47 protein-coding genes (1 of these 47 cut by a window edge) are annotated in these 57,274 nt (G+C 67.4%); 26 read left to right on the top strand and 21 right to left on the bottom strand.

The window, feature by feature from the left end:
- Positions 1-593, bottom strand: the 5' portion of a protein-coding gene (kduI, locus tag AC07XS_RS08755; RefSeq protein ID WP_182714131.1) for a 5-dehydro-4-deoxy-D-glucuronate isomerase. The gene continues 253 nt to the left of window position 1, outside the view; 593 of the gene's 846 nt are visible here — the first part of the coding sequence; the start codon lies at positions 591-593; its stop codon lies off the left edge, out of view.
- A 63-nt stretch (positions 594-656) separates the two neighbouring features.
- Positions 657-2,987 (bottom strand): glycoside hydrolase family 88 protein, encoded by a 2,331-nt coding sequence (locus AC07XS_RS08750; RefSeq protein WP_321208029.1) that lies wholly within the window; start codon positions 2,985-2,987, stop codon positions 657-659.
- 235 nt (positions 2,988-3,222) lie between these two features.
- Between AC07XS_RS08750 and AC07XS_RS08745 the strand changes: the two genes are divergently transcribed.
- Positions 3,223-4,623, top strand: coding sequence for a glycosyl hydrolase family 28 protein (locus AC07XS_RS08745; RefSeq protein ID WP_182714118.1), 1,401 nt, complete (start codon positions 3,223-3,225; stop codon positions 4,621-4,623).
- Between the two features lie 99 nt (positions 4,624-4,722).
- Here AC07XS_RS08745 and AC07XS_RS08740 read toward each other — a convergent pair whose 3' ends face one another.
- The 8 genes from AC07XS_RS08740 to rhmD form a co-directional block, all read right to left on the bottom strand.
- Complete coding sequence (locus AC07XS_RS08740) at positions 4,723-7,455, bottom strand: TonB-dependent receptor (RefSeq protein WP_182714117.1); 2,733 nt, start codon at positions 7,453-7,455, stop codon at positions 4,723-4,725.
- Positions 7,456-7,610: 155 nt separating this feature from the next.
- Positions 7,611-9,059 carry an oligogalacturonate lyase family protein gene (locus tag AC07XS_RS08735; RefSeq protein ID WP_321208028.1) on the bottom strand — a complete coding sequence of 483 codons (1,449 nt, stop codon included), beginning with the start codon at positions 9,057-9,059 and terminating at the stop codon, positions 7,611-7,613.
- Between the two features lie 23 nt (positions 9,060-9,082).
- Complete coding sequence (locus AC07XS_RS08730) at positions 9,083-11,362, bottom strand: hypothetical protein (RefSeq protein ID WP_321208027.1); 2,280 nt, start codon at positions 11,360-11,362, stop codon at positions 9,083-9,085.
- On the bottom strand, positions 11,362-12,639 hold the full coding sequence (locus AC07XS_RS08725) for a sugar MFS transporter (protein ID WP_182714116.1): 1,278 nt from the start codon (positions 12,637-12,639) through the stop codon (positions 11,362-11,364). Before AC07XS_RS08725 ends, AC07XS_RS08730 begins: the two co-directional genes overlap by 1 nt.
- A gap of 62 nt (positions 12,640-12,701) precedes the next feature.
- Positions 12,702-13,604, bottom strand: coding sequence for an amidohydrolase family protein (locus AC07XS_RS08720; protein ID WP_182714115.1), 903 nt, complete (start codon positions 13,602-13,604; stop codon positions 12,702-12,704).
- Positions 13,605-13,613: 9 nt separating this feature from the next.
- Complete coding sequence (locus tag AC07XS_RS08715; protein WP_152949722.1) at positions 13,614-14,366, bottom strand: SDR family NAD(P)-dependent oxidoreductase; 753 nt, start codon at positions 14,364-14,366, stop codon at positions 13,614-13,616.
- Complete coding sequence (locus tag AC07XS_RS08710) at positions 14,363-15,226, bottom strand: 2,4-didehydro-3-deoxy-L-rhamnonate hydrolase (RefSeq protein ID WP_182714114.1); 864 nt, start codon at positions 15,224-15,226, stop codon at positions 14,363-14,365. The genes AC07XS_RS08715 and AC07XS_RS08710 overlap by 4 nt, the downstream gene beginning before the upstream one ends.
- A 20-nt stretch (positions 15,227-15,246) precedes the next feature.
- On the bottom strand, positions 15,247-16,440 hold the full coding sequence (gene rhmD, locus AC07XS_RS08705; protein WP_182714113.1) for an L-rhamnonate dehydratase: 1,194 nt from the start codon (positions 16,438-16,440) through the stop codon (positions 15,247-15,249).
- A 140-nt stretch (positions 16,441-16,580) separates the two neighbouring features.
- On the opposite strand from rhmD, the gene AC07XS_RS08700 reads away from it, so the two are divergent.
- The 8 genes from AC07XS_RS08700 (at position 16,581) to AC07XS_RS08665 (ending at position 26,615) form a co-directional block, all read left to right on the top strand.
- Entirely contained in the window at positions 16,581-17,387 is an 807-nt protein-coding gene (locus AC07XS_RS08700; RefSeq protein ID WP_182714112.1) for an IclR family transcriptional regulator, read from the top strand.
- 29 nt (positions 17,388-17,416) lie between these two features.
- The gene (lra1, locus tag AC07XS_RS08695) at positions 17,417-18,178 is read left to right on the top strand and encodes an L-rhamnose 1-dehydrogenase Lra1 (RefSeq protein WP_054765023.1); all 762 of its coding nucleotides are present in this window, start codon (positions 17,417-17,419) and stop codon (positions 18,176-18,178) included.
- A gap of 9 nt (positions 18,179-18,187) precedes the next feature.
- The gene (lldD, locus tag AC07XS_RS08690; protein ID WP_182714111.1) at positions 18,188-19,321 is read left to right on the top strand and encodes an FMN-dependent L-lactate dehydrogenase LldD; all 1,134 of its coding nucleotides are present in this window, start codon (positions 18,188-18,190) and stop codon (positions 19,319-19,321) included.
- Between the two features lie 85 nt (positions 19,322-19,406).
- A complete protein-coding gene (gene pelA, locus AC07XS_RS08685; RefSeq protein WP_321208026.1) occupies positions 19,407-20,714 on the top strand; it encodes a pectate lyase in 1,308 nt (435 codons plus the stop codon).
- A gap of 94 nt (positions 20,715-20,808) precedes the next feature.
- Positions 20,809-21,369 carry a sigma-70 family RNA polymerase sigma factor gene (locus AC07XS_RS08680; RefSeq protein ID WP_227976068.1) on the top strand — a complete coding sequence of 187 codons (561 nt, stop codon included), beginning with the start codon at positions 20,809-20,811 and terminating at the stop codon, positions 21,367-21,369.
- On the top strand, positions 21,366-22,304 hold the full coding sequence (locus tag AC07XS_RS08675; RefSeq protein ID WP_182714110.1) for a FecR domain-containing protein: 939 nt from the start codon (positions 21,366-21,368) through the stop codon (positions 22,302-22,304). Before AC07XS_RS08680 ends, AC07XS_RS08675 begins: the two co-directional genes overlap by 4 nt.
- Positions 22,305-22,453: 149 nt before the next feature.
- Positions 22,454-25,432: a TonB-dependent receptor gene (locus AC07XS_RS08670; RefSeq protein WP_227976069.1), complete on the top strand. Its 2,979-nt coding sequence runs from the start codon at positions 22,454-22,456 to the stop codon at positions 25,430-25,432.
- A 73-nt stretch (positions 25,433-25,505) separates the two neighbouring features.
- Positions 25,506-26,615, top strand: coding sequence for a pectinesterase family protein (locus AC07XS_RS08665; RefSeq protein ID WP_182714108.1), 1,110 nt, complete (start codon positions 25,506-25,508; stop codon positions 26,613-26,615).
- Here the strand turns inward: AC07XS_RS08665 and AC07XS_RS08660 are convergent.
- From AC07XS_RS08660 to AC07XS_RS08645, 4 genes are read right to left on the bottom strand one after another with little or no spacing between them, the layout of a single operon-like run.
- A complete protein-coding gene (locus tag AC07XS_RS08660) occupies positions 26,590-27,522 on the bottom strand; it encodes a glycoside hydrolase 5 family protein (protein WP_182714107.1) in 933 nt (310 codons plus the stop codon). The genes AC07XS_RS08665 and AC07XS_RS08660 overlap by 26 nt on opposite strands.
- Positions 27,519-28,310 carry a TIGR04290 family methyltransferase gene (locus AC07XS_RS08655; RefSeq protein WP_182714106.1) on the bottom strand — a complete coding sequence of 264 codons (792 nt, stop codon included), beginning with the start codon at positions 28,308-28,310 and terminating at the stop codon, positions 27,519-27,521. The genes AC07XS_RS08660 and AC07XS_RS08655 overlap by 4 nt, the downstream gene beginning before the upstream one ends.
- Positions 28,303-28,890: a histidine phosphatase family protein gene (locus tag AC07XS_RS08650; protein ID WP_321208025.1), complete on the bottom strand. Its 588-nt coding sequence runs from the start codon at positions 28,888-28,890 to the stop codon at positions 28,303-28,305. Before AC07XS_RS08650 ends, AC07XS_RS08655 begins: the two co-directional genes overlap by 8 nt.
- Entirely contained in the window at positions 28,887-30,002 is a 1,116-nt protein-coding gene (locus tag AC07XS_RS08645) for an inositol-3-phosphate synthase (RefSeq protein ID WP_182714105.1), read from the bottom strand. The genes AC07XS_RS08650 and AC07XS_RS08645 overlap by 4 nt, the downstream gene beginning before the upstream one ends.
- Positions 30,003-30,267: 265 nt before the next feature.
- Here AC07XS_RS08645 and AC07XS_RS08640 point away from each other — a divergent pair, with 265 nt between their 5' ends.
- The 10 genes from AC07XS_RS08640 to AC07XS_RS08595 are packed head-to-tail and all read left to right on the top strand — an operon-like array spanning position 30,268 to position 40,617.
- Complete coding sequence (locus tag AC07XS_RS08640) at positions 30,268-30,537, top strand: hypothetical protein (protein ID WP_182714104.1); 270 nt, start codon at positions 30,268-30,270, stop codon at positions 30,535-30,537.
- 13 nt (positions 30,538-30,550) lie between these two features.
- Positions 30,551-31,663 carry an NAD-dependent epimerase/dehydratase family protein gene (locus AC07XS_RS08635; RefSeq protein ID WP_182714103.1) on the top strand — a complete coding sequence of 371 codons (1,113 nt, stop codon included), beginning with the start codon at positions 30,551-30,553 and terminating at the stop codon, positions 31,661-31,663.
- On the top strand, positions 31,660-32,703 hold the full coding sequence (locus AC07XS_RS08630) for an SDR family NAD(P)-dependent oxidoreductase (RefSeq protein ID WP_321208024.1): 1,044 nt from the start codon (positions 31,660-31,662) through the stop codon (positions 32,701-32,703). The genes AC07XS_RS08635 and AC07XS_RS08630 overlap by 4 nt, the downstream gene beginning before the upstream one ends.
- Positions 32,700-33,806 (top strand): glycosyltransferase family 4 protein, encoded by a 1,107-nt coding sequence (locus tag AC07XS_RS08625; RefSeq protein ID WP_321208023.1) that lies wholly within the window; start codon positions 32,700-32,702, stop codon positions 33,804-33,806. Before AC07XS_RS08630 ends, AC07XS_RS08625 begins: the two co-directional genes overlap by 4 nt.
- Positions 33,803-34,939, top strand: a complete 1,137-nt coding sequence (locus AC07XS_RS08620) for a glycosyltransferase family protein (protein WP_182714101.1) — start codon at positions 33,803-33,805, stop codon at positions 34,937-34,939. The genes AC07XS_RS08625 and AC07XS_RS08620 overlap by 4 nt, the downstream gene beginning before the upstream one ends.
- Entirely contained in the window at positions 34,936-36,027 is a 1,092-nt protein-coding gene (locus AC07XS_RS08615; protein WP_182714100.1) for a glycosyltransferase family protein, read from the top strand. Before AC07XS_RS08620 ends, AC07XS_RS08615 begins: the two co-directional genes overlap by 4 nt.
- Positions 36,024-38,099 carry an NAD-dependent epimerase/dehydratase family protein gene (locus AC07XS_RS08610; protein ID WP_321208022.1) on the top strand — a complete coding sequence of 692 codons (2,076 nt, stop codon included), beginning with the start codon at positions 36,024-36,026 and terminating at the stop codon, positions 38,097-38,099. The genes AC07XS_RS08615 and AC07XS_RS08610 overlap by 4 nt, the downstream gene beginning before the upstream one ends.
- A 19-nt stretch (positions 38,100-38,118) precedes the next feature.
- Complete coding sequence (locus AC07XS_RS08605; protein WP_321208021.1) at positions 38,119-38,625, top strand: DUF1003 domain-containing protein; 507 nt, start codon at positions 38,119-38,121, stop codon at positions 38,623-38,625.
- Positions 38,609-39,595: an MDR/zinc-dependent alcohol dehydrogenase-like family protein gene (locus AC07XS_RS08600; protein WP_224761312.1), complete on the top strand. Its 987-nt coding sequence runs from the start codon at positions 38,609-38,611 to the stop codon at positions 39,593-39,595. Before AC07XS_RS08605 ends, AC07XS_RS08600 begins: the two co-directional genes overlap by 17 nt.
- Positions 39,592-40,617, top strand: a complete 1,026-nt coding sequence (locus AC07XS_RS08595) for a Gfo/Idh/MocA family protein (RefSeq protein ID WP_182714098.1) — start codon at positions 39,592-39,594, stop codon at positions 40,615-40,617. Before AC07XS_RS08600 ends, AC07XS_RS08595 begins: the two co-directional genes overlap by 4 nt.
- A gap of 7 nt (positions 40,618-40,624) precedes the next feature.
- Here the strand turns inward: AC07XS_RS08595 and AC07XS_RS08590 are convergent, their stop codons facing one another.
- Entirely contained in the window at positions 40,625-42,034 is a 1,410-nt protein-coding gene (locus tag AC07XS_RS08590) for an SLC13/DASS family transporter (RefSeq protein WP_182714097.1), read from the bottom strand.
- Between the two features lie 89 nt (positions 42,035-42,123).
- On the opposite strand from AC07XS_RS08590, the gene AC07XS_RS08585 reads away from it, so the two are divergent.
- A complete protein-coding gene (locus tag AC07XS_RS08585) occupies positions 42,124-42,984 on the top strand; it encodes a hypothetical protein (protein ID WP_182714096.1) in 861 nt (286 codons plus the stop codon).
- A gap of 12 nt (positions 42,985-42,996) precedes the next feature.
- Here the strand turns inward: AC07XS_RS08585 and AC07XS_RS08580 are convergent, their stop codons facing one another.
- Positions 42,997-43,494, bottom strand: a complete 498-nt coding sequence (locus AC07XS_RS08580; protein WP_182714095.1) for a MarR family transcriptional regulator — start codon at positions 43,492-43,494, stop codon at positions 42,997-42,999.
- Between the two features lie 64 nt (positions 43,495-43,558).
- Here AC07XS_RS08580 and AC07XS_RS08575 point away from each other — a divergent pair, with 64 nt between their 5' ends.
- The 3 genes from AC07XS_RS08575 to AC07XS_RS08565 are packed head-to-tail and all read left to right on the top strand — an operon-like array spanning position 43,559 to position 48,219.
- Positions 43,559-45,334 (top strand): N-acetylglutaminylglutamine amidotransferase, encoded by a 1,776-nt coding sequence (locus AC07XS_RS08575; protein WP_182714094.1) that lies wholly within the window; start codon positions 43,559-43,561, stop codon positions 45,332-45,334.
- Positions 45,324-47,093 (top strand): N-acetylglutaminylglutamine synthetase, encoded by a 1,770-nt coding sequence (gene ngg / locus AC07XS_RS08570; protein ID WP_182714093.1) that lies wholly within the window; start codon positions 45,324-45,326, stop codon positions 47,091-47,093. Before AC07XS_RS08575 ends, ngg begins: the two co-directional genes overlap by 11 nt.
- Before the next feature lie 10 nt (positions 47,094-47,103).
- The gene (locus tag AC07XS_RS08565; RefSeq protein WP_182714092.1) at positions 47,104-48,219 is read left to right on the top strand and encodes an osmoprotectant NAGGN system M42 family peptidase; all 1,116 of its coding nucleotides are present in this window, start codon (positions 47,104-47,106) and stop codon (positions 48,217-48,219) included.
- A 24-nt stretch (positions 48,220-48,243) separates the two neighbouring features.
- Here the strand turns inward: AC07XS_RS08565 and AC07XS_RS08560 are convergent, their stop codons facing one another.
- From AC07XS_RS08560 to AC07XS_RS08540, 5 genes are read right to left on the bottom strand one after another with little or no spacing between them, the layout of a single operon-like run.
- Complete coding sequence (locus tag AC07XS_RS08560) at positions 48,244-48,648, bottom strand: DUF1622 domain-containing protein (protein ID WP_182714091.1); 405 nt, start codon at positions 48,646-48,648, stop codon at positions 48,244-48,246.
- A gap of 47 nt (positions 48,649-48,695) precedes the next feature.
- Complete coding sequence (locus AC07XS_RS08555; RefSeq protein ID WP_321208019.1) at positions 48,696-50,627, bottom strand: BCCT family transporter; 1,932 nt, start codon at positions 50,625-50,627, stop codon at positions 48,696-48,698.
- Between the two features lie 51 nt (positions 50,628-50,678).
- Entirely contained in the window at positions 50,679-51,716 is a 1,038-nt protein-coding gene (locus AC07XS_RS08550) for an oxidoreductase (protein ID WP_182714090.1), read from the bottom strand.
- A gap of 7 nt (positions 51,717-51,723) precedes the next feature.
- A complete protein-coding gene (locus AC07XS_RS08545; protein ID WP_182714089.1) occupies positions 51,724-53,160 on the bottom strand; it encodes an XRE family transcriptional regulator in 1,437 nt (478 codons plus the stop codon).
- Complete coding sequence (locus tag AC07XS_RS08540) at positions 53,153-53,293, bottom strand: hypothetical protein (protein WP_152949744.1); 141 nt, start codon at positions 53,291-53,293, stop codon at positions 53,153-53,155. Before AC07XS_RS08540 ends, AC07XS_RS08545 begins: the two co-directional genes overlap by 8 nt.
- On the opposite strand from AC07XS_RS08540, the gene AC07XS_RS08535 reads away from it, so the two are divergent.
- The 3 genes from AC07XS_RS08535 to AC07XS_RS08525 are packed head-to-tail and all read left to right on the top strand — an operon-like array spanning position 53,292 to position 57,205.
- Positions 53,292-54,827: an acyl-CoA carboxylase subunit beta gene (locus tag AC07XS_RS08535; RefSeq protein WP_182714088.1), complete on the top strand. Its 1,536-nt coding sequence runs from the start codon at positions 53,292-53,294 to the stop codon at positions 54,825-54,827. The two genes, AC07XS_RS08540 and AC07XS_RS08535, sit on opposite strands and share 2 nt — an antisense overlap.
- Positions 54,824-55,225 carry a hypothetical protein gene (locus tag AC07XS_RS08530; RefSeq protein WP_182714087.1) on the top strand — a complete coding sequence of 134 codons (402 nt, stop codon included), beginning with the start codon at positions 54,824-54,826 and terminating at the stop codon, positions 55,223-55,225. The genes AC07XS_RS08535 and AC07XS_RS08530 overlap by 4 nt, the downstream gene beginning before the upstream one ends.
- Positions 55,226-57,205, top strand: a complete 1,980-nt coding sequence (locus AC07XS_RS08525; protein WP_182714086.1) for an acetyl-CoA carboxylase biotin carboxylase subunit — start codon at positions 55,226-55,228, stop codon at positions 57,203-57,205.
- The last annotated feature ends 69 nt before the right edge of the window (positions 57,206-57,274 follow it).

The following is a 57,274-nucleotide window of genomic DNA, read 5'->3' as shown; positions in this document are numbered from 1 at the left end:
GGCGGCATGGTGTTCCACACCGAACCGGTCTTCAGCACCGTAACGCCGAGCAGCAGTTGGCACGACTTGACCTTGCCCGGCACGATATACTGGTAGATCGTGCGTTCGTTGGAGGTCTCCAGCGCGCCCCTCTCCAGCGGCGTCGCCGCCTCGATGGGGATCCTGACCAGGTCGTAGCGGGCGTGGGCGGGGGTTGAGACCAGATAGAACCGCGCCGGATCAGCCGCGTCATCGGAGGCGAGGATCACCTCGGCGGCGCCCATCGGCACATAGAGGCCGTCGCGGAAGCCCAGTCGCACGGTCTCGTCGTCGATGATCGCCGAGCCTGCGCCCCCGATGTTGACGACGCCCAGTTCACGGGCGTGCAGGAACGGCTTGCCGGCCAGGGAGGCCGGCTCTGAGTGGCGGGGCAGAGCCAGCGGCGCGTCGGTCGGCACGGCGCCGCCGATGATCAGCCGCTCATGATGCGAATAGTTGAGGCTGATCCGGCCGGGCTGGAACAGGCCGGACACCAGATAGCGGTCGCGCAGCTGCTCATTGGTGGCGCCGTCCACCATGTCCGGATGAGTGGCCTGATAAACCTTGTCGTACATCTTGTCGTACATGTCGCTCTGCCTCGGTTCGGGTGCGGGGGGCGGGAGTGGGACCGGCCGCGTTCAGGGCGCCGGACGGAAGTCGAAGGCCTGATCGGCGGCGAAGGCCTCCCATGACCGGCGGTCGGAAAAGTCGAGGCCGCGGGACCAAGCCGAGCCCATATAGTAGACGAAGGGCCGGCCCGGCGTGACCCGCACCAGCATCAGATAGTTGTCCGCATCCTCGGCGAAGCCTTCGACCATCGACGGGTCGGCGACGACGGCTATGCCCAGGCTGCCGTGCTCGGGATCTTCCGGCTCCCAGAACATCATCCGCCCGCTTGCGGCGTCGCGGGTGACGAAGCCGGCGCCGTTGGCGTTCCGTCTCTTTGAGATGCCGATGCCGACGATCAGCGGGGCGTCGGAGTTCGAATTGAGCGTCGAGGTCATCCGGGTGAAGTTCGACCCCAGCGGCAGGCTGAACGCCCGCGTCTCCCAAACGTTGCGGACCACATCGACCGGCCAGGGGCGGTAGGTCACGCTGAACCGGGCCTCATCGCCGCCGGTGCGGGTGATGGCGTGGGTGGAGAAGTTGCGGCTGGTCCACAGCTTGTTGTCGTACCAGACGCCCAGGCCCCCTGCGCCGCGCCCGCGGCCGACGTCGTAATAGTCCAGCCCTTCACCCCGATCGACGTGGTAGTTCGGGAACTTCAGCTGGCGGTCCATGAAGGGATAGCGGACCCGCTTGGCCCAGACGTCGATCCCCGACCCGGACGGCGGTTCACGCCCCTCCAGGGCCGGACCATAGATGCGATGCGCGACCCGGTCGTTCTCCCACAACAGATCGTCCAGCCGATCGGGCGCGAAGCGTGCGACGGCGCGCGGCGTCTGCAGATCCGCCGGCGGCGGGGCCAGCGGCGCGATCGTCGAGGGGCGGCCCAGGACGGCGGGATCATAGGACAGGGCGGCGGTGGCCCGCATCTCGGCCTCGCGGCGGCGGATCTCTTCCGGTCCCCTCACGGTGACCGGAGCGGGCGGCGTCGGCGTGGTGGCGGCGATCACCTCAGCGGTGTCCCGCGCAGGCTCCGGCTCGGGCAGGGACTGGGCCGGTCCGTTCAGATCGGCGATCTCCAGCCCCGCCAGGATGTAGGTTCCGGTGGCGTAGAGGCCGGTGTCGTCCGCCGCCGTCGAGACCGGCTGGTCCCCCGTCTTCTGGGCGGCGCCCAACAGGCCGCTGGGCAGGACATGACGGTTCAGTGCGGCCCAGCCCTTCAGCACGTGGGGCAGATAGGCCTCTCGGTCCAGCAGGCCGTGATTGACGCCCCAGGCCAGGGCGTAGACGTAGAAGACCGAGCCGGAGGTTTCAGCCTCCGGATAGGCCCCCGGGTCCAGAAGGCTGGCGCGCCAAAGCCCGTCGTCTTGCTGCAGCTCGGCGATCCGTCCCGCCATCGTCTGAAACAGATCGACGTAGAAGGGGCGGCTCGGCAGGTCGGCCGGGACCGATTCCAGCCAGCGCGCCAACCCGCCCATGACCCAGCCGTTGGCCCGCGACCAATAGATGCGGTCGCCGTCGGCGTCGCGGTGGTCCTGGTCCTTGAACCGTTCGTCGCGCAGGAACAGGCGCTCCTCTGGGACCCAAAGCCGATCGGCCGTGCGCCGCCACTCCTTGTCGGCGGCGTTCAGATATTTGGGGTCGCCTGTGATGGCCGACATGCGCGCCAGAACCGGCGGCGCCATATAGAGGGCGTCGGCCCACCACCAGACCAGGGCGGGCGTCTCCTCCGTCCGCGCCAGATGGGGAACCTGCCAGTCCAGCCTCTGACGCAGAGGCATCAGAACGCCTTCCTGGCCGCGTCGCGCGTAAAGCTCTTCGTACAGATCGCCGATGGCGATGTCGTCGGCGTTCAGCAGGGTCTTGCCGGACCGGGCCCCGCGCAGGCTGTAATTATAGTGGTCGGCGACGGCGCTGAGGAACCGCAGCGTCTTCGGATCTTCCGTCACCCGCGCCAGGCGCGCCGCCCCCACATAGAAGGTCGCAGCCACCCAGTTGGACGACATCTGCGTCAGATTGCTGCCGGTCGACAGAGCGATCGGCTCGGCGGCCATGGCGGCGATCTGGGACGAGGCGACATAGTCCACCGCCGCCATCGTATCGCGGCGGGAGGGCAGGCCGGCGGCTTCCGTATAGAGGGTCGGCCGGGGCCGCGGGCTCAGCCAGTCCGCCTCGACGCCCGGCGGCAGTGCGGCCGCGCTCGAGCCGATCGCCTCAGACGCGGCCGGGACCGGGGTCAGGGTTTGGGACGCCGTCTGGGCCAGGGCCGGGCCGGTGAGGACGAGGGCGGTGATCAGGCCGGTGGTCAGGCCGGTGGTCAGGGCGGTCGTCAGCGCCAGACGGGTGCGCGAGGGCAGGTGCATTGGCTTTCCTCCGGCGGCGCGTGAAGGCGTCGCTCTCTCTTCGTTGTCGTTTGCGCCGGCGCGCGTGGTAACCGGTGTCCTTCCTGTGCGGCGCACGGCCGCACGCGCCGCTTCGGCTTGCCAGGACCATACCGTCCGCTATCGTGAGACGAAAGAGCAGAATATGGGAAGCGGCTTTCTGCGGTCAAATGGCCGCGCCCGGCTCCTCCCTTTGCAGAGTGCGAAAAGGCCCGCCATGAATCGTCGATCCCTGCTTCACCTCGGCCTGACCGGCGTCCTGACCTCGGCGGCGCCCGCCCTTCTGCCCGCCGTCGCCCGAGCGCAAGGCGGAAAAATTCATGATGCGGCGGACTTCGGCGCCGTCGGAGACGGCCAGACGATCAATACGCGCCCGATCCAGGCGGCCATCGACGCTGCGGCGGCCGAGGGCGGCGGCACGGTGGTGATCAGGCCCGGCCTCTACCTGTCGGGTTCGCTGTTCGTAAAGTCGGGCGTGACCCTGATGATCGGGCGAGGGGCGACGATCCGGGGCCTCAAGGACATCGCCGCCTATCCGATGATCCGGACCCGCGTGGCGGGGATCGAGATGGATTGGCCGGCCGCGCTGCTCAACATCTATCGTCAGCAGAATGCGAAGATCACCGGCGAGGGGCTGGTGGACGGCGACGGCCAGGTCTTTTGGGACAGCTATTGGGCGTTGCGGCGCGACTATGATCCGCGCGATCTGCGCTGGGCCGCCGACTATGACTGCCGCCGCCCGCGTCTGATCCATCTTTATGAGGCGGATCAGGCGGAGGTCTCGGGCCTCAATCTGGCGCGGTCGGGCTTCTGGACCGTCCACGTCTGCTATTCGCGCGACGTCACCGTTTCGGACCTGATCATCCGCAACAACATCGGCGGGCGCGGCCCGTCCACCGACGGGGTGGACATCGATTCCTCGGAACGCGTGCTGGTCGAGCGGTGCGACATCGCCGTCAATGACGACGCCCTGTGCATCAAGGCCGGGCGCGACTGGGACGGGCTGCGCGTGGCCCGGCCCTGCCGTCAGGTGCGGGTGAAGGACTGTGTCGTGCGCGACGCCTTGGCCGGCATGACCTTCGGCAGCGAAACCTCCGGCGGGTTCGAGGACATCGAGGTCTCGGGCCTCAGGATCGAATATCCGGTGCCGCTGGGGATCTTCTTCAAATCGGGCCACACGCGCGGCGGCGTCATCTCCAACATCCGCCTGCGCGACATCCATCTGCAGGACGTGCGCACCCTGTTCCGGGTCAACCTGAACTGGTACCCCAACTACAGCTACGCTCGGATTCCGCCTGGCGTCGCGGACGTCCCGGACTATTGGCGGGCGCTGGCGACGCCGGTGCCCCGCGACCGAGGCGTGCCGCGCATCCACGACGTCCGCCTGTCCGACATCAAGGCCGCGGGGGGCAAGGTTGGATTCGAGGCCGCCGCCTATCCCGAGGCGCCGCTGAAGGACTTCCTGTTCGAGCGCCTGGACTGGGACGTCCACGACGCCGGGACCATCGCCAACGCCCAGGGCTGGCGCTTCGTCGACTGCAACATCGACACCCTAGACGGCAAGGCGCCGCGTGTGACGGATTCGGCGCGCGTCGCGGGTCTGAGTGACAGGGCCTGAATCCAGCTTCCCACGGCCAGGCCAGGCGACAAAAAAGCGGGCCCGGAGCATTGCGCTCCGGGCCCAGTCAATTGCGCTGAAGAGGTCAGAGAGGGAAGGTCAGTACTTCCAGCGCAATCCCACGGCGATCTCTCGGCCGGTGTGACGGTAGTCGGACACGCGGTCCGCCACATCGACATAGCGATCGTTGTATTCGTCGGTCAGGTTGATCCCTTCCAGGGAGAAGGTCAGGTTGGGCGTGATGTCGTAGGACATCGAGGCGTCCAGATAGACCGTGTCGTTCATGCCCTCCTCGGAGTTGCCGTTGCTGCCTGGGAAGGACATCAGATAGCTGCTGCGATAGGCGGCCGAGGCGCGCGCCTGGAAGGAGCCCTTCTCGTAATAGAGGGTGGCGTTGACCGTATTCTTGGACTGGCCCGTAAGGCGGTTCTTGCCGGCGGCGCCGTAGTCGACCTCGGAGTCCACATAGGTGAAGTTGCCGATGAAACCGAAATTCGACCAGAAGCCAGGCAGGAAGGTGAAAGGCTGCTGATACTGAATCTCCAGCCCGTGCAGCGTGCCGCCCTGGCCGTTCAGCTTGCGCGTGACCTGGAAGACGTCCGTCGGGCGCGCCGCCCCCTGCAGCAGTTCGTCCGGCAGGCCCAGGTCGCTCCACACGATCGATTCCGTCACCGAGGTGATGAAGCTGTCGATGTCCTTGTAGAAGACGGCGGCGGCCAGCAGGCCCTCGTTCTGGAAGTACCACTCGACCGACATGTCGTAGTTGGTGGCGCGGAATGGATCGAGCAGCGGATTGCCGTAGGAGACGGTGCGGGTGGTGGGCGAAACGCCGCCGCCGGGGGTCAGATCGCCCAGCGAAGGCCGCGACATCACCTTGGCCGCGCCCAGCCGGATCACCAAGTCTTCGCGCGGCTCGATCGCCAGGTTGAACGACGGCAGCACGTCGTCATAGTCATTGTTGGCGGTGACGTATTCATAGGTCGGACCGGCCGGGGTGGTGATGGTCTGCCAGCCCTTGGATTCGACCTCGGTCCGGGCGTAGCGGACCCCGACGTTGCCCCGCACCGTCACGGCGCCCAGCTGGGTGTTGAAGTCGGTCTGAACGAAGACGCCCTGATCGGTTTCGTCCACTTCCCGCTCGCTGCGGTTGGGGGTCAATGGGTCGTCATAGACGCTCAGGAAGTCGGCGATCTTGCCGATGTCAGGCACGATGAAGTTGAGGCTGGAGCCCGCCGGCACGCCGATCTTGCCGTCGATGCTGACGATCTTGCCGATGGAGTCGACCCCGGTCAGACGGTCCGCGCCGACGGTTGCGGTGTTGGCCCGCGAAACACCGAAGTTGCTGAAACCATAGGTGCGGTATTCGCCGCCGAATTTGAAGGTGACCGCGTCGGACCAGTCGTATTCCAGCGCGCCGGCCGCGACCTGGTTGTCGAAGTCGCCGCCGCTGGTGCTGCGGGTCGCCTGGATCAGGGTGAAGTCTTCGCCCGAGGTGGTGTCGAAGCCGTAGTTGATCAGCGGCAGACGGTCGTCGCCTCGGAAGTCGATGGTGTAGCCGTCCACATCCGACTGCTCGAAGGCGTAGGCGACGTTCAGCGGGGTGCGAGCCTCCGACTTGTTGGCGCCCAGCTTCAGATTGCCGCGGAACCGGTCGGTGAAGTCGTGGCGGACGTTCAGCGAGGCCTGGGCGAAGGTGCTTTCATTTCGCGTGAAGCCGTTTTCCGACCGCACCAGGACATTGTCGAACACGCCGTAGGAGAAGGCGTTCTTGGAGGCGTCGATCGCATAGTCGCGCACGACGACGCTGTTCACCGCCGCGCGGCTGAAAGACCAGGCCTCCAGGTTCGGGCTTTCGAGTTCGGAGTTCAGGCGCGACCACAAAAGGTCCAGCGCCACCTCGGTGCGGGCGCTGGGCCGCCATTGAAGGGCGGCGGTCACGCCCAGGCGGTCCTCCTGGGTGTTGCCGAAGGTGTAGCGCGGAATGCGCGGATAAAAGGCGTTCAGCACCTCGGTGCGTTGGGCCGCCGTGGTGCAAGGGATGCAGCCGCCGAGGTTCTGACCCACGCCGTAGGGCCGGCTCGCGTCGCCCTGCTGCCAGCGGGTGGTGTTGAAGCTTTCCAGGATGGGCGACCGCTCGGAATAGGCGGCTGAGATCAGGGCGCCGAAGGTGCGGTCTTCATTGGTCCAGCTCAACAGACCGGCCAGGCGCGGCACCGTCTTTTCGGACAGGTCGTTATAGGAGCCCTGGACCGACAGGGCCGAGTTGAGGCCGCTGCCGCCGAAATCCATCGGCCGGCCGGTCTGCAGATCGACCGTGGCGCCCAGGGAGCCTTCTTCGATCTCAGCCGACTGAGTCTTGCGGACCTTGATGCTGTTGAACAGCTCCGAGGCGAACATGGAGAAGTCGAAGCTGCGGTTGCGACTGCCGCCGGACGCCGCCTGGGCTTCCAGGCCGTTGATGCGGGTGCGGGTGAAGTCCGAGCTCAGGCCCCGGACCGAAATGGTCGTGCCCTGGCCGTTCACCCGGTCGATGGTCACGCCGGGCAGCCGCTGGATGGCTTCGGCCAGGTTTTGATCCGGAAAATCGGCGATGTCCTCGGCCAGGATGGCGTCCACGGCGCCGGCCTCGCTGCGCTTGATGTTCAGCGCCTGCTGAAGGCTGGAGCGGAAGCCGGTGACGACAATGTCCTCGACCTGGGCTGCGGGCTGATCGGCGACCCCTGTCGGCACGGGCTCCTGCGGCGCCGTTTGCGCGACGGCCGGCAGCGCCAAAGACAGCGCCGCCAGGGATACGCCGACGGCGCACGAATTGCGGAGGTTGATCCGTTGCATCCTGTTCTCTCCCCATCCGGCGTCTGTGGCACCGGTGTCATTTCTTGGTATGGCGTCGCACATGATCGGACGCGAAACGTACCGTTTTGTGCAACAGCTTCTCGTATTTTGCAATACGTGGCGGATTTAGCCGGGCAAGGCTGGTTTGCGCCCTGTCAGTTTCGGGCGACAGAGGCCGCATAGACGTGATTGCGACCGTGCATGTTGGACACGAACAGCACCCACCGTCCGTCCGGCGTGAAGGTGACGTTGGGCTCCAGCCGATAGTCGTGGCGGCCCATGTCCACCAGCCGCTCGGTCCGCAGATATTCGACCGAGATCAGGTCGTCCTGATCGCTTTCGGGGTCATGATCGACCACCGGTTCCGGGCGCAGCAGCACCAGCCATTTGCCGTCCGGCGCATGGGCGACCATGTCCGCGTCGCCGCCGTCGCCGGCGAAGAAGCTCCCGTCGGGCGAGCTGTTAAAGTGCACCGACCAGCTGTTCTGCTCCAGGCGGCGATAGACGCGCTTTCCGGTTTGAAGGTCCACGGACGCCACCCAGAAGACCTGACCCCGCGGCGTCTGCAGATCATACAGGACCTGGCGTCCGTCAGGACTGAACCACTCGTGGCCGAAGATTTCGAAATTCATCGTCCGCTGATGCAGTTTGCGCAGTTCCGCGCCGTTCGTCTTGATCGTCCACATGCGATCGACCCGGTGCCAGGGTCCTTCGTGCGAGAAGATGATGCGCTCAGGGTCGGTGGGCGAGAACTGCGGATGGTTCAGCCAGTCTCTGGCCGCATGGACGACGCGGCGTTCGCCGGTCCGCAGATCAATGACGAACAACTCCATCGGCACGCGCGCGGCCCAGCGCTGAAGCATCCGCACGCCCTTGGCCTTGGCGAAGTTCAGCGGGCGGCCGTCGGGGCCGACGGCGGCGTACTCGGCCTGTCCTGCGCGGCGATTGCGCGGATCGGCGGCGTCGGGCTGGAGCGGCGCGTCGCCATAGGCCACCGTCCCGACCACCAGGGTCTCGTCGGCGTTGATCGAACTGAACTGGCCCTGTTCGATCCGGGCCAGACGTCGGGTGCGGCCCGTGTCGATATCGACGGCGAACAGGGTGCGCGGCCGATCGGTGGGCTGGCCTTCGCCGGCATCAGAGACAGTATAGTAGGCGGTCCGCGTCTTGCGGCCCGTGACCATCAGGTCCGCGTCCGGGTCGGCCACCAGCACAGATCGTCGAAAGCCGTTGTCGAGCTCGACCTTGATGATGCCCTGGGGCGAGGAGAAGAGCAGAACATCACCCTGGGGCGTGAAGCTGTTGCGGTAGAAGTAGAGCTTGCTCCCGCCCTCGTCTCCCGACAGGCGCACAATGCGATGGCCGGTCTTGGGGTCGATCCAGTCGGTCGGAACCGGCCCCTCCCAGGTCGGCCAGGGCGGCGGCGCCTCGCTGGCCTGATGGATGGGCGGGGCGGTGTTGGGCGCTGGGAAGACCGGCGCGCCGGCCGGCCCGGCCTGGGGCGGCCCTGCCTGCGTCGTCGCGGCCTGGGCCTGGCCGGCAAGCACGCCGGCGGCGGGGGCGGCCAACAGGGCCTTGAGGGCGGAGCGTCTGGAGGTCGTCATGGGGGCGATCCTGTCTTTCGGGTTCAGGGGGCGGGCGTCAGGCCTTCGACCCGCACGGTCCAGCCCTCCTTGGGGAAGCCGGGCGCGTGGCCGCTGGACCCGTCCCATCCGGCGGCCATCAGGCCGACAGCCATGAGTAAGGAGCCGTTGGACGGGAAGTAGGCTTCCGCCGCGCGACGATAGCCGGGGCCGTCGGGATTGACGGCCATCTGGACTCCCCCGGCTCCCGCCGAGACGGGCACCAGCTCGTCGGCGTGCTCGTCCAGATGGACGCGCGGGGTCATGCCGGTGACGCCCCACTGATTGTTCTTCAGGTCCGCAAACAGCCAGTCCACGGCCTTGTCGGGTTCACCGAGGCGGGCAGCGGTCATGGCCATCATGGGGAAGTCCCATCCCCAGGTCTGGCGCACGTCCCAGTTCCGCTCCACCGCTTCGAAGGTGCGGCGCATGGCGGCCGGGTCGATGCGAGCGCCTGGGATGAAGCCGTACGCCATCAGGAAGGAGGGGTGATCGCGGTTCTTGCATTGAGCCGCCGCAGCGTGTCTGCGGCAGGCGTCGGACATGGCGGTCTCCCAGAAGTCCGGCACGTTTTCGACCGGCAGATAGAGGCCGTCCTTCATCGGCGGCGGCGCCATCCTGGCCAGGGCCTGATCCCAGTCGGCGCGGCGGGCCTGGCCCTTGCGTTCGCGCCAGGCCTGCGCGGTTTCCAGCCCCCAACGGAAATACTCGACCTCGAAGGCGGGGTTCATCGTGGTCAGGGGATCATAGTTTTCCTGCGCCGGAATCATCGGCGGTCCCAGGTTCAGCCGGCCGTCGCGTTCGATGGGCCAGGAGGCCAGGAGGTCGGCGGTGGCCTCGACTAACTCGCCGTATCGATCCAGTACGGCGGGATCTTTCTCTGCCCGCCACACCAGCTCGGCCAGCAGGATCGGATGCGGCTGCTGCCACATGATGAAGGGCGAGACGAGGCTGGGGCTGTTGCGGCCCTCGGGTCCGACCATCTTGGGCCACCAGGCGCCCTTGACCCGGTGGCGGGCGGCCTCGGCGCGGGCCTGGTCCAGATGGCCGACATACCAGGGCAGACTCCGCTCCAGCATGTCGGCATGCCCCCACATGGCCTGCCAGCCGGCGTGCCAGGGGTGCATTTCCAGGTGGAACTTGCCGTACCAGCTGTTGGAGAACAGACCCTCTTCCTGGGGCGGCAGTTCGCCGGCGCCGTTCAGGGCCGAGAGGTATTGCGACAGGACCACGCGGCGCTCCAACTCGGATGCGCGGGGATCGGAGGAACCGCTGAAATCCACAGCGCCGCCCTGGGTCCAGAACCCGTTCCAGTGGGCGGCCGTCGCCTGGACGCCGGCGCTGTAGGCCGGTGTCGCGGGCGCTCGCTCCTGCTGATCGAAGCGGACCATGACGGTCAGCCGGTCGCGACCGGCGGCGACCGCTCGGAAGGCGTCGGCGCCGGCTTGCTCGATCTCACCGGACGCGGTGATGCCGGAATAATAGCGGGTGTCGTCGAGGGTGCGGCGAATGCGGACGTCGCCCGCGTCTTGAGCGACGACGGTCAGGCTTTGGGCTCCCGAGGCGTCAAACGACGTCGGATCGGGATTGATGGCGGGGGCGACGCTTGGATAGCGGACCTGCACGCCCAGGCCTCGCGTGGAGACCAAGGGGGAGACGATCTCGACCATCACCATGTCCAGGGTCGGGTGGACGCGGGTGACGACCTCGACCGGCTGGCCGTCATAGGTAAAGCGGCTGGTCAGGGTCCCAGACCACAGGTCCAGCGTCTGGCGGGTGTGAGCGACCTTGGCGAATTCCAGCGGCCCGCCGTCGGCGAAGGTCAGGCCGATGCGACTGAGAGAGAACCGATGCGGATTGGCCCGCAGCCAGGTGTAGGCGGGCTGGGTTTCGGCCACCGCCCACGACTTCATCCAGGCATAGGGTTGTTCCCCCCGTCCCGGCACGGGCACGTCGATCAGGCCGTCCTGTTCGGTATAGCCGTTCGGATTGGGAAAGCTGTGCCAGGCCCACTGCGCCATGGTCAGCAGGGGGGACAGTTCCGAATACTGTTCCGGAAAGGTCTGCAACCCCGTGATGTCGGCGGTGAAGCCCAGGTTCCCATTGCCCAGCATGATCGGCGCATGAGGGTCTATCGAGGTCAGCGTCACATTATGGCGCGTGACCAGGGCGTGTCGGTCGATCGGCGCGACGGGCGCGAAGGCGACGGGCGCGACCGTCTGGGCGCAGGCCGCGGTGGGGCCGGCCAGCAGGGTGAAGGCGAGAAGGGCGGCGCGAAAACCCATCACTTCGCCTCCGCCTTCAGTCCCAAGCCTGCGCCCTTCCATCCGTACCAGGCGACGACCGCGAAACAGACCGCAGGCATCAGGAAGGCGACGTTGGCGCCGTAGAGGTCGGCGATCCTGCCCATAGGCCACGGCAGCAGCACGCCGCCGCCGATCGCCATGACCATCAAGGAGGACGCCCGTTTTGTGCTTGCGCCCAGTCCGGTCGTGCCCAATGCGAAGATGGTCGCGAACATCGTCGACATGAAGAAGAAGACGGCGATCAGGGCGACCGGCGACACGACATTGATCCCGGCCGCCACGATCAGGGTCAGGACGACATTGATCAGGCCGTAAGCCGTCAGCAGGGCGCGCGGCCTGATCTTCAGCAGCAGGGCGGTGGCGAAGAAGCGGCCCACCAGATAGCCGATCGCGGCCAGGGACAGCATGAAGGCGCCCTGTTGCGACGTCAGGCCCTGCCAGTTGTGGGTCACCAGATTGATGAAGTAGGCGCCGATGCCGACCTGGGCGCCGATATAGAGGGCCTGGGTGACCACGCCGGCGACGAAGTGCGGCTGTTTCGACAGGGGCAGGGCGGGGCCGTCGCCCTCGGCTGCGCCATGGTCCGACAGGCCGGTCTCCGGCAGGCGGGCGCGCCAGACGGCCAGGGCGAACAGGACGACGCCGACGGCGATCAGGCCGTAGACGATCTGGATCGAGCGGGTCGCCCCGCCCAGGGCCTGGGTCGTCGTCGGGCTGAAGAAGACGGCGCCGCCGATCAGCGGCCCGAAGAAGACGCCCAGCGCATTGAACGACTGGGCCAGGTTCAGGCGCTGAGACGCCTTGGCCGGATCGCCCAGGACGTTGACGTAGGTGTCGGCGCTGGTTTCCAGAATGCACAGGCCGGCGGCCAGAACGAACATGGATCCGACGAAGGGCAGGAAGGCCCCTGCGCCCGCCGCCGGGATGAACAGCAGGGCGCCGATCGCGGTGACGGCCAGGCCCGACACGATGCCGAACTTGTAGCCCCGGGCGTGCAGCAGCATGCCCGCCGGAATCGACAGCAGCAGATAGGCCCCGAAATAGGCGATCTGCAGCCAGGCGCTGTCGGCCTGGCTGATGCTGAGCGTCTCCTGGAAATGCTTGTTCAGCACGTCCAGCAGGCCATAGGCCAGGCCCCAGATCAGGAAGCAGGCGATGGCGAAGGCCAGCGGGCCCTTCAAGGAACCGGCAGGCCCCGAAACTGAGGGCTGGGCCAGACCTCCGGGGGTGTGGGCGGCGTCGGTCTCGATGACCATTGGGGCTCTCCTGGTGTTTCTCGCGGGCCTGGCCGTCTTTTCGCGGCCTCGGCGGGTGGGTGTCAGATGCGGTAGATCGCCTCGGCGTTGGCGGCGAACAGGCGGTCGCGCTCTTCGGCCGAGAAGTCGGCCGTGATCGCGTCGAAGGCGGAATAGAAGGCGTCGAAGGTTCCGTGGACCCGCTCGACCGGGAAGTCGGAGGCGAACATGGCCCGCTCGGTCCCGAAGGCGTCGATACACTCCAGGACGACGGGGCGAATGCTGTCGGGGGTCCAGGCGCGGTCGGTGATGCCGAGGCCGGAAATCTTGATCGAGACCTGGGGTTGGGCGGCCAGCAGGCGCAGACCCCGCTTCCAGCGCTCCATTCCCGCTGCGTCTCGGTCGGTCGGCAGTCCGGCGTGATTGACGATCATCGAAATGTCGGGGTGACGCGCGGCGATGATGGCGGCGGCCGCCATCTGCGACGGATAGAGCTGGAGGTCGAACGACAGGCCGTGCCGCGCCAGTTTCGCGAAGCCCGCCACCCACTGCGGATCTCGCAACAGGTCTCGGTCGGTATAGGTTTTCAGCGGATCCTCGTGCCAGCAGACGATCTGGCGCACGCCGCGCACGTTCGCGCGGGCGGCGTGAGCCTCCAGCAGGGCGTCCAGGTGTGGGTCAAGCATGTCGGCGCCGGCGACGATCGCGTGTGGATAACCGGTGTCATCGGCGAGCGATTGTAGCCAGTCTGTTTCGGCCAGTTGCCGGCCTACCGGCTGGCCGGCCTCGACGTGAACGATCTTTTCCACACGCCAGCCGGCTGTATCGGCCAGATAGTCGTCCAGCAGATAGTTCGCGTTGGCGATGGACGACATGTCCCCGGCTGGATTGTTCGGCAGGGGATCGTCCTGAAGCCAGCCGTAGCGCGCCCGTGACAGGTCCCACAGATGGACGTGGGAATCGACGATGCGGAGATCCGAGCCCACCGCGTACACTCAGTAGGTCGTGCGCCCGCCAGACGTATCGAACGTCGAGGCGGTGGTGAAGCTGCACTCTTCGGAGGCCATGAAGCAGACCATGGCGGCGCTCTCCTCGACCTCGCCCAGGCGCCCCATGGGGATTTTGGAGCGCATATAGTCGACCTGGCTCTGGGGCAGTTGCTCCAGGATCGGGCTTTCGAAGGTGGCGGGGGTCAGGCTGTTGGCGATGACGCCCTTGCCGGCCAGTTCCTTGCCCAGAGACTTGGTGAAGCCGATCACCCCCGCCTTTGACGCCGAATAGGCGCTGGCGTTGGGATTGCCTTCCTTGCCCGCGACCGAGGCCACATTGACGATCCGGCCGTAGCCGTTCGCCAGCATGAAGGGCACGACGGCGCGGCAGCAGTAGAAGACGCCGTTCAGATTGATGTCCACGACCCGCTTCCAGCTGTCGATCGGAAACTCTTGCACCGGCGCGGTGGCGCCCGTGACGCCGGCGGAGGCGACCAGGATGTCGATGCGGCCGCCCAGGGCCGCGTTCGAAGTCTCGGCGGCCGACGCGACCGCCTCGGGATCGGCCACGTCCAGGGCCACGGTCGTCACGGCGCCGACCTCAGCTGCGGCGGCCTTAAGCGTGTCCGCGTTCAGATCCCACAGCACCACCCGGCCGCCCTCGGCGACGATGCGGGCGGCGGCGGCCTTGCCCAGGCCCGAGGCGCCGCCGGTCACGACGGCGGCCCGGCCCGCAAAACGTCCTTCATAGGCGCTCATGCGACCAGATCCCTGGACCAGGCGACCACGGCCTGACGCTGGCTGCCCAGCTTGTCGATGCCCAGCTCCATCACGTCGCCGGCCTTGAGGTAGAAGGGTTCGGGCTTCTGGCCCAGGCCCACGCCGGGCGGGGTGCCGGTGGTGATCAGATCCCCCGGCTCCAGCGTCATGAACTGGCTGACGTAGGACACGATCTCGGCGACGCCGAAGATCATGGTCCGGGTGTTGCCGGTCTGCATCCGCTTGCCGTTCAGGTCCAGCCACATGTCCAGGTTCTGGACGTCGCCGACCTCGTCGGGGGTGACGATCCAGGGGCCGACCGGACCGAAGGTGTCGCACCCCTTGCCCTTGTCCCAGGTGCCGCCGCGCTCGGTCTGGAAGGCGCGCTCGGACACGTCGTTGATCAGCACATAGCCGGCCACATGATCCAGGGCGTCGGCCTGTTCGACGTAAGACGCGCGCTTGCCGACGACGATGCCCAGCTCGACCTCCCAGTCGGTCTTCTCAGAGCCGCGCGGGATGACGACCGTGTCGTTCGGTCCCTGAAGGCAGGACACCGCCTTGGCGAAGACGACGGGCTCCGACGGAATGGGCAGGTTGGATTCCTCGGCATGGTCGGCGAAGTTCAGGCCGATGGCGATGAATTTACGCACGCCGTTCACCGGCACGCCGTAACGCGGCTGACCTTCGACTACCGGCAAGCCGGCGGGATCGACGGCCTTCAGCGCGGCCAGACCTTTGCCCCACAGCTGGTCGGGCGTGATGTCGGCGACCACGCCGGACAGGTCTCGGATGCGGCCCTCCGCATCCAGCAGGCCGGGCTTTTCCTGGCCCCTGGGGCCGTAGCGAAGCAGTTTCATGAGACGGGGGGGACTCTCGATTAGCGGGCGTAGGGGCGGTGCAGGGCGATGTCGCGGTTCAGCTCCACGCCGAAGCCTGGCGTGTCGGGAACCTTGAGCCTGCCGTTGACCGGCACGGGTTCGCCGATCAGCTGCGGATGGAACATGGGCACGACTTCGTCGGCGCCGGGAGCCATCATCAGGAACTCGGCGAACGGGCTGTTATGGCGCGTGACCACGAAGTGGTAGGAATAGACGCTGGACCCGTGCGGGATCATCAGCACGCCCTTGGCGTCGGCCAGGGCGGAGATCTTCTGCAGTTCGGTGACGCCGCCGCACCAGCCGACGTCCGGCTGGATGATGTCGCAGCATTCCATTTCCAGCAGCATGCGGAAGCCCCAGCGGGTCGCCTCATGTTCGCCGGTGGTCACCCGCATCCCCTTGGGGGCGTTCTTCTTCAGCGCCTGATAGCCCCAGTAGTCGTCGGGGCTCAGCGCCTCCTCGATCCACTTCAGACCCAGTTTGTGCGCCTCATGGGCCAGGCGGGTGGCGTAGTTCAGGTCCAGCGCCATCCAGCAGTCGAACATCAGCCAGAAGTCGTCGCCGCAGGCGTTCCGCATGGCCTCCAGCTCGGCAAGGTTTTTGTGCAGGCCCTCCTCGCCCTCGGCAGGGCCGTGGTGCAGGGGCATCTTGCCGCCGATGAAACCCAATTCCTTGGCTTTGTCGGGCCGGGCGCCGGTGGCGTAGAAGGTCAGTTCGTCGCGCACGGCCCCGCCCAGCATGGCGAAGACCGGTTCCTGGCGCAGTCGGCCCAACAGGTCCCACAGGGCCAGATCGACGCCCGAGATGGCGTTCACCACCAGACCCTTGCGACCGTAATACTGGGTGGAGAAATACATCTGGTCCCAGATCTTCTCGACCTCGGACGGATCGCGGCCTTCCAGGAAGCGGGCCAGGTGTTTTTCGACGATATAGGCGGCGGGTTCGCCCCCGGTCGTGACCGCGAAACCGACGACGCCGTTCTCGGCCTCGATCTCGACGACCAGCGTGCCCAGTACATTGATGCCGAAGCTGCGGCGGCTCTGACGATACTCGGGATATTTCGCCATAGGCGTGGCGATATGGTCGTCGATCCAGTGGCCGTCGCCCTGATCGTGATAGTCGGCGCCGCCGCCGGTCCCGTCGTTCTTAACGACGAAGGCGCGGACATGCTTGATCCGGGGAAGGCGGCTCATTGCGGACCTGCCAAAAAGCGGCAATCCTCTCCCATATTTCGGGATTTCACTGGCTTTCCTCCCTGCGACACGCCAAGGTTCCCTGCATAGCTTTGGACGACTTGCGCGTTTTGCTACATTCTGAGAATGAGGATTACGAAATGGGACGAACGGCGTCAATCAAGACCATGCAGGTCGCAGGTGAAGACGAGGCGGGGGCCAAGGCGTCCGGCAGCCAGACCCTGCTGCGCGGTCTGGATGTCATCGACGCCTTGATCGAAGGCTCTCTGCCGCTGGCCGAACTGTCGGAAAAGCTGGATCTGACCCGCAGCACCACCCACCGTCTGGCCTCGGCCCTGGTCGAGCGTCGTCTGCTGTCGTTCCGGCCGCGCGAGGGCTATTCCCTGGGGCCGAAACTACTGGAGCTGGGGCACGCCGCCAGCCAGCAGATGCATCTGCCGCGCGTCGCCCGACCCTGGCTGGAGCAGCTGTCGGCGGCCACCGACGACACCGTGCATCTGGGCGTGCTGGACGGCCGTCATGCCCTCTATCTGGACAAGGTGGCCGGACGTCGCCGCATCAACATCGGTTCGCGCCTGGGCGAACGTCACCCCATCGCCTCGACCGGCCTGGGCAAGGCGCTGATCCTGGACAAGACCGAGGCGGAGTGGATCGATTTCTACGCCGAGCCGGACGCCAAGTTCGACTCGGCCGCGCGCGCCGTCTGGCTGGAGCGGATGCGCGGCTATGCCCAGAAGGGCTACGCCTTCGATCTTGAGGAGAACGAAGACCAGATCCGCTGCGTCGCCGCTCCGATCCGCTCGGTCGACGGCCGAATCGTCGCGGCCCTCAGCGTCTCCTCGGCCGCTCAATACATGTCCGACGCGCGAATGAGCGAACTGACCAAGACCGTGACGGAGGCCGCTGACGCCATCAGCGCCGACCTCGGCTGGTCGCCCAAAACCTGATCCAAACCCACAGAACCGCTGGAGCCCCCATGCTGCTTGAGAACAAGGTCGTCCTGATCACCGGGGCGTCGCGAGGCATCGGACGGGCGACCGCGATCGAGGCCGCGCGCCAGGGCGCAGACGTGGCGATCAACACCTTTCGCGACGCCGAGGCCGCCGCAGATGTCGTCGCCGAGATCGAGCGGCTGGGCCGCCGGGCCGTCGCCGTCGACGGCGATGTGGCCTTGCCGGACAGCGCCGCCGACTTCATCGACCGGTCGGTTCAGGCCCTGGGGCGGGTGGACGTCTTCGTCTCCAATGCCGGGATCTGCCCCTTCCACGCCTTCCTGGACATGCCGGTCGAGACCCTGCGCCGAACCATGGAGGTCAATCTGCACGGGGCCTATTTCATGACCCAGGCCGCCGCCAACCAGATGGTGAAGCAGGGCGACGGCGGGGCCATCGTGGCGATCAGCTCCATCTCCGCCCTGGTCGGCGGCGAGATGCAGACCCACTACACCCCGACCAAGGCCGGGGTTCACAGTCTGATGCAGTCCTGCGCCGTGGCCCTGGGCCAATACGGCATTCGCTGCAACTCGGTCCTGCCCGGCACCATCGCCACCGACATCAATAAGGACGACCTGTCCGATCCCGCCAAGCGGACCTATATGGAAGGGCGGATTCCGCTGGGTCGGCTGGGTCGGCCCGAGGACATCGCCTCGGTGGTCGCCTTCCTGGCTTCGGACATGGCGGGCTACATGTCCGGCGCCGCCCTGCTGGTGGATGGCGGGGCGTTCGCGAACTTTCAGTAAGACAGACCCATGATCATCTCGTCGCCCAGCGATTACCGCGAGGCCGCGCGGCGCAAGCTGCCGCCCTTCCTGTTTCACTATATCGACGGCGGCGCCTATGCCGAACACACCCTGCGCCGCAACGTCGAGGACTGGCGCGACGTCGCCCTGCGCCAGCGGGTGTTGCAGGACATGTCCAGCCTCAGCCTGGAGACGCCACTGTTCGACGAGACCCTGCGTCTGCCGATCGTCCTGGCGCCGGTCGGCCTGACGGGCATGTACGCCCGGCGCGGCGAGGTGCAGGCGGCCCGGGCGGCGGCGTCGCGCGGCGTGCCCTTCACCCTGTCCACCGTCTCGGTCTGCCCCATCGAAGAGGTGGCGCCCGCCATCGACCGGCCGATGTGGTTCCAGCTCTATGTGCTGCGCGATCGGGGCTTCATGAAGAACGCCCTGGAAAGGGCGAAGGCGGCGGGGGTGAAGACCCTGGTCTTCACCGTCGACATGCCCACCCCCGGCGCCCGCTATCGCGACGCCCATTCGGGCATGAGCGGGCCCAACGCCGAGATGCGCCGCATGATCCAGGCCATGACCCATCCCGCCTGGGCCTGGGACGTCGGGGTGAGGGGGCGGCCGCACGACCTGGGCAACGTGTCCCGATATCTGGGCAAGGCGACGGGTCTGGCCGACTATATCGGCTGGCTGGGCGCCAATTTCGATCCTTCGATCTCGTGGAAGGATCTTCAGTGGATCCGCGACGCCTGGGACGGCCCCATGATCATCAAGGGCGTCCTGGATCCCCAGGATGCGCGCGACGCCGTGGCCTTCGGCGCCGACGGGATCGTTGTGTCGAACCATGGCGGGCGTCAGCTGGACGGCGTTCTCTCCTCGGCGCGGGCCTTGCCGGCCATCGCCGACGCGGTTCAGGGCGACCTGAAGATCCTCTTGGATTCCGGCATCCGCAACGGCCTAGACGTGGTGCGGGCCCTGGCGCTCGGCGCGGACGCCGTGATGTTAGGGCGCGCCTTCATCTACGCCCTGGCGGCGCGGGGGCAGGCGGGCGTGGGCGACCTTCTCGACCTGTTCGAAAAGGAGATGCGCGTGGCCATGACCCTGACGGGAGCCAAGTCCGTCTCCGCCCTTGATCGCACTCTGATCGTGGAGTGACGGCGCAGGGGCCGCCCAACGGCGGGCGGTTGCGTCTCATGTTTCATTATGTAGAAGTGTTTCCCAAAATATTGGGAGTACGCTCGTGAGTTCTGTCTTTACCCGATCCTTCACCGCCTTGGGGGCTCTGACCCTGGCCGCCATGGCCGGAGCGCCGGCTGAGGCCGAGGTTCTTCGCCTGAACACCCCGGCCGTCGGTCTGACCATTGATCGGATCGGCGCCCTGCCGGATGGGGAGCGCGGCGCCTGGGTCGAGTATCTGGCTCGTTCCCAGGCCCAGCATCTGGCGGACCGGGCGGCTCTGGCCGCCGAACTGCCGCCTGGCGCGACTCCGCCGCCGCCGCCTCAGGCCGTGGGGCCCAGCCAGTACAACATGCCTCTGGACCGACCGTCGGACTGGTACGGATCGGCGCAGGCCCGCCGAATCGCCGACGCCATCGCCAGCTTCCAGACGCCGGCCGGCGGGTGGAGCAAGAACCAGGATCGGACGATCGCCCGTCTGCCCGGTCAGCGGTTCTCGAACGACGCCGAGACCATGGAGCAGAATCCGGCCAATTTCGACGCGCCCGCGGACCGGTTCTGGACCTTCGTCGGCACCCTCGACAATGAGGCGACCTGGACTGAGATGCGCTTCCTGGCCAAGGTCGCGGCCCACGCCCCGGGCGCCCAGGGCGACGCCTGGCGCGCCAGTATCGAGCGCGGCGTGCGCTATCTGTTGAACGCCCAATATCCGAACGGCGGCTGGCCGCAGATCTGGCCTCTGGAAGGCGGCTTCCACGATTCCATCACCTTCAACGACAACGCTGTCGCCAACGCCGCCATGCTGCTGCGGGACGTGTCGCAGGGACGCGAGGGCTTCGACTTCGTTTCGAACGATTTGAAGTCCAGGGCAGGGGAGGCGACGCACAAGGCGGTCGAAGTCATTTTGGCGGCCCAGGTGCGTCAGGGCGATCGCCTGCTGGGCTGGCCTCAGCAGGTGGAGCCGATGCGCCTGGTTCCGACCAGCGCCCGCAACTATGAGCCTCGCTCCATCGCCAGCGGCGAAACCACCGACATCCTGATCTTCCTGATGCGCGAGCCGAACCCTTCCGCCGAGGTCAAGGCGGCCGTGCGCGGCGCGGCGGCTTGGCTGGAGGCGGTCCGGGTCTACGACAAGTCGTTCGAAATGACAGATCAGGGCCGCAAACTGATCGAAAAGCCCGGCGCCGGTCCGATCTGGTCGCGCAACTATGATCTGGTGACCGGACGGCCGATCTTCGGCGACAAGGACCAGACCATCCACGACGACGTGAACGAGATTTCGATCGGGCGGCGCAACGGCTATTCCTGGTGGATCACCTCGCCGCAACGGGCGCTTGATCTGTACGCCGTCTGGTCGGCGGAGAACGGCTGATCGGGGGCCTTCGGCCGTCGAACTTTTTTTCCCTCGTTCGGCGGCCTTTGACGGAAACGGTCGCGCCGCTCATCGTCATCAGATGGAGGGGCCTGTGGCGACCAGACTGAGCATTCCAAGCGACGAGGCCGTGCGCTGGCTGGCGCGCGAGGTTCTGCCGCATGAGGCGGACGTCCGCCGCTGGCTCGCCCAGTCCTTGGTCGCCGCCTCCGAAACGGATGATGTGATTCAGGAGGCCTATTGCCGACTGGTCGATCTGGACGATCCAGGCCGCATCCGCAGCCCCCGCGCCTATTTCTTCCAGACCGCCCGGTCGATCGTTCTCGAACAGCTGCGTCGGCAACGCGTCGTCCGCTTCGAAACCGTGACGGAAATCGACGGTCTGAACATCGAGTGGGACGAACCGTCTCCGGAGCGTATTGCGGCCGGGCGCAAGGAACTTGAACGCGTGATGCAGATCATCAGCCGTCTGCCCGACCGATGCCGGCGCATCTTCGAGATGCGGCGCATTCTGGGTCTGTCGCAGCGGGAGATCGCACGCCAACTGGGCGTCAGCGAGAATGTGGTCGAGAACGAAGCCGCGCGTGGGCTGAAGGCGATTCTGGCCGCCTTGGCCGCCGAGGAGGCGCCGGCCATGACGAGGCGCAAGGCATGAGCGCTTCCGACCTGAATCCCATCGACGCGGAAGCGGCCGCCTGGGCGGTGAAGCTGGATCGCCCGTTGCCGGATCGCGAACGCTCGGCCTTGGAGGCCTGGCTGGCCCAGGATCGACGTCACCGCGGAGCGCTGGCGCGAGCGCAGGCCGCCTATTGTGTAGCCGCCGCGCCCGCCCAGGCGGCTGAACCCGGGGCGACGACAGGTCGGCCGGCCCGGCGCTGGGTCCTGGCGGGGGCGGCCGGCTTGGCCGCCTCGCTGACGGCCGGCGGTGTTTTCGTCTCGGCCCTGCAACGCCAGCGACTGTCCACTCGTCTGGGCGAGATCCGCCGGGTGCCCCTGGAGGATGGCTCTCTGGCTGCGATCAACACCGATACGGTGGTCGAGGTCAGCCTGAAGCCGCGCCGCCGCGAGGTCGCGATCGAGCGCGGCGAGGCCTGGTTCCAGGTCGCCAAGGACGCCGCTCGCCCCTTTGTCGTCGAGGCCGGCGCGGTGCGGGTGCAGGCGGTCGGGACCGCCTTTTCCGTGCGCCGCAAGAGCATCGGCGCCCAGGTCATGGTGACCGAAGGCGTCGTCGAGGTCTGGAGCGTCGACGACCCCGGCGGCGCACGGCGGCGCGTCAAGGCGGGCGAACAGGTCTTCATTGGCGACAAGGCCGGCGCGGCGCGTCCCGTCAGCCGGCCCCTGGAGGCGGAGCGCGCCCTGGCCTGGCGCGACGGTCAGGTGGTGCTTGACGGCGACACGGTCGCCGCCGCCGCCGCCGAGTTCAATCGCTACAACAGCCGCAAGATCATCATCAGCGACCCGGCCCTGGAGGGGCGCCGCGTGGTGGGCTGGTTCCGGACGAACGAGCCCGACAGCTTCGCACGGGCGGTCGCCGTCGCGCACGGCGCATCGGTCCAGGTTTCCGACACCGTCATCGTTTTGGGCGGCTGAAGAAGAAAAATGACGGGCGCGTGACGGAAAGTCCGCGCCTGAGCATCGCTTGAATGGAACCCTCGTCAGAAGGGTCCGGGAACAGGAAACAGATAAGGGAGGGCCTGCGCATGCCATTCGCGCCACAATTCGACGCTCGCGCGTCGCTCATGATCGCCGTCAGCACCATCGCCCTGGCTTCGGCCGGAGCCGCCCACGCCCAGACGCGGCAGTTCAACGTGCCGGCCCAGCCCGCCGCGACCGGCGTGCCGGCCTTCGCCCGGCAGGCGGATCTCCAGCTCCTGGCGTCCTCTGACGCCGTGGCGGGGCAGCAGACCGGCGCGGTTCAGGGGGTCCTTACCGTGCAGCAGGGCCTGGACCGACTGCTCGCCGGCACCAACCTCGTCGTCGCGTCCAACGACGGACGGACCGCCGTCCTCGCCCGCGACACCCGCGTCGCCCAGGGGGATGAGACGCAGGATCCGGTCTCTGAAGTCGACTCGATTGTGGTAACCGGTTTCCGCGCCTCGCTCAGCAGCGCCCTGACGACCAAGCGCCGCGCCAACGGCGTCGTGGACGTCATCAAGGCCGAGGACATGGCCGACTTCCCGGACGCAAACCTGGCGGAGTCCATCCAGCGGGTGCCGGGCGTCTCCATCGCCCGCGACGCCGGCGAGGGCCGACAGATCACCGTGCGCGGCCTGGGACCGCAGTTCACCCGTGTGCGCATCAACGGCGTGGAGGGTCAGAGCACGGCCTCGGGCACCGACAGCTCGGGCGGCGCCAACCGCAACCGCGCCTTCGATTTCAACGTCTTCGCCTCGGAACTCTTCAACAGCATCACCGTGCGCAAGACGGCCTCGGCCGAGACGGAGGAGGGCTCGCTCGGGGCGACGGTGGATCTGCAGACCGGCCGGCCCTTCGACTACGCCGGCGCCAACCTGGTCCTGTCGGGTCAATACGGCTACAATGATCTGTCGCAGGAATGGGACCCCCGGTTCGCCGCCCTGGCCAGCAACACCTGGATGGACGGCCGCCTGGGCGCCCTGGTCTCGGTCGCCTACACCAAGCGGCGTCTGCTGGAGGAAGGCCACGGGTCCGGCGGCTGGCTGAACGGAACCGAGGCGGGCGGATACAATCCGGCTTCACCCTTCGCCGATGCGCGCCGGGCGGACGTCTATTCGCCGCGCTTTCCCCGCTACGGCCGTCTGACCCATGATCAGGAGCGGCTGGGCCTGACGGGTTCGCTGCAGTTCCGCCCGCAGGAACAGACGCTGATCAACCTTGATCTCCTCTATTCCGATTTCAAGGCGACGCGTCAGGAGAACTGGCTGGAAGCCCTGTCCTTCGCCCGCAACGCTTCCCAGGGCGGCCGGCCCGAAATCATCGTTCGCGACGGCGTCATCGATGCGAACGGCGACATGGTCTATGGGCTGTTCGACGACGTCGATGTGGAGACCGAAACCCGCTTTGACGAGTTGGACACAAAATACACTCAGGCGACGCTGAGCCTGGAGCACGACTTCAGCGACCGCTTCCGGGTGAAGGGTCTGGTCGGCTACTCCAAGTCGGACTTCGACAATCCGATCCAGACCACGGTCATCCTGAACCGCGAGAATTCGGATAACTATTTCTACGACTACCGTGAGAACCGGAACGCGCCGCTGATCGGCTTCGGCTATGACGTCACCGATCCGCTGGCCTATAATTTCGGCGCCGCCCGCTCGGAGATCCGTCTGCGGCCTCAGGGCGTGACCAACACCATCAAGACGGCCCAGTTTGACGCCGGCTATGATTTCAATCCGTCCCTGACCCTGAAGGCCGGCGTCAACTACAAGGAATATGAGTTCGATTCCTGGGCCTTGGCGCGGGTCAATGAAGGCGTGGTGCCCCAGCTGCCGGCCGGGGTGACCCTGGCCAGCCTGACCGAACTGGTCAGCGGCTTCGGCCGGAACCTGGACGCGCCGGCCGGAACGGTCACCAGCTGGATCGCGCCGAACCTTCAGGCCTTCGCGGACCTGTTCGACATCTACAGCAACACGGGCCTGTTCGAGCTGAGCGGGGCGTCCAACAGCAATGCGCGCGGCAATATCCGCAGCGTGACGGAGAAGGATTCGGCCGCCTATCTGCAACTGGACTTCAGCACCGAACTGGCCGGCGTGCCGATCCGCGGCGACGTGGGCGTGCGCTATGTGAAGACGGAACAGAGCTCGACCGGCTATCAGCTGGTCGCCGGAGCGGCGCAGCAGACGACGGTGGACCGCGACTATGACGACGTCCTGCCCGCCCTGAACGTCACTGCTGAAGTGACGCCGGACTTCCTGGTCCGCTTCGGCGCGGCCAAGGTCATGACCCGCCCGAACCTGGGCAGTGTCACGCCCGGCGGCAGCCTCAGCACCGTGGGCGTCTTCAGCGTCAGCTCGGGCAACCCCTATCTGGACCCCATCCGGGCCACCACCTACGACCTTTCGGCCGAGTGGTATTTCGCGCCGGAAGCCCTGCTGTCGGTCGGTCTGTTCTACAAGGACATCGACAGCTACATTCAGACGTCCAGGATCTCGCGCCCGTTCAATGAGTCGGGTCTGCCGCTCGAACTGCTGAACGGCCTGGGGGTCTCGCCCAGCGACGTCTTCCTGTTCAGCCAGCCGGTCAACACCGAGGGCGGTCCGCTGAAGGGGATCGAAGTCAGCTACCAGCAGCCGTTCAGCTTCCTGCCCGGACCCTTCGACAATCTGGGCGCCATCTTCAACGTCACCCTGGTCGATTCCAAGATCAGCTATATCTCGTCGCGGTCCCCGACCGGCTTTGTCGAGAACGACCTGATCGGCCTGTCAAAAACGGCCTATAACGCCACACTCTATTATGAGGACGATCGGTTCAGCGCCCGCGTCTCGGCCGCCTACCGCGACCGCTATCTGACGGCCGTGCCCAGCGGGACCAGCACCAACGACATCGACGGGGTGCGCGACATCGTCACGGTGGACGCCTCGGCCTCCTACGCCCTGAACGACCGCATCAAGCTGACGTTCGAAGGGCTGAACCTGACCGACGCCTTCAACGAGCAATATACGGACAGCCGTCGCGACAGCATCTACGTCTATTCGCACACCGGCCGGCAGTACAACTTCGGCGTCCGCTACAGCTTCTAGTCATCCTCTCCCCTCCCGAGGATGGGCGTCGGCCGGTTCGCCGGTCGGCGCCCGCTTTTCATTCGGAGACGCCATGAACCCGCTGCTTCATCGTCGTTCTGTCCTGGCCGCCGGCGCCGCCTTGCCGCTCGCGACGGTCGGTCCGCCCGCCTGGTCGGCGGCGCGGGCCTATGATGCGGTGGTCGCGAAACCCGCCTCGGGGCGCAACTTCGCCGCCCCGGCCTATCCCAGCCTGTCGGCCGCCATCGCCGCCGCCCCATCGAACGGGACGCGGCCGTTCCGCATCCTGATCACGCGCGGGATCTGGACCGAACAGGTGGTGGTGGACAAGCCCTTCGTTCATCTGATCGGTGAAGACCGCAGCGGTTCAGTGATCAACCATCTGGCCGCCTCCGGTCTGGCGGCGCCGGACGGGCGGCCCTGGGGCACCTTCCGCACCGCGACTCTGTTCGTCCGCGCCCCGGATTTTCACGCCGAGACCCTGACGATCAACAACGCCTTCGACGGCCTGGCGGAGATGACCAAGTCGAACGGCCTGCACTCTCACAACGGCGCCGGTCCTCAGGCGGTCGCCCTGATGATGGACAAGGGCTCCGACCGGGCGGTGGTGCGCGCCTGCGACATCCTCAGCTACCAGGACACCCTGTTCCCCGATGCGGGATCGACCCTGTTCGACCGTTGTCTGATCACGGGCAGCTATGACTTCATCTTCGGCGGCGGGCGCGCCTGGTTCGAAGGCTGCGAAATCCGATCGCGCACACGTCCGGCCGATCCGATCGAGGGTTACGTCACCGCGCCCAGCACCCCGATCGATCAGCCGTTCGGCTTCGTCTTCAAAGACTGCCGGTTGACCAAGGACGCCGATGTTCGTCCGGGCTCCGTCTTCTTGGGCCGACCCTGGCGGCCGTCCAGCGCCTTTCCCGATGGGCGATACGGCGATCCCCGTTACGTCGGCGCGGCCGCCTTTGTGGACTGCTGGATGGACGACCACATCGCCCGGGAGGGCTGGACGGAGATGTGGTACACGGGGCGCGACGGCAATCCGCGCACCATGCTTCAGCCGGAGGAGGCGCGCTTCGCGACCTTCGGCTCGACCGGACCGGGCGCCGCCGACTTCGGGAGGGGGCGCCGCCTGTCTGTAGACGAGGCCGGGCGCATCACGCGATCAGCCGTGCTGGGCTGATCGCCGCAGCCTGCGGTCTGGCCGGCGCATAGCGGGCGGTCATCTCGGCGCAGAAGTCTGCGAACTCTTCGGCGACCTGCGGCGGGCTGGTGTGGTGGGGCTCCAGGCCGCGATGCTCGGGCGTGAAGCAGAAGGTCACGGTCACGTCGAAGTCGGCTAAGGTCGCCATCTGCCGGTCGAACCAATCCAGGGCGCCGTCGCGATAACGGTCCGCCCAGGACAGGCCGGTGCGCAGCCGACGCACGCCCAGATCCTTCAGCCATCGGACCGCATCGTCCAGCCTGTGATCCTGGAAGTGAAACCACTGGCAGACCCCCATGTCGGCCGCATAGGGCCGGAAGGCCTCCAGCGCCGGCTTGGGCGAGCCGTCCTCGCGCAACAGGCCCATGTGGAAGTGCCGGTAGTAGGACGACCCCTCAGCCTCCCGATGCCGTGTCGTGGCCTCCCAGGTGCGGGGCAGGTCGTACAGGCTGTACCAGTGGAGGCGGGGCGCCTTGCCGATCAGCAGTTCGGCGGTCTTTTTCACACCCCAAGCCTGGACCTCTTCGGAGCCGAAGGCGGAGACCCCGACCTCCGTCACCCAGACCGGCTTGTCGGTGACCGCCTTGATCTCGTCGATTCGCGCGGGCCATTCGTCGATGGGCCACAGGTTCCAGTCCAGGGGAAAACCATGGACGGCGACCACGTCGATCGCCTCCATCACCCCCATCTCCTCCAGTCGCCGAACGAAGGAAGGGTCGATGGGGGACATCCCGCCCAGGACGCGGGTCACCGTGGGATTCTCGGCCCGGACAGCGGCCCCGGCCAGCCGTGTCATCTCGGCGAAACGCGCCCATTCGGGGTCCAGCAGGGGGTCCCAGTGGGACTTGTTGTTCGGTTCGTTCCAGATCTTGACGGCCTCGATCATCGGCGCGGCTCCTTGGTCTTGTCATGGCCTTTGAGGGGCGAGCGGGCGGGATAGACGGCGCCGGCCTCGGTCGGTCGTTCTGTGCGGCGACACAGGAAGACTTCCTCCTCCGGTCGATCCAGCACCTGGAACCCCGCGCTGCGCAGCATGGCCGCGCTGGCCGAGGCGTTGGGCGCCCACCAGTTGGTCCAGTCTCCGGCGTAGCGGTGCTCGATGAAGTGCAGCTTCGGATAGTCGGGCCGGTCGAAATGGGCCGTCTGGCTGAAGTCGTAGTCGATTTCGGGTTCAAAGATGTCGTTTGCGCCGCGTTGCATCGACTGGAACAGAAGCAGGTCGTCGGCCACGTGCTCGTGGATCAGGTCCAGCGCCAGGAGCGGGTGGCGCAGGTGGTAGAGAACGCCCATGAAGATGACGAGGTCGAAACGTTCGCCGAGTTTGGCCAGGTCGTAGACCGACAGTTTGCGGAACTCGATATCCGCGTCTTCGACCTCGGCGGCGAGCCGCGCCTGATCCAGATAGCGGTCGTCGAAATCGACGCCCAGCACCCGGTTCGCCCCCCGCCGCTTCATCTCCAGCGAATAGAAGCCGGCGTTGCAGCCGATATCGAGCACGCTGCGGCCGCTTAGGTCCTCGGGGATCACATGGGCGAAGCGGGCGAACTTGTTGGCGGGATAGTCGTGGAGGAAGTGATCCGGCGCGGTGCGAACCCCCTTCAGCTCCATATTGTGAAACCAGGGGCCGAGTTCGGCCACCCGAGCACGAACCTGCGCGGCGCTGAGTTCAGCCATGAGGAACCTCATTCAGGCGAAGAAGGGACAGGTGTTCCGGCGTCGCCGAGACGGTGGTGATCGACCCCGGCGCGATCTCGAACCGATCGTGGTGTCGCAGCGAAAGCCCCAGAGTCAGGGCGACGACCGACTTGATCACGTCGGCGTGGCTGACCGCCGCCACGGCTCCGGCGTCGGCGGCGGCCATCGTCTCCAGCCAGCGGGACAGGCGGCCTTGGACCTCCAGCATCGACTCGCCGTTCGGCGCTCGCCCCTGGTCGCGGGCGGCGTTCCACCGGCGCCATTGGGGCAAGTCGTCCAGTTGGGCGAAATCCCGACCGGTCCAGTCCCCGAAATCAATTTCGTTCAAGGCGGCTTCCTCTTCGAGCCGACCGGAGTGGGCGGCGGCTATCACGGCGGCGGTCTCTCGCGTCCGGTCCAGGGGACTGGTCAGCACCCGATCAAGTCGGGGGAGGGCGCGCGCCAGAGCCTGAGCTTGACGTCTTCCTGTGTCGCTCAGACCCACGCCAGGGGTGCGTCCGCAAAGCCGTCGGGACACAAGATCGTGGGTTCCGTGTCGGATCAGGTGGATGATCGTCACGAGACCAGGCGAGTGGCGCGCGGGGCAGGGGCGGGCTCGTCGCCGCGGATGAAACGCAGCGTCCGCTCGCGCGCCTCCTCGTCCGTGAACTGTTCCGGGGGGGATTTCATGAACCAGCTGGACGGCCCGATCAGAGGCCCTGACACGCCGCGATCCATCGCCACCTTGGCGCATCGGACGGCGTCGATGACGACGCCTGCGCTGTTGGGACTGTCCCAGACCTCCAGCTTGACCTCCATGCTGATCGGCACGTCGCCGAAGGTGGTGCCCTCCAGACGGATGTGCGCCCATTTGCGGTCGGTCAGCCACGGGACGAAATCACTGGGGCCGACATGGACGTCGTCGTCGGCCAGGGGCGTCTCGAATTGGCTGGTGACCGCCTGGGTCTTGGAAATCTTCTTCGACGTCAGTCTTTCGCGCTCCAGCATGTTCTTGAAGTCGGAATTGCCGCCGAAGTTGAGCTGATAGGTGCGATCCACGCGCACGCCCCGCTCACGCATCAGATTGGCCAGCACCCGGTGAACGATGGTGGCGCCGACCTGGCTCTTGATGTCGTCGCCGACGAGCGGCAGTCCGGCGTCGCTAAACCGCTTCGCCCAGCCTGGGTCAGAGGCGATGAATACCGGAATGCAGTTGACGAAAGCGCAGCCGGCCCGCAGCGCCTGTTCGGCGTAATATTCGGTGGCCTTTTGCGATCCCACGGGCAGGTAGGAGACCAGCACCTGGGTTCCGCTGTCGCGTAAGGCCTGGGCCACATCGACGGGGGGAGCGGCGCTCTCTTCCAGGTCGTCGATCATGTATCGGCCGATCCCGTCCAACGTCGGTCCGCGCTGGACGATGACGCCCGAGGGGCCGGGGGAGGCGAAGCGGAAGGTGTTGTTCGGCGGGGCGAAGACGGCGTCCGACAGGTCGCGGCCGACCTTGGCCGCATGAATGTCGAAGGCGCTGACCATCTCCATGTCTTCGATACGATAACCGCCGAGTTCGACGTTCATCAGCCCGGGCGGAGGGGCGTTGCTGGGGGCCGCCGCATAATAGGCCAGGCCCTGCACGAAGGACGAAGCGCAGTTGCCCACGCCCACGACGCCGATCCGAACGGATTTTCGCTGCATTGGCTGGTCCCTTCGCCGTTCCGCGGCCCGATCGGCCGCAGCAAGAGGAAGGATCTACAAAGCTCCCGGTTCCGTGAAATGGCCAAGTATCCATCAGATCAAGGTTCGAAGAGGACGATATATGTTCTTGTGTCGAATTTTGAACATTGAAAGAAAAGGCGGAAAGGGAAGTGCTAGCGCAATATGTTCAAAATTGAACGCTCCGAATATCGGAACAGATGGGTAGAAGAAGCTGTTGCTCGGGTGAACCTGCCGGAGCTGCACCATGTCCGAAGCGAACCGCCTGACTGATCATGACGACATCCGCGCCTGGGCCGAGGCCCGCGGCGCCAGGCCTTCTCGCGTGGCCAGCACGGCCGACGCCGACGGCGGCGGGGTGCTGAGGTTCGACTTCGGCGACAAGGAAGAGGCGCTGGAGGAGATCTCCTGGGACGAGTTCTTCCGCATCTTCGAAGACAGCGACCTGGCCTTGCTTGCGCAGGACCATACGAGCAGCGGCGAGATGAGCCGCTTCTCCAAGTTCGTGCAGCGCTGAGCCGGAGATCCCCATGGCGAACACTGTCCTGATCACCGGCGGCGCGGGCTTCGTCGGCCGTCATCTCGCTCGATCCCTGCTTGAACAGGGCCACAGGGTGAGGGCGCTCGACAGCCTGATCGAGCAGGTCCACCCCACCGGCGCGCGGCCCGACGAACTGGACCCCGGGGTCGAACTGGTGGTCGGCGACATTCGCGACGAGGACCGGGTCCGGGCGGCGCTTCAGGGGGTGGACAAGGTCGTTCACCTGGCGGCGGAGGTCGGCGTCGGCCAGAGCATGTATGCGATCGACCGCTACACCTCGGTTAATGACTACGGCACGGCGGTGCTGTTCCAGCAGTTGATCGACCAGCCGGTGCAGCGGGTAGTCGTCGCCTCCTCGATGAGCATCTACGGCGAGGGCCTGTACCGCACTGAAGACGGCGATTTGCGTCAGGAGGTGGTGCGCGGCGCCCGGAACCCGGACGGCTCATGGGACCCCACGGACGACCAGGGGCGTGCGCTGATCCCCGTGCCGACGCCAGAGACCAAGTCGCCGGCGCTGAAGAGCGTCTATGCGATCAACAAATTCGTTCAGGAACGGCTCACCCTGACCCTGACGGCCCAATACGGGATGGAAAGCTGCGCCCTGCGGCTCTGGAACATCTACGGGCCGGGGCAGGCCCTTTCCAATCCCTACACCGGCGTCCTGGCCATCTTCGCCTCCCGCATCGCCAACGGTCAGGCCCCGATGGTGTTCGAGGACGGCCGTCAGAGGCGCGACTTCGTGCATGTCTCGGACGTTGCGCGCGCCTTCCTTCTGGCGCTGGAGAAGCCGGAGGCGAACGGGCAGGTCTTCAACATCGGCTCTGGGGAGGACCGCACCGTCGAGGACGTGGCGCGGCTGCAGGCGGCCTCGATGGGGCGGCCCGATATCGAGCCCCTGATCACCAACAAGGCCAGGGCGGGCGACATCCGCCACAATATTCCCGATCTGACGAAGGCCCGCGAGGAACTGGGCTATGAATCGCGTCAGGACTTCGCGGCAGGTCTTGAGGAACTGGCCGAATGGGTGGCGCGCCAGGAAGCCCAGGACCGGGTCGATCAGGCGCGCGGCGAGCTGGAACGTCGGGGGCTGGTGGCATGAGCCGGGTCCTGATCACGGGCGGCGCCGGTTTCATCGGCTCCAACCTCGCCGACCGCCTGGCCGGCCAGGGTCATGAGATCGTGGTGCTGGACACCCTGGCGCGGCCGGGGGTGGAGGGAAACCTCAAATGGCTGCTGCTGCGCCACGGCGCACAGGTCCGGCACCTGACCGCTGACGTCCGCCAGGCCGAGGCGGTCGAGACGGCGGTCGCCCAGGCGGACGTGGTCTTCCACCTGGCCGCCCAGGTGGCGGTGACGACCAGCTTGGTCGATCCCCGCACCGACTTCGACGTCAATCTGATCGGGACGCTCAACGTCCTGGAGGCGGCGCGCCGTCGATGCACTCCGGTCGTCTTCGCCAGCACGAACAAGGTCTACGGCGATCTGGGCGACATCGAACTGGCCGTTCAGAACGAGGCCTGGCTGCCGACGGAGCCCGCGCTGCGAACTCGGGGCGTGGACGAACGGCGGCCGCTGGACTTCCACACGCCCTACGGATGCTCCAAAGGCGCGGCCGATCAGTATGTGCTGGACTATGCCCGCAGCTACGACGTGCCGACCTGCGTGCTGCGGATGAGCTGCATCTACGGTTCCCGTCAGATGGGGACGGAGGACCAGGGCTGGGTCGCCCATTTCCTGATCCGGGCGCTGGAAGGCGCCCCGATCACCCTTTACGGCGACGGTCGGCAGGTGCGCGATATTCTGGACGTATCGGACGCTGTCGACGCCTATGTCGCGGCCTGGAAGCGGATCGAGGCCGTGTCGGGCCGCGCCTTCAACCTGGGCGGCGGGCCTGAGAACGCCGTCAGCCTGAGGGGCTTGATCGCTCATATCGACCGACTGCTCGGTCGCGCGACCGAACTGAAGTTTGAGGACTGGCGGGCCGGGGATCAGCGCTACTTCGTCGCCGACGCCTCGGCGGCCCACCGCGCCCTGGGGCTGGGCGCGGTCAAGTCCTGGCGGCCGGGCGTGTCGGACCTGGCGGACTGGCTGCGGGCGGAACGGCGACTGGACGCCCGCATCGGCTCGGCGGCGGCATGAGTCTGGTCCCCCGTCACGTGCTGATGACCACCGACGCCGTGGGCGGCGTCTGGACCTATGCGCTGGATCTGGCGGAAGGCCTATCGGCGCGCGGCGTCCGCATCACCCTAGCCGTGTCGGGCCCTGCGCCCCGTCCCGCCCAGCGACGAGCCGCCGAACAGATTGGGGGGCTCACGCTGGTCGAGGCGGGGGGGACGCTCGACTGGCTGGCGGACGGTCCCCGCCCGCTGGACCAGACGGCGCGGGCCCTGCGCGGTTTGGCTGCCCAGAACGGTGTGGATCTGGTGCACCTTAACAGCCCCGCCTTGCGGGGCGACGAGGACTGGGGCGCGCCCGTGGTCGGGGTTTGTCACTCCTGCGTGGCGACCTGGTGGGACGCGGTGCGTGGAACGGCCTTGCCGGAGGATTTCGACTGGCGGACGGAGCGGCTCGCCCAGGGCTACCGGCGTTGTGACCGTCTGATCGCCCCCAGTTTCGCCTTCATGCAGACGACGGCGGCGCGCTACGGCGTCCTGCCCGCTACGGTTCGAAACGGCCGCCGTCCCATTGGAACCCGCCCGGTTCCCCGGCGCCGGCAGGTTCTGACCTCGGGCCGGCTGTGGGACGAGGGCAAGAATATTGCGACCCTCGAACGGGCCGCCCGACGGATGCGGGGCCGCGTCGAGGCCGCCGGTCCGCTTGAAGGACCGAACGGTCAGTCGGTTCATCTGGACCGGATCCAGCCCCTGGGCGCGCTGAGCCCCACCGACTTGCAGCAAAGGCTTCGACTGGCGTCAATCTTCTGCGCCCCGTCGCTTTACGAGCCCTTCGGCCTGGGCGTGCTGGAGGCGGCCCAGGCGGGATGCGCCCTGGTCTTGGCCGATATTCCGACCTTCCGCGAGCTTTGGGAGGGGGCGGCGCTGTTCGTCTCTCCGCAAGACGACGCCGCGCTGGCGGTCGTTCTGGATGAACTGCTGGAAGACGCCGACCGCGCGCGCCGCCTGGGAAGGCTGGCGGCCGAGCGCGCCGAACAGTTCAGCCTCGAGGCCATGGTCGAGGGAACCTTGGCCGTCTACGCCGAGGCCTTGGCCCAGCGCGCCCCCTTCGGGGAGGCGGCGGCGTGAAGATCGTCTATTTCACCCATTCGCTGGAGTCGTGCTGGAACCACGGCAATGCGCATTTCCTGCGTGGGGTGCTGCGCGAACTGATCGCCCGCGGCCATCAGGTCGAGGCGTGGGAGCCGCACGACGCCTGGAGCCGCGCCAATCTGGTCGCGGACCATGGCGAAGAAGGACTGGCGCCCTATCGGCAGGCCTATCCCGAACTGGTCAGCCGCCGCTTCCATCCGCCCCTTGATGTGGATCGGGCGCTGGACGGGGCGGACCTGGTCATCGTGCATGAATGGAACGATCCGGCGCTGGTGGCGGCCGTCGGTCGCGCGCGGGGGCGGGGCCGCTTTACTCTGTTGTTTCACGACACCCACCACCGGGCCGTCAGCGAACCGGAGGCCATGCAGGCTTTCGACCTGTCGGAATATGACGGGGTGCTCGCCTTCGGTGAGACCCTGGCGGCGGTGTACCGCCGATGGGGCTGGGGCGATCGCGTCTTCGTCTGGCATGAGGCGGCCGACGTCCGCCTGTTCCATCCTCCGCTTGAGCAGCAGGGCCGGGAAGGACTGGTCTGGGTCGGCAACTGGGGCGACGGGGAGCGGACTGCGGAGCTGGAGCGATTTCTGTTCGCCCCGGCGGCGGCGAGCGGCCTTGCCCTTGATCTCTACGGCGTCCGCTATCCCGAGGCGGCGCGGCGCCTGCTGGACCGCTACGACGTCCGCTATCACGGCTGGCTGGCCAATGCGGCCGCGCCGGGGGTGTTCGCACGGCGCCTGGCGACCGTTCACGTCCCGCGCCGCTTCTACGTCGAGACGCTTCCGGGCATTCCGACCATTCGCGTTTTCGAAGCCCTGGCCTGTGGAATCCCCCTGATCAGCGCGCCGTGGACGGACAGCGAGGGCCTGTTCGAGGTCGGTCGTGACTTCCTGATGGTGCGGTCCGGCAGCGAAATGGCCTCGGCGCTCCGGGCGGTCAAGTCGGACGCCGGCCTGCGCGCGGAACTGACCGACCACGGACTGGCTGCAATCCGCGCCCGCCACACCTGCGCACACCGGGTCGATGAACTGATGGCGGTGCTGGGGCGGCTCGGCGCGCCCGCCGCCGATCCCGCTCCAACCTTCCACCCCGTCATGGAGATTGCGGAATGAAGATCGCCTTTTACGGCTCCAGCCTGCTGTCGTCCTACTGGAACGGCGCGGCCACCTATTATCGCGGCCTGCTGGGCGCCTTGGCCGAACGCGGATGGGACATCCTGTTTCTGGAACCCGACGCCTTCGACCGGCAGCGGCATCGCGACATTGATCCGCCGGACTGGGCCGAGGTGGTGGTGTGGGACAACACCGTCGAAGGCTGCAAGACAGCCATGGCGCGCGCCGTGGAGGCCGACGTAGTGGTCAAGGCTTCCGGCGTCGGCGTGTTCGACGACGTCCTGCTGGGCGTATTCGACCTGGCGCGCCCGGACGCCCTGACCGTCTACTGGGACGTGGACGCCCCCGCCACCCTGGCGGAGGTGAAGGCTGCGCCCGATCATCCGCTGCGGCGGGTCCTGCCGCAGATTGATCACGTCCTGACCTATGGCGGCGGCGCTCCGGTCGTGCAGGCGTTCCAAGCGCTCGGCGCCCGCGACTGCCGTCCGATCTATAATGCGCTCGATCCCGCCACCCATCATCCCGTCCAGCCGGACCCCGGCTTCTCCGCCGACCTCGCGCTCCTGGCCAATCGACTGCCGGATCGGGAACGCCGGATCGAGACCTTCTTTCTGGAGCCCGCCGCCGCCCTGCCGCAACGCCGGTTTCTGCTGGGCGGCAACGGCTGGGCCGACAAGGCCATGCCGGCGAACGTCCAGACCATCGGTCATGTGGGCACGGCCCAGCACAACGCCTTCAACTGTACGCCCCTGGCGGTGCTGAACGTCGCCCGCGACAGCATGGCCGAGGTCGGCTTCTCGCCCGCCACGCGGGTGTTCGAGGCCACCGGCGCCGGGGCCTGCCTGATCACCGACTATTGGGAAGGCGTCGAACAGTTTCTGAAGCCGGACGTCGAAGTGCTGGTGGCGCGCGACGGCCAGGACGTAGCGGCGCATCTGGCCGCCCTGACGCCGGAACGGGCGCAGGCCATCGGCCGGGCGGCGCGAGACCGCGTCCTGGCCGACCATACCTACGCCCAGCGGGCCGAGGCGGTGGACGCCCTGCTCCGCGAACGGCTCGCGGCGCGCCGCGAAAGGAGCGCGGCATGAAGCTGGTCGTGCTGGGGCTCAGCCTGTCGTCCGCCTGGGGCAACGGACACGCCGTGACCTTCCGCGCCCTGCTGTCCGCCTTCGCGGGCCGGGGGCACGAGGTGGTGTTCCTGGAGCGGGAAACGCCTTGGTATGCGGCGCACCGCGATGTGTCGGATCCGCACTATTGCCGCCTCGACTTCTATTCGGATCTGCAGGATCTGGAGCGTTTCGCCGACGAGGTGCGCAGCGCAGACGCCGTCCTGGTCGGCTCATACGTGCCCGAGGGGATCGAGGTCGGCCGGTGGGCGCGTCGCACGGCGACGGGCGTGGTGGCCTTCTACGACATCGATACCCCTGTGACCCTGGCCCGGCTGGCGCAAGACGACTGCGACTATCTGCGAGTCGACCAGATTGCGAACTACGACGTCTATTTCTCCTTCACCGGCGGGGCGACGCTTGAGCGTCTGGAGCGCGAACACGGCGCACCGGCGGCCCGCGCCCTCTATTGTTCGGCGGACCCCGAGGCCTATCGACCGCAAGCCGTCGCTCCGCGGTGGGATCTGTCCTATCTCGGCACCTATAGCCCGGATCGTCAGCCGACATTGGAGCGCCTGCTGCTGGAGCCGGCGCGGCGTATGCCGGATCGTCGCTTCGTGGTGGCGGGCCCTCAGTATCCCGACGACATCGACTGGCCCGAGAATGTCGAGCGGATCGACCATCTGCCCCCGGCCGACCATCCGGCCTTCTACGCCGCCAGCCGCTTCACCCTGAACGTCACTCGCGCGGACATGCGGGCGGCCGGGCACAGCCCCTCGATCCGGCTGTTCGAGGCCGGCTCTTGCGGCTGCCCGATCATTTCGGACGCCTGGCCTGGCATCGAGACGCTCTTCACCCCGGGCGAGGAGATCCTGCTGGCCGACGACGCCGAGACGGTGATCGAGGCGCTGTCCGCGCCTGTGGATCAGGCTCGCGCGATGGGCGAGGCCGCGCGCCGCCGCATCCTGTCCGAACACACCCCCTCCCACCGCGCCCACACTCTGGAGCGTGAGTTGATCGCGGCTCTACGGGCCAAGACGAAGGACCGACCTATGAAGTCCATATCCGACACCCGCACCGTCCTGGTCGCCGGCGGCGCCGGCTTCCTCGGTTCGCACCTTTGCGACCGGTTGTTGGCGGAAGGTCGCCACGTCGTCTGCCTCGACAATCTGCAGACGGGCGACCTGGCGAACCTCAAGGACGCGATGAAACAGCCGCGGTTCGAGTTCGTGCGCCACGACATCGTCGACCCCCTGCCGGAGCGGATCGCCGCCCGTGGGTTCGACCGCATCTACGACCTGGCCTGCGCTGCTTCGCCGCCGCAGTATCAGCAGGATCCGGAGCATACGATGCTGACCTGCATCCTCGGGGTTCGTAACCTGCTGCAACTGGCCGAGAAGACCGGCGCGCGTCTGTTGCTGACCTCCACCAGCGAGGTCTACGGCGATCCGGAGGTCCATCCCCAGCCGGAAACCTATCGCGGCAACGTCAATCCGATCGGCCCGCGCGCCTGCTATGACGAGGGCAAGCGGGCGGCCGAGACCCTGGTGTTCGACTATGATCGGGCGGGGCGAGCCGAGGTTCGCGTGGCGCGGATCTTCAACACCTATGGGCCGCGCCTGTCGGCGGCCGACGGTCGGGTCGTCTCCAACCTGATCACCCAGGCCCTTTCGGACGCGCCGATCACCATCTATGGCGACGGCAGCCAGAGCCGGTCCTTCTGCTATGTGGACGACATGATCGGCGGCCTGATCGCCCTGATGGAGCATGAGGGACCGCAGCCGGGACCGATCAACCTCGGCAATCCGGTCGAGCTGACGGTGTCCGAACTGGTCGAGGTCATTCTTGATCTGACCGGCTCCGGCTCCGGAATCGTCCACCGACCGCTGCCCGCCGACGACCCGCGGCGTCGCCGTCCGGATATCGCCAAGGCCGATGCAGTCCTGGATTGGCGCCCGACCACCGCCTTGCTTGACGGTCTGCGCCGCACCATCAACTGGTTCGACGCCGATCGCCCGATTGTGGTCAGCGACCGTCCGGCCCTCAGCGCCTGAGGTGCGGGCCGACGGCGACATGGCGGAGGTTCTGCGGCGCAATATCGAGGCCATGCGTGCGCAGCGAAAAGAGGCGGCCGAGGCGGCGCCATGGCCGGAACGGCTCGCCCAGCGCATCACCGGATTCGCGGGGAGCATGGGGTTCGTGCTGCTGCACCTGCTGATTTTCGGCGGCTGGATCCTCTGGAACCTGTTGGCTCCGGAGCCGTGGCGTTTCGACGAGACCCTGGTCGTCCTGGCCATGGCCGCCTCCGTGGAGGCCATCTTCCTGTCGACCTTCGTCCTGATCAGCCAGAACCGGATGGCGGCGGCGGAGCACGGGCGGGCGGAGTTGGATCTGCAGATCAATCTGCTGGCCGAACACGAAATCACCCGGCTGATTGATCTGGTCGGTCACCTCGCCGCGCACGCGGGACTTTCGGAGACGGACCCGCACCTGGACGAGCTGCGCCGCGACGTCGCGCCGGACGCCGTTCTCGATCAGATCACGCGATCAAATGAGGAAGACGATGACAGAGGTTCTTGACCAGACGCACACCATGCGCGCGGCGGTCGTCACAGGCCCCGGTCAACTGGAGGTGCAGCGCGTGCCCAGGCCTGAACCCGGCGTGGGTCAGGTCCGGATCAGGCTGGAGGGCTGCGGCGTCTGCGCCTCCAATCTGACGCCTTGGGCGGGGCCGGACTGGATGACCTTTCCAACGCCGCCCGGCGGGCTGGGCCACGAAGGGTGGGGCGTCGTGGATGCGGTCGGCGAGGGCGTATCGCGTGTCGCGGTCGGCGACCGGGTCGCGGCCCTGTCCCAGAGCAGTTTCGCCGAATATGACGTCGCCGATCAGGCGGCGGTGGTGCCCCTGCCGTCCGAACTGGACGGCCTGCCGTTTGCGGGCGAACCCCTGGGCTGCGCCATGAACATCTTTCGGCGCAGCGGGATCTCGCCCGGTCAGACCGTCGCCATCGTCGGAATTGGTTTTCTGGGGGCGATCCTGACACGGTTGGCGACTGATGCGGGCGCCCGCGTCATCGCCCTTTCCCGGCGGCCCTATTCTCTGGACGTCGCCCGTCGCATGGGGGCGGTCGAAACCCTGGCGCTGGACGACCACTACGCCTTGATCGCCAGGGTCTCCGAACTGACGGAGGGGCGGTTCTGCGATGTGGTGATCGAGGCGGTCGGCAAGGCCTGGCCGCTGGACCTGGCGGCCGAACTGACCCGTGAACGCGGTCGGCTGGTCATCGCCGGCTATCACCAGGACGGCCCGCGGCAGATCAACATGCAGCTGTGGAACTGGCGCGGCCTGGATGTCGTCAACGCCCATGAGCGCGACCCCGCCGTCTATGCTGAAGGGGTGCGCGAGGCCGTGGAGGCGGTGCGCTCAGGGCAGTTGGACCTCAACGACCTGATCACCCACGCCTATCCGCTGGAACAGTTGGACCAGGCGCTGGACGCCACCCGCGACCGACCGGACGGCTTCCTGAAGGCGGTGGTGAGGATGCGATGACCGATCTGCTTCTGCAACGCGGCGCGTCGTCTGAACTGCGTCGCCCGCGCGTGGGATTCCTGGGCGTGGGCTGGATCGGGCGGCATCGGATGGCGGCCATGCTGGACGCGGGCCAGATCGAGGCGGTCGCCGTCGCCGAGCCCGACCCGGACATGGCGCGCGAGGCCCTGGTTCTCGCCCCTGACGCGACGGTCTGCGCCGACCTCGACGATCTGCTGGCCCAGGATCTGGACGGTCTGGTGATCGCCACACCCAGCGCGCTTCACGCCGATCAGGCGCAACGGGCCCTGGACGCCGGCGTCGCCGTCTTCTGCCAAAAGCCGCTGGGCCGGAACGCGCAGGAGACCGAGGCCGCCATCGCCGCCGCCCGCCGCGCGAACCGGCTGCTGGCGGTGGACCTCAGCTACAGGTTCACCGCAGCCGTTCAGGCTCTGAAGACCCAGCTCGAGTTGGGGGCCATGGGCCGTGTTCATGCGGTCGATCTGACCTTCCATAACGCCTATGGACCGGACAAGCCCTGGTTCTACGACGCGGCTCTCTCTGGCGGCGGATGCGTCATGGATCTAGGCGTCCATCTGGTCGATCTGTGTCTGTGGCTGCTGGATGACGCGGTGGCGGGGGTCGAGGCGCATCTGCGGCGACAGGGTCGTCCCCTGGCTGGTCGCAAGGAGGCGGAAGACTACGCCGTCGCGACCCTGATCCTGAAATCCGGCGCGGTGGTCCGCCTGGCCTGTTCATGGCGACTGCCTGCGGGGCAGGACGCGGTGATCGAAGCGGCCTTCTACGGCGAGAAGGGCGGGGCGGCTCTGCACAATCTCGGCGGCTCCTTCTATGATTTCGAGGCCACGGCGTTTGAAGGCGTGACGCGGCGCGTTCTGGCGTCGCCGCCGGACGACTGGGGCGGCCGCGCCGCTCAGGCCTGGGCTCAGGCCCTTGCGGAAGGGAAGCGATACGACCCTGGGGTCGAGCGGCTGGTGGAGGTGGCCCGGACCCTGGACCGGATCTACGCCGCCGCAGCCTGAGGCTTGATCAGAACGGAAAGACGATCGGGATCGCCACCATGGCCGCGACCCAGGTCGCCAGGTTCAACGGAAGCCCCACGCGAACGAAGTCCATGTAGCTGTAGCCGCCCATGTTGAAGACCAGCACATTGGTCTGATAGCCGAAGGGGGTGGCGAAGGCGGCTGAGGCGGCCATCATGACCCCGACCAAAAAGGGCCGGGGATCGACGCCCAGGCTCTCCGCCAGGGCGACGGCGATGGGGGTGATCAGCACGGCTACGGTCGCGTTGGACAGAAGCTCCGTCGCAAACAGGGTGACGCCATAGAGCACGACCAGGGCCCCGAACGGCCCCATGGGGCGGATGACGTCGATCAGTCGCTCAGCGCCGGCTGCGGCGAGGCCGGTCACCTCGATGGCGGTTCCGACCACCACCATTCCGGCGATCAGCAGCAGGATTTCCGGCCTCAGGCCGGCGTAGGCTTCCTCCGGCGTGATGACCCGAAGCAGGATCAGCGCCACGGCCCCGGCGAAGGCCGAGGCGGCGATCGGCGCCCAGCCCAGGGCCGCTGAGGCGATCACCAGGACGAAGACCGCCAGTGACATCATGGCCGGGCGCAGCCGGAAGGGGCGGTCCGCCGCCTCGTACAGGGTGACGTCGCCCAGATGGGCGTCCCCCGACCCGTCGGCCTGATTGCGGGATTCGCCCAGGCGCGGCAGGCCGAAGGGGATGATGCGCTTGCGCCGCTTCGCCGCCTCGGCCTCGGCGCGTCGTCGCGCCGCCTCCATCTCGGCCAGCCGCGCGGCCTGGGCCTCGTCCTGGGCGACGGAACGGCCCAGCTGTCGCGCCCCGAAGAAATAGAGCCACAGGCCGCCGACGATCGCGATGAACAGACCCACCGGCGTGATCTCGAACAGGCCGAAGACCGGCTGGCCGGCGTTGCGCGCCATGTCGTTGACCAAGAGGTTCGTCGAGGTGCCGATCAAGGTCAGAAGCCCGCCCATGACCGTGACGTGGCTCAGCGGCATCAGAAAACGTTTGGGCGACAGCTTCAGCGACTGGGCCACGTCGCGGATCACCGGCGCGGCCAGGACGACCACCGGGGTGTTGTTCAAAAAGCCCCCGACCGCGCCGCACAGGCCGATGACGATCCAGATGCCCTGGGCCCCGACGCGGGTCGCCAGGCCGGTCGCCTGCCGGATCAGCAGGCCCAGCAGGCCCGACAGTTCGATGGCGTAGGCGATCACGAACAGGCCGGCCAGGGCGATGACGGCCGGACTGGCGAAGGCGCTCTGCACCTCGACGGGCCGCACGACGCCCAGCAGAAGCAGGACGGCCGCGCCGCTCAGGGCGACGACGTCGGCGCGCAGCTTGCCGTGGATCAGGACGCCGACCACGCCGATCAGCACCGCCAGGGCAACCATCTGGTCGAAAGTCATAGGCCGTGCAGACCGTTCTCTGCGCCTTTCGTCAACCTTTTTCGCAAGATCGAACCCAAAAGCGTGCGCGCCTATGCTAGGCTTGTTTCATGCTCGAACCGATCGCGTCGCCTCGCCCGTCGGTCGTCGCGCTCGCGGCGTCTGTCCTCCTCCTTGGTCCCGTCCTGGCGGGCTGCCAGCGCGAGGAGCCGGCGCCTGAAGCCGCTCCGTCTCAAACCCAGGCCCAGACCCAGATCCAGGCCCCGGTCGTTTCGGTCGCGCCTGCGCCGACCCTGGACCGGGCGAGCTTGCTGCAGGCCATGGACGTGGCCGCTTCGGCCTATGCGGCGGGCCGCGATCTCGGCGGCGCCGATCTGGTCGGTCGGCGCTTTTCGGTGCGACAGGTCTTCGGCTGTACGGGGCCCACTCCGCCGCCCGCCGGGGACGCTGTGTCCGGCGGCGGCCTGGCCCGCTGGGCCTGGGGGGACCGGCGTCGCACCCTCAAGTTGACGCTGGCTCCAGGAGACTGGACCGATTCAGCCTTGATCGCCGGGGGCGCCGACAGCTGGGAGGCTGTCGAGGGCTTTTGGGTGACCCGTCCTTGGCTCAGGACCGAAGGGTGTCCCGGCGTCCAGGGCGATCCCCTGGCCGGCGGCTCCGTCGCCCCGTCCCCTCAGACCGTGGGCTTGGCGGCGGTCTTCGACCAGGACGGTCCGCGCACCGGCCGCCGCAACGGTCGCGCCTATGAATACGTCGTGAGGGGCGAAGGGGACCAGCCGCCCGCGGCGCCGTCCGACGGCTACCGGCTGGTGCTGGAAGGGCGAATGGCCGCCTTCGCCGACGGCCGCGCCATCCGCTGCCGCGCCGCCGGCCCCGATCAGCGGCCGGTCTGTATCGGCGCAGTTCGCCTGGACCGCGTGGCCTTTGAGGATGCGAGCGGCAGGCTGCTCAGCGAGTGGCGCGGCGGCTGACGGCGGTTGTCCTCAGCCCCTTTCGCCGTCTTCTGAAAACGCAGGCGGGCGCGGCTGCATCATCGTCGCCAGCCGATCCACGGCCGTCGCCATCGCCGCCCTGTCGTCCGCCGACAGTCGGCCGAAACCTGAAATGAAGCCGTCGCCGAACAGGCCGGGCGAGGAGGCGAGGGCGTCTCGCCCGGCCTCTGTGAGCCGGACATGGACGATCCGACGGTCAATCGTTGAGCGATAACGCACGGCCATCCCCTTGGCCTCCAGCTTGTCCAGCACGGCGACCACTGTGGGCGGGGACATGGAGACGTCGCGGGATATGGCGCTGGTGCTGACCTCGCCCAGGTCGCGGATGGATTGCAGCACCAGCAGCTGCGGCAAGGTGAGGCCCGTCAGGCGCGCGATTTCCCGCGATCGAACGTCGATCGCCTGGGCGATCCGCCTGAGGGAGCGGACCAGGGTCGCCGTGGAATCCGTCGGCGCCTTGGGAGACAGCCCCGCTGAAAGATCAATCATCCGGTTGAACTCTTTCGTACACGAAACATTTGTACCCGCTGCATCCACAATTCAAGGAGGCCCCATGTGCGGTCTTAGCGGCGAGATCAATTTCGACGGACGGCCGGCCGACGCCGGCGCCGTACAACGCATGACGGATGCGCTCTCGCCTCGGGGACCGGACGGGTCCGGCATCGTAATGCGCGGCCCGGTGGGTCTGGGGCATCGCCGGCTGAAGATCATCGACCTGTCGGAGGCGGCGCAGCAGCCCATGGTGGACGCCGACCTGGGCGTGACCCTGGCCTTCAACGGCTGCATCTACAACTATCCGGAACTGCGCGAAGAGCTGCAGGGGCTGGGCTTCCGCTTCTTCTCGCACGGCGACACCGAGGTCATCATCAAGGCCTGGAAGGCCTGGGGCGAGGCCTGCGTCGAACGGTTCAAGGGCATGTTCGCCTTCGTCCTGCACGAGCGGGACACGGGCCGAACCGTGATCGCCCGCGACCGGTTCGGCATCAAACCGCTGTATCTGGCCGAGAGCGGCAAGCGGCTGAGGTTCGCCTCGACCCTGCCGGCCCTGCTGGCGGCGGGGGATGTGGACAAGACCATCGATCCGGTCGGCCTGCACCACTATATGACCTTCCATGCGGTCGTTCCGCCGCCCCACACCATACTGAAGGGGGTAAAGAAGTTTCCCCCGGCGACCATCCGGGTGATCGAGGCGGACGGCACGGCCAAGGACCGGCTGTACTGGCGGCCCGACATGACCCGCCATGCCGAGGACGCGGCCCTGACCGCCGAGGACTGGCGCGACCGGGTGCTGGACAGTCTGCGCGAGGCGGTGAAGCGCCGCATGGTCGCGGACGTGCCGGTCGGGGTCCTGCTGTCGGGCGGGGTGGACTCCAGCCTGATCGTCGGCCTGCTGGCCGAGCTGGGCCAGAAGGATCTGCTGACCTTCTCGGTCGGCTTCGAAGAGGCCAATGGCGAGAAGGGCGACGAGTTCGTCTATTCCGACCTGATCGCCAAACACTATGGGACCAAACACCACCAGATCTTCGTGCCGCACCAGCGGCTGATGGAGGCCCTGCCGGGGACGATCGGGGCCATGTCGGAGCCGATGGTCAGTTATGACAACGTCGGCTTCTATCTGCTGAGCCAGGAAGTCTCGAAACACATCAAGGTGGTGCAGTCGGGCCAGGGGGCGGACGAGGTCTTCGCCGGCTATCACTGGTACCCGCCGATGCTGGAGGCGACCGACCCGGTCGAGACCTACGCCAAGGCCTTTTTCGACCGCAGCCATGCGACGCTGAAGACCCAGTTGAACGGCGCCTATATGGCCGACACCGACGTCAGCCGCGCCCTGGTCGAGGCCCATTTCGCCCAACCGGGCGCCGATACGCCGGTCAACCAGGCCCTGCGCCTGGACAGCCAGGTGATGCTGGTCGACGATCCGGTGAAGCGGGTCGACAACATGACCATGGCCTGGGGGCTGGAGGCGCGGGTGCCCTTCCTCGACCACGAGCTGGTCGAACTGGCCGGCCGGATTCCGCCGGAGCACAAGCTGGCTCAGGGGGGCAAGGGGGTGCTGAAGGAGGCGGCGCGCCTGGTGATCCCGTCCGAGGTGATCGACCGCAAGAAGGGCTATTTCCCCGTCCCTGCGCTGAAATACATCCAGGGCCCGTATCTGGAGATGGTGCGCGAGGCCCTGACCAATCAGGCGGCGCGCGACCGCGGCCTGTTCGACAGGCGGTATCTGGACACCCTGTTCGCCGATCCGACCCAGCACATCACGCCGCTGCGCGGATCGGAACTGTGGCAGGTCGCCGTGCTCGAGATGTGGATGCAACAGCATGGCGTCTGACGTTCGACCTGAACGGTCCAAGGCGCACCGGCTGAAGCGGCTGCGTCACGAGGGGCTGAAGCCGCCCGTTCAGTCCGGCGACGGACCGAGGCCGGACGCCGTGCTGGACTGCGGCTGGGGCCGGCTGCTGTTCGCCCAGACCTTCGAGACGGCCGAGCCCCTGGTCGAGGCCCTGCGCGCCGAGGGGGCGGACCGGCGCGACATCGCCTTCTACGTCCGCAATCCGCATGTCCTGCTGGCCCAGGCGCCGCAGGAGCTGTTCCTGGACCCGTCGCACACCTATCGGCTGGAACTGGCCACCTATCGCGCCGGTCGTCGCCAGCCGAGAGGCTTCACCGTGCGCCGTCTGACGTCGGAGGCGGACGCCCAGGCGGTCAACGACATCTACGCCAAGCGCAGGATGGTGCCGGTCCCGCCCGACTTCTTCTGGTCCCGTCGCGACGACCGGACGATCACCTATTTCGTCGCCGAAGATGCGACGACGAGCGCCGTCATCGGCACGGTGACGGGGGTCAATCACGCGCGCGCCTTCGACGATCCCGAGTGCGGTTCCTCGCTATGGTGTCTGGCGGTCGATCCTCAGGCGACCCAGCCGGGCGTCGGCGAGGCCCTGGTCCGGCGGTTGGCCGAGCATTTCAAGACCCAGGGTCTGGCCCACATGGATCTGTCGGTCATGCACGACAACGACCAGGCCATCGCCCTGTACGAGAAGCTGGGGTTTCGTCGCGTGTCCTTCTTCGGGGTCAAGCGCAAGAACCCGATCAATGAGGCCCTGTTCGTCGGCCCGACCGACGACCACGATCTGAACCCCTATGCCCGCATCATCGTCAATGAGGCGCGGCGGCGCGGCATCCATACAGAGATCATCGACGCCGAGGGCGGGCTGTTTCGCCTGAACTGGGGCGGGCGGTCGGTGCGGTGCCGCGAGAGCCTGTCGGAGCTGACCTCGGCCGTGGCGCTCAGCATCTGCGACGACAAGCGGATGACGCGACGCATCGTCGAGGCGGCCGGGGTGCGCGTGCCCGAGCGGATCGATCCCGACGATCCCTCCGCCATCGACGCGGCCCTGGAGCGGTTCGGCGCCCTGGTGGTCAAGCCGGCGCGGGGCGAACAGGGGCAGGGCGTCGCCGTGGGTCTGACGACCATGAAGGCCGTCCAGTCGGCCCTGGTCCGCGCGCGCCGCATCTGTTCCGAAGTGCTGATCGAGGAACAGGTCCAGGGGGAGGATCTGCGTCTGGTGGTGATCGACTACAAGGTCGTGGCTTGCGCCCTGCGTCGCCCGCCCCGCGTCATCGGCGACGGGCGCACCCCGCTTCGGGCCCTGATCGAGCATCAGAGCCGCCGCCGCGCCGCTGCGACCGGCGGAGAATCGACCATACCCATTGACGAAGAGACCGAACGCACCCTGGGCGAGGCCGGCTATGGCCTGGACGACGTCGCGCCCGAGGGCGTCGAGGTTCTGGTGCGCAAGGCGGCCAATCTGCACCTGGGCGGCACCATCCACGATGTGACGGAGGAGGTGCACCCGACCTTGATCCGCGCCGCCGTCGCCGCCGCCCGCGCCATCGACATCCCTGTCACCGGCATAGACCTGATGGTGAAGTCGCCGCGCGAGCCCGACTACGCCTTCATCGAGGCCAATGAACGCCCCGGCCTGGCCAATCACGAACCCCAGCCGACGGCCGAGCGTTTCATCGACCTGTTGTTCCCCCTGTCCGCCCCGACCTCTGCGCGCGCCGTGGTTCGGGCCGACGTCTGAAGGAGGCCCCTTGGCCCGTCCTGCGATCGACCTCGACTATCTGAAGTCCCGCCTCGCCGACCTGCTGAACACGCCCAGCCCCACCGGCTATACCGATGAGGCCGTGTGGCGGTTGTGCCGAGAGCTGCAGCGGCTGGGGCTGGACTATGAACTGACCCGGCGCGGCGCGATCCGGGCCCGCCTGCCGGGCCGGTCCTCCAAACCCGCCCGCGCGGTCGTGGCCCACGTCGACACCCTGGGCGCCCAGGTCAAACAGGTGAAGGACAACGGTCGGCTGGAGCTTGTGGCCATCGGCCACTGGTCGTCGCGCTTCGCCGAGGGCGCGCGGGCCACAGTCTTTTCGGAGGGCGGCGCCTGGCGCGGCACCATCCTGCCGCTGAAGGCCTCGGGCCACACCTTCAATGAGGAGGTGGACACCCAGCCGGTGAGCTGGCGTCAGGTCGAGCTGCGAATCGACGCCGTGACCCACGGGCGCGACGACACCCTGGCTCTCGGGATCGACGTCGGCGACATCGTCGCCATCGACCCCCAGCCCGAGTTCACGGACACCGGCTTCATCGTCTCGCGCCATCTGGACGACAAGGCGGGGGTCGCGGTCCTTTTGGCCGCTCTGGAATGCATGATCCGCGAGGAGCGCACCCCCACGGTCGACACCTGGTGGCTGTTCACCATCGCCGAGGAGGTGGGGCTGGGCGCCTCGTCCGTGCTGATCCCGGACGTGGCGGCCATGGTCACGGTCGACAACGGCACGACGGCGCCGGGCCAGAACTCGTCGGAGTTCGGCGTCACCATCGCCATGGCCGACCAGACGGGGCCGTTCGACTGGCACCTGTCGCGCAAACTGGTCCAACTGGCGCGCGACCACGACATCGCGCATCAGAAGGACGTCTTCCGCTACTACCGCTCGGACTCGGCCTCTGCGCTGGAATCCGGGGCGGACATCCGCACCGCCTTGATCACCTTCGGCGTGGACGCCAGCCACGGCTATGAGCGAATCCACGAAACCGCCCTGGCGGACCTGACGCGTCTGCTGATCGCCTATGCCGAGAGCGAGGTCGAAATCGGCCGCGACGCCAAACCCCTGAGCGGGGTCAAGGGCTTCACCCACCAGCCGGTCGACGAATAGGTCGACTGAGGGGGTTTGCCGGCGTCAGCGCCTGTCCATTCTCCCAGGCTCCGCCCTCGGGGCTCGCCCAGCCTCCGCCCTCGCGGCCCGGCGCCAGGGCCAGCAGCCCTCGATCTCCGTTTCCAGCGAAAAGCTGAGGAAGGTCCGTATCAGGACCACCAGACCCAGCAGGCCGACCGTTTGAAGCGTCAGGGGTGCGGTGATGGTGCTGATGATGTCCGCCCCGACCAGGAGTTCCAGGCCGAGGAGGATGCCGCGGCCCAGGTTCGCCCGATAGGTGGTATAGGCCTGGCGCCAGTTTCGATCCCGGACGCCGTGCAGGGCGAACAGCCCGGTCGCCAGCAGGACTCCGCCCACGATGATGCCGGCGCCGGCCAATTCCAGCAGCACCGCAAACGGTTGGATGAAGGCGTGAACCTGGCTCAGCATGGCCGTTCCGATCGCTTGTCCGTATCGCCGACCTCGTCCGGGCGACGTCAACCCATGCGCCACAGACGCAGATGTTCAAGCACGTCGGCGACGATCTGTGCCCGTGTGAACCCCGTCAGATCGCGCGCCCGCCCTGCGGCGTCGGAATAGGCGGACAGCCGCCATTCCATCGCGCGGCGCTTCTCGGGCGCATCCAGCGCGGTCATGGCGGGTCGCGGACGTTCACGCGCCGCGAGGCGATAATGGAATGTCGGCCCGTTCTGACCGGTCGCGGTCAGGACCAGGCCGGTCGCCTCGCGCGCCACCTCAGCCTCCAGTCCTTCGGCGGACAGGGCCGCGCGAACCGTCTCCAGGGCCGGGGCTCCGGCCTGGTCCAGCTGGCGGTCGATGTCGCGCCGGTTCGCGGGCGACAGAATGCGTTTGAGCTGTTCAGACAGGGGCGGGCCTTCGGTCTCGACCGCGCGTCCGGCCAGGTCGGCGTTCATCTGCCGCACCAGTCCGGCGGCCAGCAGGATCATGATGACGGCGAAGGGCAGGGCGGCCACCAGGGTCGCCGCCTGAAGCGCGCCCAGGCCGCCAGCCAACAGCAGCAGGGCGGCGGCCAGTCCCTCCAGCGAGCACCAATAGACCCTTTGCCAACGCGGCGTATCGTCGGCCCCGCCCGACGCGATGGTGTCGATCACCAATGAGCCGGAATCCGCCGAGGTGACGAAGAAGACCGCCACCAGCAGCACCGCCAGGGTCGAGGTGACGGCGGCGCCCGGCAGTTCCTCGAAGAAGCGGAATATGGCGGTGGACAGGTCCGCCGTCACCGCATCGGCGATGGCCCCCGCCGCGACCCCCATATCGAGATTGACCGCCGTATTGCCGAAGATCGTCATCCACAAAAAGGTGAAGCCGGTGGGAACCAGAAGCACGCCGATGACGAACTCCCGCACCGTGCGGCCGCGTGAGATGCGGGCGATGAACATGCCCACGAAGGGCGACCAGGCGATCCACCAGGCCCAGTAGAACAGGGTCCAGTTCGCCATCCAGCCGCGGGGCTCATAGGCGTAGAGGTTGAAGGTGCGGATGAAGAAATGGTCCAGATAGAGGCCGAAGTTCTGGACCAAGGCCTTCAAGAGGAAGCCGGTCGGCCCGACGACCAGGACGAACAGCATCAGCAGCACCGCCAGCACGAGGTTCAGCTCCGACAGCCGCCGGACCCCCTTGTCCAGTCCGGTCAGCACGGAGGCGGTCGCGCACGCCATGACCAAGGCGATCAGCCCCACCTGCACCCAGGGCGTATTGGGCAGGCCGGTCAAATCGTTAAGCCCGCTGTTGATCTGCGACACCCCCAGACCCAGGGAGGTGGCGATGCCGAACAGGGTGCCGCAGATGGCGAAGACATCGACGGCGTCGCCGATCGGTCCGTTGATCCTCCGGCCCAACAGGGGCGACAGGCCCGAGCGAAGGGTCAGCGGCAGGCCCTTGCGATGGGCGAAATAGGCCAGGCTGAGCCCGACCAGCGCATAGACGGCCCAGGCGTGGACGCCCCAATGGGTGAAGGTGATCACCATCGCCTCTCGCGCCGCATCGAAGGTGCGGGGCTGGGCCTCGGGCGGGCTGGCGTAATGCTGGATCGGCTCGGCGACGGCGAAATACATCAGGCCGATGCCCATGCCGGCGGCGAACAGCATGGCCAGCCAGGAGACATAGGGGAAGTCCGGCTCCGAATCGTCCGGCCCCAGCTTTAGGGCCCCGGTCGGCCCCAGGGCGAGGAACAGGATCAGCAGCAGAAATCCGGCGACGGCGGCGATGTAGAACCAGCCGAAGGTGTCGATCACCCAGCCTTGAGCGGCCTGGAACAGACGGTCGGACTCGCCGGGGGCGGCGACGGCCAGGGCCAGCAGCAGGCCGACGATCAGGCTTGCGCCCCAGAAGACGCGCGGATTCATCTTGGTCTTAAGCATGGACCTATAGCGTGACAGTTCCGCCATGGTTGCGGACTCCATTGCCGCGTTCGGTTCAAACCGGCTTTCAGACCGTCTTCACAGGGGGATTTCCCGACGTTCTGCGGCGCTGCGCAGGCCGGCGTCCAGGACGCGCATGACGACCAGCGCCTGGTCGGCGGGAACGGGCGCGGGCGCCGCGCTGCGGATGGCGTCGCGGACCGCGGCGTAGAAGGCGGGGTAGTCGCCGCGTTCGGGCTCAGGCGTGGTGCGGACGATCTCGCCGTCGATCTGCCTGGTCAGCACGCCGGGCGACGGGTCCAGGCCCCAGTCGGCGTCGCCGGGACGCAGGCCCGCCTTGGATTGGCCCTCCTGGGCGTCCAGCCCGTGTTTGATGAAGCTGCCGCCCGTGCCGTGGACGAGGTAGCGCAGGCCGGACTCGGCGACGAGGTGGCCCATGTTCAGAATGACCCGCAGCCGGTCGTAGCGCAGCAGGACGTGGGCGTAGTCAATGGCCGCAGCGCCGACGCGCTGGGGCTGGAGATCGGCGTAGACGGCCAGGGGCGGGCCGAACAGCTGCACCGCCTGGTCGATCAGGTGCGGACCCAGGTCGGCCCAGACGCCGCCGTCGCGCCTGTCCTTCCAGCGGTCGGCGACGGCGGGGCGAAAGCGGTCGAAATGGCTTTCGAACACGGCGATCTCGCCCAGTTCGCCCTGGTCGATCAGCCGGCGCAGGGTCAGGAAGTCCGCGTCCCAGCGCCGGTTCTGGAAGACGCTGAAGACGCCGGGCGACGAAGCCGCGAAGGCGGCGACGGCCTCGGCCTGCTCAAGCGTGGCGGCGAAGGGCTTGTCCACCACCACGGACTTTCCGGCCTTCAGCGCCGCGATCGACTGTTCGGCGTGAAGGGCGTCGGGGGTGGCGACGACGATCAGACCGATGCCGTCACGGCTCAGGGCCGCATCCAGGTCGGGCAGAACCTCGACGCCGGGCCGGTCGGCGTGGACCGCATCCGGCCGCGACGAGACGACGGCGGACAGGGTCAGGCCGGGGGTCGCCTCGATCAGGGGGGCGTGGAAGGTCTGGCCCGCCAGGCCGTAGCCGACGACGGCGACGCCGATGGGTGCATGTGAGGTCATGCCCCGATCAATAGCGGTCCGGGCGGGGGCCATCCAGCACATAGGGCACCACGCCGCGCTCGTTCTCGGGGACGTGAAGGGGGCGGTCCAGGGGCGGGAAGGCGCGCTGGGTGCAGTCGGTGCGCTCGCAGATGCGGCAGCTGACGCCGATCCGGGCGGCGGGGCCGTTCAGGTCCAGACCGGCGGCGTAGACCAGCGACCCGGCGTGCTCGATCTCGCAGCCCAGGGACAGGGCGTAGCGGCGGTCGTTGGCGAGGTATGAGCCGCTGGGCTTGGACACGGAGCGGGCGATGGAGATGTAGCGCGAGCCGTCGGGCATTTCGGCCAGCTGCACCCCGATCCGGTCGGGCGTGGCGAAGGCCTCGTGGACGTTCCACAGGGGGCAGGCGCCGCCGAAGCGGGCGAACTGGAAGCGGGTCGCGCTGTGCCGCTTGGTGATGTTGCCGGCCATGTCGACGCGGGCGAAATAGAAGGGCACCCCGCGCCAGCCGGGCCGTTGCAGGGTCGAGAGCCGGTGGCAGACCTGTTCGAAACTGACCTGGAAGCGGGTGCGCAGGCGGTCGATGTCGTGTTTCTCGGCCCGCGCCGCCTCGAGGAAGGCGCGGTAGGGCAACAGGAGCGCGCCGGCGGCGTAGTTGGCCAGGCCGACGCGGGCCACGTCGCGCGCGGCCTGGGTGCGGAAGGCGGCGCGGTCCAGCTCGCTCTCGATCAGGTCGCGAAAGGACATGAGGGCCAGCTGGTGGGCCTGCTGGAAGGAGCGGGTGGCGCCCGGCTGCCAGGCGTCCAGGGAGAGTATGCGACTGGCGGGATCGTAGCGGCGCAGCGCCTCCTGACCCGCGACATAGACGGTGCGGACGCCGTGCCGGTCGGCCAGCAGGGTCTCCAGCGCCCGTTCGATCGGGCCGTCCTGGGGGATGTCGGCCGCCACGGCCTCGGCCGCCGTGTCCAGGCTGTCGACGTAGTTGTCGCGGTAGTGGAAGAAGTCGCGGACCTCCTCATAGGGCAGCAGGGCGACGCGGGCGCCCAGTTCGTCGCGGCCCAGGGTGTCGTCCAGCGCCTTCACCCGCTCGTCCAGCTGGCGGAAGGCCTGGTGCAGGGCCAGGAACTGATGGGCCAGGCGCGGGGTGTTGGCGACGGCCTGTTTCAGCTCGGCCGCGGTCGGGGGCTCGGCCCCGCCGCTGACCGGACCGGCGATGTCGGTGGTGGCCTCGCGCAGGTCGGCGATCAGGCGGGCGTCGCCCTCGAGATCGAACAGGCTGGCGTCGATGTGGAAGGCGCGGGTCAGGGCGATCAGGACGCGGGCGGTGGCCGGGCGCTGATTGGTCTCGATCTGCGACAGATAGGAGGGCGACAGGCCCAGCCGTTCGGCGCAGGCCTCCAGCGTCCAGCCGCGCGCCTCGCGCAGCTTGCGCAGCTTGGGTCCCAGAAAAAGCTTCTCAGCCATTCGCAAGTTTGCAGTTCACAGCTGCCGCCTTTGCAAGTCCGCGCAGTTCCGCATCTTTTGCAAAGTTGCGTTTGCCATTTTGTGATGAAGGCGCCACGCCTTGCCGTTCGAACGAGAGGCCGAAACCGATCATGACTCAAGCCATCCTTGAAGAACTGGAGCGCCGTCGCGCCGCCGCGAAACTGGGCGGCGGGGAAAAGCGTATCGCCGCCCAGCACGCCAAGGGCAAGCTGACGGCGCGCGAACGCATCGACGTTCTGCTGGACGAGGGCTCCTTCGAGGAGACCGACATGTTCGTCGAGCACCGCAGCCACGACTTCGGGATGGAGACGCAGCGCATCCCCGGCGACGGGGTGGTGACGGGGCGCGGCACCATCGGCGGGCGGCTGGTCTATGTCTTCTCCAAGGATTTCACGGTGTTCGGCGGCAGCCTGTCGGGCGCCCATGCGGCCAAGATCGTCAAGCTGCAGAAGATGGCCCTGACCACCGGCGCGCCGATCATCGGCCTGTTCGACGCCGGCGGGGCGCGGATCCAGGAGGGGGTCGAGAGCCTGGCCGGCTACGCCGACATCTTCCTGCAGAACACCCTGGCCAGCGGCGTCATTCCCCAGATCAGCGTGATCATGGGGCCGTGCGCGGGGGGCGACGTCTATTCGCCGGCCATCACCGACTTCATCTTCATGGTGAAGGACACGAGCTATATGTACGTGACCGGCCCCGATGTGGTGAAGACCGTCACCAACGAGGTCGTCAGCCACGAGGACCTGGGTGGCGCGCGGGTCCATGCCGGCAAGTCGGGCGTGGCGGACGGGGCGTTCGAGAACGACCTGGAGGCCCTGTCGGAGGTGCGCCGCCTGATCGGCTTTTTGCCCCTGTCGAACCGCGAAAAGCCGCCGGTGCGCGAGAGCTATGACGAGCCCGAGCGGGACGAGCCGAGCCTGGACACATTGATCCCGGCCAATCCGAACCAGCCCTATGACATGAAGGAGCTGATCCTGAAGGTGGTCGACGAGGCCGACTTCTTCGAGATCGGCGCCGACTTCGCCAAGAACATCATCTGCGGCTTCGGCCGGCTGGACGGCCAGACGGTCGGGATCGTCGCCAACCAGCCCCAGGTGCTGGCCGGGGTGCTGGACATCGATTCAAGCCGCAAGGCCGCGCGCTTCGTGCGCTTCTGCGACGCCTTCGGCATTGCGATCGTCACCTTCGTGGACGTGCCGGGCTTCATGCCGGGGACCAAGCAGGAGTACGGCGGCCTGATCAAACACGGGGCCAAGCTGCTGTTCGCCTATGCCGAGGCGACGGTTCCGAAACTGACCCTGATCACGCGCAAGGCCTATGGCGGCGCCTATGACGTGATGAGTTCGAAACACCTGCGCGGCGACGTCAACTACGCCTGGCCCACCGCCGAGATCGCGGTCATGGGCGCCAAGGGCGCGGTCGAGATCATCTTCCGCAAGGAGGCCGGCGACCCGGCGGCCCTGGCGGCGCGCGAGGCGGAGTACAAGGACCGGTTCGCCAATCCTTTCGTGGCGGCGGGGCTGGGCTACATCGACGACGTCATCATGCCGCACGGAACAAGGCGGCGGCTGGTGAAGGCGCTGCGGACGCTGAAGAACAAGGTCCAGGAGAACCCCTGGAAGAAGCACGATAATATTCCGCTGTGATGGGCTCGCTCGGCGACATTGATCCGGCGGCGATTGCATGCGCGCGCAACGAGGACAGTGAGCGGCTGATTCGAATGGACGCTTCACATCCTGAGGACTGGTCCGATCAAGATGTCGATCTCACGATAGGACGTGCCATGACAACCATCATGTCGGAAAAGATCGTTCCTCGGATACTGCCCGAATTTTTGAAGCGAGTGATCCGTGAGCCTTACGCTGGCTGGATGACCAGTGCTGAGGTCGTTCGTCAAAAGCTTGAGGCATCGCATTTTGAGACATGGCCCGAAACCGACCAGCAAGCCGTTCTCACCCTGCTGCCCCGCTACGTTGCAGCACCCGACACTGACTCTGAAAGCCTCGCCGATTGGTTCGATGCTTTAGGCCGTAAGGACACCTGAATGTTCTCCAAAATCCTCATCGCCAACCGGGGCGAGATCGCGGTTCGGATCATCAAGACCTGTCGCCGCATGGGCATCAAGACCGTGCAGGTCTATTCGGAGGCAGACGCCGGGTCGTTGGCGGTCGAGATGGCCGACGAGGCGGTGCTGATCGGGCCGGCGCCGGCGGCGCAGTCGTATCTGCTGGCCGACAAGATCGTCGAGGCGGTGCGCCAGACGGGGGCGCAGGCGGTGCATCCGGGCTTTGGGTTCCTGAGCGAGAACGCCGGGTTCGCGCGGCGGCTGAGGGACGAGGGCATCGCCTTCATCGGCCCGAACCCCGAAGCCATCGAGGCCATGGGCGACAAGATCAGCTCCAAGAAGCTGGCGGCCGAGGCGGGGGTTTCGACCGTGCCGGGGCATATGGGGCTGATCGAGACGCCGGAGGAGGCGGTCAAGATCGCCAACCAGATCGGCTATCCGATCATGATCAAGGCCAGCGCCGGGGGCGGGGGCAAGGGCATCCGCGTGGCCCATTCGGACGCCGACATGGCCGAGGGGTTTGCGGCGGTGAAGGCTGAGGCGCTGAACGCCTTCGGCGACGACCGGGTCTTCCTGGAAAAGTTCATCATCGATCCGCGCCACATCGAGATCCAGGTGCTGGGCGACAAGCACGGCCATGTGGTCCACCTGTTCGAGCGCGAATGTTCGATCCAGCGCCGCAACCAGAAGGTCATCGAGGAGGCGCCCTCGCCCCTGCTGGACGAGGCCACCCGCGCCGCCATGGGGGCGCAGGCCGTGGCCCTGGCCCAGGCGGTGAACTATGACTCGGCGGGTACGGTCGAGTTCGTGGCTGGTCAGGACAAGAGCTTCTACTTCCTGGAGATGAACACCCGGCTGCAGGTCGAGCATCCGGTGACGGAGCTGATCACCGGGGTCGATCTGGTCGAACAGATGATCCGTTCGGCCTGGGGCGAGGCCCTGGCCTTCGAACAGAAGGACCTGAAGATCAACGGCTGGGCCATCGAAAGCCGGATCTATGCCGAGGATCCGTATCGCGGCTTCCTGCCCTCGATCGGGCGGCTGGTCCGCTATGAGCAGCCGGAAGAGGGTGATCAGGGGGACTATACGGTCCGCAACGATTCCGGCGTCCGCGAGGGCGACGAGATCAGCATGTTCTACGACCCGATGATCGCCAAACTGTGCGCCTGGGGCGAGACGCGCGAGGACGCGGTGGCGGGCATGGCTCGGGCGCTGGAGGACACCCATCTGTCGGGCCTGGGGCATAATGTGCCCTTCCTGGCGGCGGTGATGGACCAGGAGCGGTTCAGGTCGGGCCGGCTGTCGACCAGCTATATCAAGGACGAGTTCCCGGACGGCTTCCATGGCTTGAAGCCGACGCAGGACCAGGAGCGGATCCTGATCGCGGCCGCCATGGCCATGCACGAGATCATCGCCGAACAGGACGGCGATCCGTCGGACCGCACCGACTGGATCGTGATGATCGACAAGACGCCGCACGGGGTGGGCCTGTCCTATGATGCGGACGAGGCGATGATCCTGACCCTGACCGGCGGGGGCGACATCCGCCTGTCGGAGATCGACTGGCGGCCCGGCCTGGCCCAGTTCAAGGCCGAGCTGGACGGCGGGGCCTTCACCGCCGAGGTCAAACGCGTGGCCGACGGCTTCGACATCCGCCACCGCGCGGCGAAGGCGCGGGTGCGGGTGCTGCGGCCCCATGTCGCCGAACTGTATGCGCGCCTGCCGGAGAAGGCGGTCGCGGATACGTCGAAACTGGTGCTGTCGCCCATGCCGGGGCTGGTGGTGTCGATCCCGGTGGTGGTGGGCCAGGCGGTCAAGACCGGCGAGACGGTGGCCATCATCGAGGCCATGAAGATGCAGAACATCCTGAAGGCGGAGCGCGACGGGGTGGTGAAGGCGGTGGGGGCCAAGGACGGCGACCCGGTGGCGGCGGATGACGTGCTGGTGGAGTTCGGGTGATGTTTTCGTCGCCCCCCCACGTTTTCGCCCCCCCCTCCGTCATCCTCGGGCTTGACCCGAGGATCGGAT

The organism is Brevundimonas sp. GW456-12-10-14-LB3, assembly GCF_059424365.1.
This window is presented reverse-complemented; position numbering and strand designations above follow the sequence as displayed.

What these genes read in the sequence shown, in the direction of transcription:
- AC07XS_RS08750 (WP_321208029.1), bottom strand. Translation starts at nt 2,987, where the DNA reads ATGCACCTGCCCTCGCGCACCCGTCTGGCGCTGACGACCGCCCTGACC.
- AC07XS_RS08745 (WP_182714118.1), top strand. Translation starts at nt 3,223, where the DNA reads ATGAATCGTCGATCCCTGCTTCACCTCGGCCTGACCGGCGTCCTGACC.
- AC07XS_RS08740 (WP_182714117.1), bottom strand. Translation starts at nt 7,455, where the DNA reads ATGCAACGGATCAACCTCCGCAATTCGTGCGCCGTCGGCGTATCCCTG.
- AC07XS_RS08735 (WP_321208028.1), bottom strand. Translation starts at nt 9,059, where the DNA reads ATGACGACCTCCAGACGCTCCGCCCTCAAGGCCCTGTTGGCCGCCCCC.
- AC07XS_RS08730 (WP_321208027.1), bottom strand. Translation starts at nt 11,362, where the DNA reads ATGGGTTTTCGCGCCGCCCTTCTCGCCTTCACCCTGCTGGCCGGCCCC.
- AC07XS_RS08725 (WP_182714116.1), bottom strand. Translation starts at nt 12,639, where the DNA reads ATGGTCATCGAGACCGACGCCGCCCACACCCCCGGAGGTCTGGCCCAG.
- AC07XS_RS08715 (WP_152949722.1), bottom strand. Translation starts at nt 14,366, where the DNA reads ATGAGCGCCTATGAAGGACGTTTTGCGGGCCGGGCCGCCGTCGTGACC.
- AC07XS_RS08710 (WP_182714114.1), bottom strand. Translation starts at nt 15,226, where the DNA reads ATGAAACTGCTTCGCTACGGCCCCAGGGGCCAGGAAAAGCCCGGCCTG.
- rhmD (WP_182714113.1), bottom strand. Translation starts at nt 16,440, where the DNA reads ATGAGCCGCCTTCCCCGGATCAAGCATGTCCGCGCCTTCGTCGTTAAG.
- AC07XS_RS08700 (WP_182714112.1), top strand. Translation starts at nt 16,581, where the DNA reads ATGGGACGAACGGCGTCAATCAAGACCATGCAGGTCGCAGGTGAAGAC.
- lra1 (WP_054765023.1), top strand. Translation starts at nt 17,417, where the DNA reads ATGCTGCTTGAGAACAAGGTCGTCCTGATCACCGGGGCGTCGCGAGGC.
- lldD (WP_182714111.1), top strand. Translation starts at nt 18,188, where the DNA reads ATGATCATCTCGTCGCCCAGCGATTACCGCGAGGCCGCGCGGCGCAAG.
- AC07XS_RS08675 (WP_182714110.1), top strand. Translation starts at nt 21,366, where the DNA reads ATGAGCGCTTCCGACCTGAATCCCATCGACGCGGAAGCGGCCGCCTGG.
- AC07XS_RS08670 (WP_227976069.1), top strand. Translation starts at nt 22,454, where the DNA reads ATGATCGCCGTCAGCACCATCGCCCTGGCTTCGGCCGGAGCCGCCCAC.
- AC07XS_RS08665 (WP_182714108.1), top strand. Translation starts at nt 25,506, where the DNA reads ATGAACCCGCTGCTTCATCGTCGTTCTGTCCTGGCCGCCGGCGCCGCC.
- AC07XS_RS08660 (WP_182714107.1), bottom strand. Translation starts at nt 27,522, where the DNA reads ATGATCGAGGCCGTCAAGATCTGGAACGAACCGAACAACAAGTCCCAC.
- AC07XS_RS08655 (WP_182714106.1), bottom strand. Translation starts at nt 28,310, where the DNA reads ATGGCTGAACTCAGCGCCGCGCAGGTTCGTGCTCGGGTGGCCGAACTC.
- AC07XS_RS08645 (WP_182714105.1), bottom strand. Translation starts at nt 30,002, where the DNA reads ATGCAGCGAAAATCCGTTCGGATCGGCGTCGTGGGCGTGGGCAACTGC.
- AC07XS_RS08640 (WP_182714104.1), top strand. Translation starts at nt 30,268, where the DNA reads ATGTCCGAAGCGAACCGCCTGACTGATCATGACGACATCCGCGCCTGG.
- AC07XS_RS08635 (WP_182714103.1), top strand. Translation starts at nt 30,551, where the DNA reads ATGGCGAACACTGTCCTGATCACCGGCGGCGCGGGCTTCGTCGGCCGT.
- AC07XS_RS08630 (WP_321208024.1), top strand. Translation starts at nt 31,660, where the DNA reads ATGAGCCGGGTCCTGATCACGGGCGGCGCCGGTTTCATCGGCTCCAAC.
- AC07XS_RS08625 (WP_321208023.1), top strand. Translation starts at nt 32,700, where the DNA reads ATGAGTCTGGTCCCCCGTCACGTGCTGATGACCACCGACGCCGTGGGC.
- AC07XS_RS08615 (WP_182714100.1), top strand. Translation starts at nt 34,936, where the DNA reads ATGAAGATCGCCTTTTACGGCTCCAGCCTGCTGTCGTCCTACTGGAAC.
- AC07XS_RS08610 (WP_321208022.1), top strand. Translation starts at nt 36,024, where the DNA reads ATGAAGCTGGTCGTGCTGGGGCTCAGCCTGTCGTCCGCCTGGGGCAAC.
- AC07XS_RS08605 (WP_321208021.1), top strand. Translation starts at nt 38,119, where the DNA reads ATGGCGGAGGTTCTGCGGCGCAATATCGAGGCCATGCGTGCGCAGCGA.
- AC07XS_RS08600 (WP_224761312.1), top strand. Translation starts at nt 38,609, where the DNA reads ATGACAGAGGTTCTTGACCAGACGCACACCATGCGCGCGGCGGTCGTC.
- AC07XS_RS08595 (WP_182714098.1), top strand. Translation starts at nt 39,592, where the DNA reads ATGACCGATCTGCTTCTGCAACGCGGCGCGTCGTCTGAACTGCGTCGC.
- AC07XS_RS08590 (WP_182714097.1), bottom strand. Translation starts at nt 42,034, where the DNA reads ATGACTTTCGACCAGATGGTTGCCCTGGCGGTGCTGATCGGCGTGGTC.
- AC07XS_RS08585 (WP_182714096.1), top strand. Translation starts at nt 42,124, where the DNA reads ATGCTCGAACCGATCGCGTCGCCTCGCCCGTCGGTCGTCGCGCTCGCG.
- AC07XS_RS08580 (WP_182714095.1), bottom strand. Translation starts at nt 43,494, where the DNA reads ATGATTGATCTTTCAGCGGGGCTGTCTCCCAAGGCGCCGACGGATTCC.
- AC07XS_RS08575 (WP_182714094.1), top strand. Translation starts at nt 43,559, where the DNA reads ATGTGCGGTCTTAGCGGCGAGATCAATTTCGACGGACGGCCGGCCGAC.
- ngg (WP_182714093.1), top strand. Translation starts at nt 45,324, where the DNA reads ATGGCGTCTGACGTTCGACCTGAACGGTCCAAGGCGCACCGGCTGAAG.
- AC07XS_RS08560 (WP_182714091.1), bottom strand. Translation starts at nt 48,648, where the DNA reads ATGCTGAGCCAGGTTCACGCCTTCATCCAACCGTTTGCGGTGCTGCTG.
- AC07XS_RS08555 (WP_321208019.1), bottom strand. Translation starts at nt 50,627, where the DNA reads ATGGCGGAACTGTCACGCTATAGGTCCATGCTTAAGACCAAGATGAAT.
- AC07XS_RS08550 (WP_182714090.1), bottom strand. Translation starts at nt 51,716, where the DNA reads ATGACCTCACATGCACCCATCGGCGTCGCCGTCGTCGGCTACGGCCTG.
- AC07XS_RS08545 (WP_182714089.1), bottom strand. Translation starts at nt 53,160, where the DNA reads ATGGCTGAGAAGCTTTTTCTGGGACCCAAGCTGCGCAAGCTGCGCGAG.
- AC07XS_RS08535 (WP_182714088.1), top strand. Translation starts at nt 53,292, where the DNA reads ATGACTCAAGCCATCCTTGAAGAACTGGAGCGCCGTCGCGCCGCCGCG.
- AC07XS_RS08540 (WP_152949744.1), bottom strand. Translation starts at nt 53,293, where the DNA reads ATGATCGGTTTCGGCCTCTCGTTCGAACGGCAAGGCGTGGCGCCTTCA.
- AC07XS_RS08525 (WP_182714086.1), top strand. Translation starts at nt 55,226, where the DNA reads ATGTTCTCCAAAATCCTCATCGCCAACCGGGGCGAGATCGCGGTTCGG.